Source organism: Ruegeria sp. YTSA135 (assembly GCF_059610165.1).
The window spans coordinates 169,186-226,856 of sequence record NZ_JBXWNC010000005.1 but is presented as its reverse complement, the minus strand read 5'-3'; the positions used below and the strand labels follow the sequence as shown (position 1 = coordinate 226,856).

The 57,671-nt window shown below is 56.9% G+C and carries 50 protein-coding genes (2 of these 50 only partly in view); 35 read left to right on the top strand and 15 right to left on the bottom strand.

Annotated elements, in window-relative coordinates:
* From AC2FIT_RS09225 to AC2FIT_RS09215, 3 genes are all read left to right on the top strand, one after another.
* Positions 1-213, top strand: partial view of an ABC transporter permease gene (locus AC2FIT_RS09225; RefSeq protein ID WP_496828765.1) — the end only. The gene continues 834 nt to the left of window position 1, outside the view; only the last 213 of its 1,047 coding nucleotides appear in the window; the start codon falls outside the window, past its left edge; its stop codon occupies positions 211-213.
* A gap of 13 nt (positions 214-226) precedes the next feature.
* A complete protein-coding gene (locus tag AC2FIT_RS09220) occupies positions 227-1,690 on the top strand; it encodes an ABC transporter permease (RefSeq protein WP_496828763.1) in 1,464 nt (487 codons plus the stop codon).
* Between the two features lie 92 nt (positions 1,691-1,782).
* Positions 1,783-3,870, top strand: a complete 2,088-nt coding sequence (locus AC2FIT_RS09215; RefSeq protein WP_496828761.1) for a dipeptide ABC transporter ATP-binding protein — start codon at positions 1,783-1,785, stop codon at positions 3,868-3,870.
* A 157-nt stretch (positions 3,871-4,027) separates the two neighbouring features.
* On the opposite strand, the gene AC2FIT_RS09210 is transcribed toward AC2FIT_RS09215, so the two are convergent.
* Positions 4,028-4,606 carry a lytic transglycosylase domain-containing protein gene (locus tag AC2FIT_RS09210; protein WP_496828759.1) on the bottom strand — a complete coding sequence of 193 codons (579 nt, stop codon included), beginning with the start codon at positions 4,604-4,606 and terminating at the stop codon, positions 4,028-4,030.
* A 206-nt stretch (positions 4,607-4,812) separates the two neighbouring features.
* Here AC2FIT_RS09210 and ssb point away from each other — a divergent pair, with 206 nt between their 5' ends.
* Positions 4,813-5,316, top strand: coding sequence for a single-stranded DNA-binding protein (ssb, locus tag AC2FIT_RS09205; RefSeq protein ID WP_224890489.1), 504 nt, complete (start codon positions 4,813-4,815; stop codon positions 5,314-5,316).
* 18 nt (positions 5,317-5,334) lie between these two features.
* Positions 5,335-6,405, top strand: a complete 1,071-nt coding sequence (locus AC2FIT_RS09200) for a site-2 protease family protein (RefSeq protein ID WP_496828757.1) — start codon at positions 5,335-5,337, stop codon at positions 6,403-6,405.
* Here AC2FIT_RS09200 and aroB read toward each other — a convergent pair whose 3' ends face one another.
* Both aroB and AC2FIT_RS09190 read right to left on the bottom strand, forming a co-directional pair.
* Positions 6,406-7,518 carry a 3-dehydroquinate synthase gene (aroB, locus tag AC2FIT_RS09195; protein ID WP_496828755.1) on the bottom strand — a complete coding sequence of 371 codons (1,113 nt, stop codon included), beginning with the start codon at positions 7,516-7,518 and terminating at the stop codon, positions 6,406-6,408. It lies immediately after the preceding gene.
* Positions 7,518-8,105 carry a shikimate kinase gene (locus tag AC2FIT_RS09190; RefSeq protein WP_496828753.1) on the bottom strand — a complete coding sequence of 196 codons (588 nt, stop codon included), beginning with the start codon at positions 8,103-8,105 and terminating at the stop codon, positions 7,518-7,520. Before AC2FIT_RS09190 ends, aroB begins: the two co-directional genes overlap by 1 nt.
* Positions 8,106-8,184: 79 nt before the next feature.
* Here AC2FIT_RS09190 and AC2FIT_RS09185 point away from each other — a divergent pair, with 79 nt between their 5' ends.
* From AC2FIT_RS09185 to AC2FIT_RS09145, 9 genes are all read left to right on the top strand, one after another.
* Positions 8,185-8,334 (top strand): hypothetical protein, encoded by a 150-nt coding sequence (locus AC2FIT_RS09185; RefSeq protein WP_169794838.1) that lies wholly within the window; start codon positions 8,185-8,187, stop codon positions 8,332-8,334.
* Positions 8,324-9,847, top strand: a complete 1,524-nt coding sequence (locus tag AC2FIT_RS09180; protein ID WP_496828751.1) for a hypothetical protein — start codon at positions 8,324-8,326, stop codon at positions 9,845-9,847. Before AC2FIT_RS09185 ends, AC2FIT_RS09180 begins: the two co-directional genes overlap by 11 nt.
* A 2-nt stretch (positions 9,848-9,849) precedes the next feature.
* On the top strand, positions 9,850-10,803 hold the full coding sequence (locus AC2FIT_RS09175; protein ID WP_496828749.1) for a site-specific tyrosine recombinase XerD: 954 nt from the start codon (positions 9,850-9,852) through the stop codon (positions 10,801-10,803).
* A 63-nt stretch (positions 10,804-10,866) separates the two neighbouring features.
* Positions 10,867-12,174, top strand: coding sequence for an HlyC/CorC family transporter (locus AC2FIT_RS09170; RefSeq protein WP_496828747.1), 1,308 nt, complete (start codon positions 10,867-10,869; stop codon positions 12,172-12,174).
* A 257-nt stretch (positions 12,175-12,431) separates the two neighbouring features.
* Positions 12,432-14,849 carry a GcvT family protein gene (locus AC2FIT_RS09165; protein WP_496828745.1) on the top strand — a complete coding sequence of 806 codons (2,418 nt, stop codon included), beginning with the start codon at positions 12,432-12,434 and terminating at the stop codon, positions 14,847-14,849.
* Positions 14,850-14,880: 31 nt separating this feature from the next.
* On the top strand, positions 14,881-15,486 hold the full coding sequence (locus AC2FIT_RS09160) for a nucleotidyltransferase family protein (RefSeq protein WP_496828743.1): 606 nt from the start codon (positions 14,881-14,883) through the stop codon (positions 15,484-15,486).
* 747 nt (positions 15,487-16,233) lie between these two features.
* The gene (locus AC2FIT_RS09155) at positions 16,234-17,670 is read left to right on the top strand and encodes a Do family serine endopeptidase (protein ID WP_496828741.1); all 1,437 of its coding nucleotides are present in this window, start codon (positions 16,234-16,236) and stop codon (positions 17,668-17,670) included.
* A 184-nt stretch (positions 17,671-17,854) separates the two neighbouring features.
* Positions 17,855-18,535 carry a response regulator transcription factor gene (locus tag AC2FIT_RS09150; RefSeq protein WP_496828739.1) on the top strand — a complete coding sequence of 227 codons (681 nt, stop codon included), beginning with the start codon at positions 17,855-17,857 and terminating at the stop codon, positions 18,533-18,535.
* Entirely contained in the window at positions 18,528-19,898 is a 1,371-nt protein-coding gene (locus tag AC2FIT_RS09145; protein ID WP_496828737.1) for an ATP-binding protein, read from the top strand. Before AC2FIT_RS09150 ends, AC2FIT_RS09145 begins: the two co-directional genes overlap by 8 nt.
* Here the strand turns inward: AC2FIT_RS09145 and AC2FIT_RS09140 are convergent.
* The 3 genes from AC2FIT_RS09140 to AC2FIT_RS09130 are packed head-to-tail and all read right to left on the bottom strand — an operon-like array spanning position 19,895 to position 22,632.
* The gene (locus AC2FIT_RS09140; RefSeq protein WP_496828735.1) at positions 19,895-20,362 is read right to left on the bottom strand and encodes a CYTH domain-containing protein; all 468 of its coding nucleotides are present in this window, start codon (positions 20,360-20,362) and stop codon (positions 19,895-19,897) included. The two genes, AC2FIT_RS09145 and AC2FIT_RS09140, sit on opposite strands and share 4 nt — an antisense overlap.
* Entirely contained in the window at positions 20,359-21,114 is a 756-nt protein-coding gene (locus AC2FIT_RS09135) for a ParA family protein (RefSeq protein WP_496828733.1), read from the bottom strand. The genes AC2FIT_RS09140 and AC2FIT_RS09135 overlap by 4 nt, the downstream gene beginning before the upstream one ends.
* Positions 21,115-21,117: 3 nt before the next feature.
* Complete coding sequence (locus AC2FIT_RS09130) at positions 21,118-22,632, bottom strand: CHAD domain-containing protein (RefSeq protein ID WP_496828731.1); 1,515 nt, start codon at positions 22,630-22,632, stop codon at positions 21,118-21,120.
* Between the two features lie 111 nt (positions 22,633-22,743).
* On the opposite strand from AC2FIT_RS09130, the gene AC2FIT_RS09125 reads away from it, so the two are divergent.
* Positions 22,744-22,929 (top strand): hypothetical protein, encoded by a 186-nt coding sequence (locus tag AC2FIT_RS09125; protein ID WP_496828729.1) that lies wholly within the window; start codon positions 22,744-22,746, stop codon positions 22,927-22,929.
* A gap of 6 nt (positions 22,930-22,935) precedes the next feature.
* The gene (locus AC2FIT_RS09120) at positions 22,936-23,283 is read left to right on the top strand and encodes a TfoX/Sxy family protein (protein ID WP_496828727.1); all 348 of its coding nucleotides are present in this window, start codon (positions 22,936-22,938) and stop codon (positions 23,281-23,283) included.
* 53 nt (positions 23,284-23,336) lie between these two features.
* Here the strand turns inward: AC2FIT_RS09120 and ndk are convergent, their stop codons facing one another.
* Positions 23,337-23,759 (bottom strand): nucleoside-diphosphate kinase, encoded by a 423-nt coding sequence (gene ndk, locus AC2FIT_RS09115; RefSeq protein WP_068334875.1) that lies wholly within the window; start codon positions 23,757-23,759, stop codon positions 23,337-23,339.
* Positions 23,760-23,861: 102 nt separating this feature from the next.
* Positions 23,862-25,064: a multidrug effflux MFS transporter gene (locus tag AC2FIT_RS09110; protein ID WP_496828725.1), complete on the bottom strand. Its 1,203-nt coding sequence runs from the start codon at positions 25,062-25,064 to the stop codon at positions 23,862-23,864.
* A 104-nt stretch (positions 25,065-25,168) separates the two neighbouring features.
* Between AC2FIT_RS09110 and AC2FIT_RS09105 the strand changes: the two genes are divergently transcribed.
* The 10 genes from AC2FIT_RS09105 to AC2FIT_RS09060 all read left to right on the top strand — a co-directional run bounded on the left by AC2FIT_RS09105 (position 25,169) and on the right by AC2FIT_RS09060 (position 38,513).
* Positions 25,169-27,022, top strand: coding sequence for an ABC-F family ATP-binding cassette domain-containing protein (locus AC2FIT_RS09105; protein ID WP_496828723.1), 1,854 nt, complete (start codon positions 25,169-25,171; stop codon positions 27,020-27,022).
* Positions 27,019-27,639 carry a MarC family protein gene (locus tag AC2FIT_RS09100; protein WP_496828721.1) on the top strand — a complete coding sequence of 207 codons (621 nt, stop codon included), beginning with the start codon at positions 27,019-27,021 and terminating at the stop codon, positions 27,637-27,639. The genes AC2FIT_RS09105 and AC2FIT_RS09100 overlap by 4 nt, the downstream gene beginning before the upstream one ends.
* Positions 27,640-27,679: 40 nt before the next feature.
* A complete protein-coding gene (locus AC2FIT_RS09095; protein WP_496828719.1) occupies positions 27,680-28,261 on the top strand; it encodes a retropepsin-like aspartic protease family protein in 582 nt (193 codons plus the stop codon).
* 59 nt (positions 28,262-28,320) lie between these two features.
* Positions 28,321-28,941, top strand: coding sequence for an ImuA family protein (locus tag AC2FIT_RS09090; RefSeq protein WP_496828717.1), 621 nt, complete (start codon positions 28,321-28,323; stop codon positions 28,939-28,941).
* Positions 28,942-29,021: 80 nt separating this feature from the next.
* On the top strand, positions 29,022-30,236 hold the full coding sequence (locus AC2FIT_RS09085) for an MFS transporter (RefSeq protein WP_496828715.1): 1,215 nt from the start codon (positions 29,022-29,024) through the stop codon (positions 30,234-30,236).
* Entirely contained in the window at positions 30,233-30,829 is a 597-nt protein-coding gene (locus AC2FIT_RS09080) for a YceI family protein (protein WP_496828713.1), read from the top strand. Before AC2FIT_RS09085 ends, AC2FIT_RS09080 begins: the two co-directional genes overlap by 4 nt.
* A gap of 70 nt (positions 30,830-30,899) precedes the next feature.
* Complete coding sequence (locus AC2FIT_RS09075; RefSeq protein ID WP_496828711.1) at positions 30,900-32,120, top strand: MFS transporter; 1,221 nt, start codon at positions 30,900-30,902, stop codon at positions 32,118-32,120.
* A gap of 112 nt (positions 32,121-32,232) precedes the next feature.
* Complete coding sequence (metG, locus tag AC2FIT_RS09070) at positions 32,233-33,951, top strand: methionine--tRNA ligase (protein WP_496828709.1); 1,719 nt, start codon at positions 32,233-32,235, stop codon at positions 33,949-33,951.
* 254 nt (positions 33,952-34,205) lie between these two features.
* The gene (locus AC2FIT_RS09065; protein ID WP_496828707.1) at positions 34,206-35,372 is read left to right on the top strand and encodes an efflux RND transporter periplasmic adaptor subunit; all 1,167 of its coding nucleotides are present in this window, start codon (positions 34,206-34,208) and stop codon (positions 35,370-35,372) included.
* Between the two features lie 3 nt (positions 35,373-35,375).
* Positions 35,376-38,513, top strand: a complete 3,138-nt coding sequence (locus AC2FIT_RS09060) for an efflux RND transporter permease subunit (protein WP_496828705.1) — start codon at positions 35,376-35,378, stop codon at positions 38,511-38,513.
* 39 nt (positions 38,514-38,552) lie between these two features.
* Here AC2FIT_RS09060 and glpD read toward each other — a convergent pair whose 3' ends face one another.
* The gene (gene glpD, locus AC2FIT_RS09055; RefSeq protein ID WP_496828703.1) at positions 38,553-40,136 is read right to left on the bottom strand and encodes a glycerol-3-phosphate dehydrogenase; all 1,584 of its coding nucleotides are present in this window, start codon (positions 40,134-40,136) and stop codon (positions 38,553-38,555) included.
* A gap of 189 nt (positions 40,137-40,325) precedes the next feature.
* Between glpD and AC2FIT_RS09050 the strand changes: the two genes are divergently transcribed.
* On the top strand, positions 40,326-41,087 hold the full coding sequence (locus tag AC2FIT_RS09050) for a DeoR/GlpR family DNA-binding transcription regulator (protein WP_496828701.1): 762 nt from the start codon (positions 40,326-40,328) through the stop codon (positions 41,085-41,087).
* 274 nt (positions 41,088-41,361) lie between these two features.
* Here AC2FIT_RS09050 and AC2FIT_RS09045 read toward each other — a convergent pair whose 3' ends face one another.
* Positions 41,362-42,213, bottom strand: a complete 852-nt coding sequence (locus AC2FIT_RS09045) for an IS110 family transposase (RefSeq protein ID WP_496828699.1) — start codon at positions 42,211-42,213, stop codon at positions 41,362-41,364.
* Positions 42,214-42,430: 217 nt separating this feature from the next.
* On the opposite strand from AC2FIT_RS09045, the gene AC2FIT_RS09040 reads away from it, so the two are divergent.
* Entirely contained in the window at positions 42,431-42,622 is a 192-nt protein-coding gene (locus AC2FIT_RS09040) for a hypothetical protein (RefSeq protein WP_496828697.1), read from the top strand.
* Here AC2FIT_RS09040 and mprF read toward each other — a convergent pair.
* A complete protein-coding gene (mprF, locus tag AC2FIT_RS09035; protein ID WP_496828695.1) occupies positions 42,612-45,221 on the bottom strand; it encodes a bifunctional lysylphosphatidylglycerol flippase/synthetase MprF in 2,610 nt (869 codons plus the stop codon). The genes AC2FIT_RS09040 and mprF overlap by 11 nt on opposite strands.
* 102 nt (positions 45,222-45,323) lie before the next feature.
* Entirely contained in the window at positions 45,324-45,752 is a 429-nt protein-coding gene (locus tag AC2FIT_RS09030) for an Lrp/AsnC family transcriptional regulator (protein ID WP_068334830.1), read from the bottom strand.
* An 86-nt stretch (positions 45,753-45,838) separates the two neighbouring features.
* Here AC2FIT_RS09030 and rocF point away from each other — a divergent pair, with 86 nt between their 5' ends.
* Positions 45,839-46,759, top strand: a complete 921-nt coding sequence (rocF, locus tag AC2FIT_RS09025; RefSeq protein ID WP_496828692.1) for an arginase — start codon at positions 45,839-45,841, stop codon at positions 46,757-46,759.
* Positions 46,760-46,908: 149 nt separating this feature from the next.
* Entirely contained in the window at positions 46,909-47,949 is a 1,041-nt protein-coding gene (gene ocd, locus AC2FIT_RS09020; RefSeq protein WP_496828690.1) for an ornithine cyclodeaminase, read from the top strand.
* 53 nt (positions 47,950-48,002) lie between these two features.
* On the opposite strand, the gene AC2FIT_RS09015 is transcribed toward ocd, so the two are convergent.
* From AC2FIT_RS09015 to AC2FIT_RS09005, 3 genes are all read right to left on the bottom strand, one after another.
* Complete coding sequence (locus AC2FIT_RS09015) at positions 48,003-49,406, bottom strand: TRAP transporter large permease (RefSeq protein WP_068334821.1); 1,404 nt, start codon at positions 49,404-49,406, stop codon at positions 48,003-48,005.
* A 3-nt stretch (positions 49,407-49,409) separates the two neighbouring features.
* Entirely contained in the window at positions 49,410-50,039 is a 630-nt protein-coding gene (locus AC2FIT_RS09010) for a TRAP transporter small permease subunit (RefSeq protein ID WP_496828687.1), read from the bottom strand.
* 62 nt (positions 50,040-50,101) lie between these two features.
* On the bottom strand, positions 50,102-51,118 hold the full coding sequence (locus tag AC2FIT_RS09005) for a C4-dicarboxylate TRAP transporter substrate-binding protein (protein WP_496828819.1): 1,017 nt from the start codon (positions 51,116-51,118) through the stop codon (positions 50,102-50,104).
* Between the two features lie 418 nt (positions 51,119-51,536).
* On the opposite strand from AC2FIT_RS09005, the gene acs reads away from it, so the two are divergent.
* From acs to AC2FIT_RS08980, 5 genes are all read left to right on the top strand, one after another.
* Positions 51,537-53,501 carry an acetate--CoA ligase gene (acs, locus tag AC2FIT_RS09000; RefSeq protein ID WP_496828685.1) on the top strand — a complete coding sequence of 655 codons (1,965 nt, stop codon included), beginning with the start codon at positions 51,537-51,539 and terminating at the stop codon, positions 53,499-53,501.
* Between the two features lie 7 nt (positions 53,502-53,508).
* Positions 53,509-54,192: an adenylate kinase gene (locus AC2FIT_RS08995; protein WP_496828817.1), complete on the top strand. Its 684-nt coding sequence runs from the start codon at positions 53,509-53,511 to the stop codon at positions 54,190-54,192.
* A 178-nt stretch (positions 54,193-54,370) separates the two neighbouring features.
* Entirely contained in the window at positions 54,371-54,652 is a 282-nt protein-coding gene (locus AC2FIT_RS08990) for a DUF4212 domain-containing protein (protein WP_496828683.1), read from the top strand.
* Between the two features lie 5 nt (positions 54,653-54,657).
* A complete protein-coding gene (locus AC2FIT_RS08985; protein WP_496828681.1) occupies positions 54,658-56,442 on the top strand; it encodes a sodium:solute symporter family protein in 1,785 nt (594 codons plus the stop codon).
* 109 nt (positions 56,443-56,551) lie between these two features.
* On the top strand, positions 56,552-57,671 hold the 5' portion of the coding sequence (locus tag AC2FIT_RS08980; protein ID WP_496828679.1) for a DUF294 nucleotidyltransferase-like domain-containing protein. Its footprint extends 704 nt past the window's final position; 1,120 of the gene's 1,824 nt are visible here — the first part of the coding sequence; its start codon is at positions 56,552-56,554; its stop codon lies off the right edge, out of view.

The following is a 57,671-nucleotide window of genomic DNA, read 5'->3' as shown; positions in this document are numbered from 1 at the left end:
CTGCAGTTCCCATGGCTGCTGAACGGTGTCGTGATTGTTGAAACCCTGTTCAACTACAAAGGTTTTGGCTGGGCGCTGGTTCAGGCGGCAGGCAACAACGACATACAGTTGCTGTTGGCTATCTCGGTCGTGTCGGTCTTTGTTGTGCTGGTCACGCAGCTGATCTCGGATATCGGCTATGTGTACCTCAACCCGCGCATCCGCATTTCGTAAGGAGGGATAGATCATGGAACCGCTAACCTGGACCGGCTCTATCGCCTTCCTGAACCCACTGCTGATGATCGCAATCGCAGCGCTTCTGTTGTCCATCGTGATCTGGATCGTGGGGAGTATATTTTTGCCCGAAGCTCCGTTGAGCATCAACATGGATGGCACGGTCGGCTCGGGTTCTGGCCTGCGCGGACTATCGCAAAACGCATTGCGTTTTAGCTTTATCACCTGTGTTGCGCTAGCTTTGGCTTACATCGTGCTTGGCATTGTGATGGGCACCAGTGCAGGGATCGTGGGCGCAGTATCGCAGCAGTTTCTGCCTGTCTGGCTGTCGCTGATTATCCTGTACGCCATGTCGATTGCCTTTAAACGGCGTCTGGGCCTTTACGGCAAATTGTTCGATAGCCCCATTGGCATGATCGGCTTTGGTCTTGTGATGTTCTGGGTATTCACCGGCATTTTTGGTGCGCTGGACCTGATCGTTACACATGACCCGCTGATGCAGCTTTCTGGGATGAAAAACAAGGTCCCCGGAACGCCCTTGCCCAGCCCGGAAGAGGGCGAATACGCCTGGTATCTGCTGGGCGGCGACAACCTTGCGCGCGATGTATTCAGCCGTATGGTCAGAGGAGCCTGGATCGTGGTGCAAATCGCGCCGCTGGCCACGTTGTTTGCATTTATGGTCGGCATTACTTTGGGGTTGCCCGCCGGGTACTACGGGGGCCGTCTGGACACGTTCCTGTCGTTTCTGGCGAACCTGATCCTGGCTTTCCCGGTGATCTTGCTATTCTATCTGCTGGTAACTCCAGAGATCGTTGCAACAGGTGTTCCAAATTATATGGCCGCCGTTTTGTTCCTGTTCCCGATCCTGTTCATCGGTGTGTTGCTGAACTCGCGGTACTACACGCGGCCTAAGTTCCGCACACCGCTATTGATCGGGGTGCTGGGTGTAGCGATCTGGCTATACCTGTCTCTGATCTCGACAAGTGGTTTCATCATCAACACCGACAGCTATCGCATCTGGGGGCTGCCAAGGTATCTCGACTTGTTCGACATCCCCGGCGGTATCCTTGTCGTGTTTGTCTCAGTGGTTTTTGTGAACTCACCTACGGTGTTCCGCATCGTGCGAGGACTGGCTTTGGATATCAAAACACGTGACTACGTGGCGGCTGCACAGACCCGCGGTGAAGGCCCGTGGTACATCATGCTATGGGAAATCCTACCAAATGCACGCGGTCCGCTGATCGTCGATTTCTGTCTTCGCATTGGTTACACCACCATCCTTCTGGGAACCTTGGGTTTCTTCGGGCTGGGCTTGCCACCGGAAAGCCCGGATTGGGGTTCAACGATCAATGAGGGGCGCAAGCTGCTTTCGATCTATCTCCACCCGGCCCTTCCCCCTGCGTTTGCGCTGTTGTCGCTGGTTCTGGGTTTGAACCTGCTGGCCGACGGACTGCGCGAGGAAAGTTTGAAGGACTGATGTGATAGAGGCCGGGGGCTCTGCCCCCGGACCCCCGGGATATTTTTAGCCAGATGAAGGGTATTCCCGCTGTCTGGTGAGGAGAAACACAGATGAACAAACTGGCGGAATATGACGGCCCGATCCTTGAAATCGACAAGCTGTCGATTTCCTTCTTTACTCGCCTGCGGGAAATACCGGCCGTAATGGATTTTTCGGTTAGCGTACAACCGGGCGAAGCCGTGGGGCTAGTCGGAGAATCCGGTTGCGGCAAATCCACCGTGGCGCTGGGTGTCATGCAAGACCTTGGCAAGAACGGTCGGATCGTCGGTGGCACCATCAAGTTCAAAGGCCGCGATCTGTCCGAGATGACGTCAGACGAGTTGCGCGATATTCGCGGCAACGAAATCGCGATGATCTATCAGGAACCGATGGCCTCACTGAATCCCGCGATGAAGATTGGCAGGCAACTGATGGAAGTGCCAATGATCCACGAAGGCGTCGGCGCAGAAGAAGCCTACGCCCGGGCGTTAGAGGTGGTCACCGACGTACGTCTCCCCGACCCCGAACGTATGTTGAATTCCTTTCCGCATCAGCTGTCGGGCGGCCAGCAGCAACGGATCGTGATCGCGATGGCGCTGATGTCCAAGCCATCGCTGCTGATCCTTGATGAGCCGACAACCGCCTTGGACGTGACCGTCGAGGCCGCTGTGGTCGAACTGGTTAAAGATTTGGGTAAGAAATACGGCACCTCAATGCTGTTTATTTCGCACAATCTGGGATTGGTTTTAGAGACCTGCGACCGGCTTTGCGTGATGTATTCCGGTGAGGCGGTAGAACGTGGTTCTATCAAGGACGTGTTCGACGAAATGCAGCACCCTTACACTCAGGCGCTGTTCCGCTCGATCCCTCTACCGGGGGCAGATAAGAACGCCCGTCCGCTGGTGGCCATCCCTGGTAACTTTCCCCTGCCCCATGAACGCCCGCAGGGATGCAACTTTGGCCCGCGTTGTGACTATTTCGAAGAGGGCCGCTGCGACGCTCAAAACATTCTGATGGAGCCGGTGCCGGGCAACGACCGCCACCACACGCGCTGTTTGAAATTCCAAGAAATAGACTGGAATGCCCCTCTTGCGTTGGCGGATCAAAAGGAAAAGGGAGAAATTGGACGGGTCGTTCTGAAAATGGACAACCTCAAGAAATATTATGAAGTGGCCGCAAATGCCTTATTCGGCGGCGGCGAAACCAAGGTTGTGAAGGCCAACGAAACGCTCAGTTTCGAGGCTCATGAATCCGAGACGCTTGCCATCGTTGGCGAATCCGGGTGTGGCAAGTCTACCTTTGCCAAGGTTCTGATGGGGCTGGAAACGGCGACGGACGGGCAAATCCTGCTGGATAATCGCAACATTGAGGCTGTGCCAATCGAAGAACGGGATGCCAAAACGGTGGGTGAGGTTCAGATGGTGTTTCAAAACCCCTTTGATACCCTGAACCCGTCGATGACAGTTGGGCGTCAGATTATCCGCGCGCTGGAAATCTTTGGTGTTGGCAATACCGAAGCCGAGAGAAAGCAACGGATGCTGGAATTGCTGGACTTAGTAAAACTGCCTCGTGCCTTCGCAGATCGGATGCCGCGGCAACTCTCGGGTGGCCAGAAACAGCGCGTCGGCATCGCCCGAGCCTTTGCCGGAGACGCGCGGATCGTGGTGGCGGATGAGCCGGTCTCGGCCCTTGACGTGTCAGTGCAAGCGGCTGTGACGGACCTGCTGATGGAGATTCAGCGCGAGCACAAGACCACTTTGCTGTTCATCAGCCACGACCTATCCATTGTTCGCTATCTAAGCGACCGGGTGATGGTCATGTATCTGGGCCATGTGGTCGAACTGGGTACGACCGATCAGGTCTTTTCTCCGCCTTACCACCCCTATACCGAGGCACTTCTAAGCGCGGTACCCATTGCGGATACGTCTGTCGAAAAACAACATATCGTGCTTGAGGGCGACATCCCATCGGCGATGAACCCGCCCCCGGGCTGCCCTTTCCAAACCCGCTGTCGCTGGAAATCCGAAGTTCCCGGCGGGTTGTGCGAAATGGACGTGCCTCCGGTCAAAACTCTGGCCGATGGACATCAGATAAAGTGTCATCTAGCCGAGGACATTCTTGCCCGGATGGAGCCCGTCATCAAAATCGCAGCGGAGTAAATGCAAGAACTCGAGAGAATGGGCGCTGGTGCCAAGCCGGCGCCCATTTTTGTGCAAAGTAGCTCAGTCATTTGAGGGCACTTTACTGGGTTTGCGAGGTATGCAGCGTGCTATCAACTTCAGGGCGCTAAGCGTCACGGGTGAAGGTAAGCCGCCGTTAGCCGCCCCAGATAACCTTCACGTAATTCTGCGTTTCCTTGTAAGGCGGTATGCCACCATGTTCTTCAACGGCCTGAGGTCCGGCATTATACGCTGCCAGTGCAAGGCGCCATGATTTGAACTTACGGTACTGCCACGACAAATAGCGCGCCCCGCCATCCAGGTTTTGCTTTGGATCATGCGGATTAACGCCCAAAAGCTGCGCTGTACCGGGCATCAACTGCGCCAATCCCAAGGCGCCCTTATGTGACCTTGCATTCGGGTTCCAGCCGCTTTCCTGTTGTACAAGACGCAGGAAAAGCTCTTCCGGGACGCTGTGTTTGCGCGCCGCCTGCCGGGCCAGGGTCATGTATTCGCCGCGATACTTCCCGGTGTAACGCTTGTTAAAACTCGGCTGTGCCTTCTTTGGCTTAAGTCGTTCCGAATCCCTGTACTGAGTCGCCGCACGGCTATCCAAGACCTTGGATTGTTTCAGGAAAATATCCTTGCGGCTTTTGGTCGACAAAGTCTGCGCTGTCACCGGAGCCGACACCAGAGCAAAGCAAATAACAACAAAACACCCAACCAGAAAACGCATTAATGCAAATCTCGCTCGTTCAGGAACCACGTGAAGTATAGATATTTCTATTAAAAATGAAAGCTTAGTGAACGAAATTGGGTGATTTCTTGCCCGATGTTGCATTCACTAACTGTGTTTCACCCAAGTGTCAGGGCGTATAGGGTCGCTTGGGAACACAGCGTCAGATTCGGGCGCACTTACGTCAATTCAGAACGGGGAAATACATGGCGGGTTCAGTCAACAAGGTGATTTTGGTCGGAAATCTTGGCCGCGATCCCGAGGTTCGTACATTCCAGAACGGCGGCAAGGTATGCAACTTGCGTATCGCCACGTCCGAAACCTGGAAGGACCGCAATACCGGTGAGCGTCGGGAACGGACCGAGTGGCACTCGGTTGCGATCTTCAACGAGGGGCTTGTACGTGTGGCCGAACAATACCTTCGAAAAGGGTCCAAGGTTTACCTTGAAGGTCAGTTACAGACACGCAAATGGCAGGATCAATCCGGTCAGGATCGATACACGACCGAGGTCGTCTTGCAGGGTTTTGGCTCTACCTTGGTAATGTTGGATGCGCGCGGCGAAGGTAGCGGCGGCGGATATGGCGGCGGTCAGTCAGGTGGATACGGCGGTGGTCAGGCCGGCGGTGGTTACGGCGATCCCTATGGCTCGCAGTCCAGCGCGCCCGCGCCCGCGTCGGGTGGTATCGACGACGACGAAATCCCGTTCTAGCCAAATCGGAGACATATTATGGCATGGTCCTTTTCACTCGGCCGCGTTCTTGGGTCGGAACTAAGGGTCCATGTCACCTTTTTTCTACTTCTAGCGTGGGTCGGATTTGCGGCCTATTCCAGCGCAGGTCTTACAGCAGCAATCGAAAACGTCGCATTCGTTCTGGCGCTGTTCGCGTGCGTCGTGGCACACGAATTTGGCCACGCCCTTATGGCGCGGCGTTTTGGGATCAAAACCCCCGATATAACACTGTTGCCGATTGGCGGGTTGGCCCGGCTGGAAAGGATGCCGGAGCAACCAATACAAGAGGTCTGGGTTGCTCTCGCCGGACCAGCGGTGAATATCGTCATTTGGTTTGTCTTGACCGCGCTTGGGGCGGGAATGCCGCTTGAAACAATGGCGCAGATCGACTCGACAGATTCCAGTTTGCTGAACCGTCTGGCTTACGTGAATCTGCTGTTGGCGGTGTTTAATATGATACCAGCTTTCCCTATGGATGGAGGGCGGGTATTCCGGGCGCTTCTTTGCTTGAAAATGGATCGCGTCAAAGCCACGAGGATCGCCGCCTCAGGTGGGCAGGTCGTGGCTGTCGCGCTTGGGTTCTTGGGGCTGAGCTCCGGCAACCCTATTTTGGTGCTGATCGCGATTTTCGTCTTTGTCGCTGCCAATTCCGAAAGCCAGGATGTCGCCATGCGGTCCGTCGCCCGCAGGGTTCTGGCACGAGATGCAATGATCACCGAATTTCACGCCCTATCCCCGGCCGACTCGTTGGCGACTGCGGCTCAGGCCGTTATCAGCACCACACAGCATGAGTTTCCTGTGCTGAACGACAGTGGTGTTTTGCAGGGCTTTGTGACCCGTGATCGGCTGTTTGCTGCATTGGCCGGGGACACGCCCCGCTCGGAACCGGTGACATCGATCATGGAGACAGATATTCCGCGGGTTCAACTGACCAGCGGGCTCGAAACCGTATTGGACAGGCTGTACAAGGGTGCCCCGGCCATCGCGGTCTGCACGCAGGCCGGGAATATGGTTGGCTACATCACCCGTGAGAATATTGGTGAGTTGATGGTCATCCGAAGCCGGTGATCACACTGCCTCCAGCGCGTCCTCCAAAACAGAAATCACTGCGTCGCGCGGCACAGCAGAGGTGACAAAGGCCTGACCAATGCCACGCGCCAGAACAAACCGAAGCTGACCATCAATGACCTTTTTGTCCTGCGCCATAAGGTCAACAAGGGCCTCAGCACTTGGCAGCTGACCCGGAATATCCGCCAGATCAGTTTTCATCCCCATTGCCCGCAGATGTGCCCGAACACGGCTGGGATCTTCCTGCGAACACAGGCCCAGGCGCGCGGACAATTCGAACGCCAGCGCGCAACCGATGGCGACACCTTCGCCATGAAGCAGCCGGTCGGAATAGCCGGTTGCAGCCTCAAGCGCATGGCAGAACGTATGGCCAAGGTTCAGCAATGCGCGGTCGCCCTGTTCGGTTTCGTCACGAGCCACGATATCGGCTTTCATCTGGACCGAACGTGTTACCGCATGAACCCGCGCCGCCATGTCACCGCCGGAGACGGCTGGGCCATTGGCCTCGAGCCATTCAAAAAACTCGGCATCGCCCAGCAGGCCGTATTTCACAACCTCACCATAGCCTGACAGGAAATCGCGCGGCGTCAGCGCTTCCAGCACCGAGGTATCCGCCAGAACGAGCGTCGGCTGATGAAAAGCTCCAATCAGGTTCTTGCCCTGCGGCGCGTTGATCCCGGTCTTGCCACCCACCGAACTGTCGACCTGCGCCAGCAATGAGGTCGGGATTTGTATGAATCGAACACCGCGCCGCAGAACCGCCGCAGCAAAGCCGACCAAATCGCCAATAACTCCGCCGCCAAAGGCGATAACGACATCCCGGCGCTCGATTTTTTCGGCCAGCAGCCATTCGACCGTACGTTCGAAATGCGGCCAGCTTTTGGTACCCTCACCTGCAGGCAAAGTCAGAGAGGTCATTTCAATCCCGCTCGAGGCCAGACCTACGCGCAGCGCCTCCAAGTGCAGAGCGCCAACGTTCTGATCCGTCACGACGGCCACCTTTGGGCGATGCAGCAGCGGGGCGATCCGGGCGCCAGCCTGCGCCAACAGGTTGGGGCCGATTTCAACGTCATAGGAACGTTCACCCAAGTCTACGTGTACGGTTTGATGCATTACTTCTGTTCCAAAACATCGGGGCGTGTTGCAAGCGCATCCAACACCCGGTTCACCATATTGTCGATCGAGGTCTCACCATCCGACTCTGCGATCAAGTCGGCCTGCGCATAAATCGGGACGCGCTGTTCGTACAGGTTGCGCAGGGTCGCGTAAGGATTCTCCGTGCGCAACAAGGGGCGCGTGTCTTTGTGTTTGACCCGGTTCCACAGAACCTCAAGATCGGCCCGCAGCCATACAGAAACACCGCGCTCGGAAATCATGGTGCGATTCCGTTCAGCCAGAAAAGCCCCGCCCCCCGTCGAAAGAATGCCTTTTTCCTCATCCAGCAATCGCCCGATAACCTGCGATTCCTTGCCGCGAAAGAACGGTTCTCCATCACGTTCGAATATCTCCGGGATTGTCATGTTGGCCGCCGATTCGATCTCAGCATCGCTGTCAAGGAACGGAACCCCCAATCGGGCAGCAAGCGCGCGCCCCACGGCAGTCTTTCCCGCCCCCATCATGCCAACAAGAACCACCGTTTTGTGCAGGACAAACCCCGCCCCCGCTTCCGTACCGGAGGTGTTATGCTTAATTTCGCTCATTTCACCGTGAATGACGTGATCTTAAGAAAAATGCTAGCTATAACTATGGCAAAAGAGAAAATTGGGGCAGCGTTGAGCAATGGGCCGTCTAATCAAGTTCTTAGTATATCTGATTTGCCTGTGTTTTGTCGGGCTAGTGGCATACGCTTATCTCGGGCCGTTTTTCGGCGCGGACTTTTCGGCCCCGGAAGGCGAAATCCGAGAACCGGTAATCCTGAATGTGGAATAAAACCGCACTGCTGGCGCTGTTTGTGGCCGGATCGGCGCAAGCGCAGCAGGAACCCCTATCCGTTATTGAGTGGTTGAGCAATCCGCCGGAAAACCTGCCGGAAACCGTTTTGCTTGAACCACCAGTGACGCAAACAGGAGTGCAACCGGGGGTCGAGGTCACGCCGCTTGAGGCGTTGTCGCAACCGCTTGGGCTGGTGTCGTCATCTGTAACCGGACTGCCCGTGGATATGTGGCAAAACAGCGACCCTGACCGTCTGGCGTCGCTGATCGCCCAAGCACCGCTGGATCACAACCCTGCCATGCAACGATTGCTTTTCACACTGTTGTTGTCCGAAGCGCGCGCACCCACCGGGCCGAATGCCGAGGAAACACTGTTGCTGGCGCGGCTTGACCGGCTGATGCAGCTTGGCGCCGCCGACCCCGCGCAATCATTGGTTCAACTTGCAGGCCCGACTGACAGTCGTGAGCGCTTCCAGCGTTGGTTCGACGCCACCCTGTTGACTGGGGATGAAGACCGAAGCTGCACAGCTTTGATCGCGCAGCCACATCTGTCGCAGGACTATGCGGCTCAGATCTTCTGCAAGGCGCGGCGTGGTGATTGGAATTCTGCCGCTTTGACGCTTGAGGCAGCTCACGCGCTGCAGGTTCTGCCGCCTGAGGATCTGGATGTTCTGGACCGGTTTCTTAGCCCCGAATTGTTTGAAGACGCCGAGTATCTGCCGCAACCGGACAACCCCGATCCGCTGAGTTTTCGGCTGTTCGAAGCCATTGGTGAGCGCCTGCCTTCGGCCCCGTTGCCCCGCGCATTCGCGAATGCGGACCTGCGCGACGTTGCCGGGTGGAAAGCACAGATCGAAGCGGCGGAGCGTTTGACGCGGATCGGCGCGCTGACACCCAACCAGTTATTAGGGCTCTATACCGAGCGTGACCCCGCGGCCTCGGGCGCGGTTTGGGATCGCGTGGCCGCGATCCAGAAATTTGAAAGCGCGCTGGAATCCGGAAAACCCGGAGCCATTGCCAAAACGCTACCGCCTGTCTGGGACCAAATGCGCGATGTCGGGCTTGAAGTTCCTTTTGCCGAGTTGTTTGCTGGCCGATTGTCACAGTTTTCACTGCCTGATCCCCAAGCCGAAAACCTTCGGTGGCGCATCCTGTTGTTGTCGGAACTGTATGAGACTGCCGCCCTCTCATCGCCAGATCAGTCACAGGAAAGTCAGTTTCTCTCTGCTCTGGCGCAAGGCGATCCCGGGCGCGCACGCACCCCGTCACCTTTGGCTGACGCAGTGGCGCAGGGCTTTGCTTGGGCCGCGCCAATCCCATCGGATATCGAGGCGATGCTGAACAACGACCAGTTAGGCGAGGCCATTCTGGAAACGATGGAACTGTTCGCCCACGGCGCGCGGGGAAATCTGGTCGACCTGACCGCGGCCATCGCAACACTGCGCCGGGTGGGACTTGAGGATACTGCCCGCCGTGCGGCCTTGAACCTTCTGATCTTGCAGGCTTCGTGACGATGGCGTCCCCGTCCACATCCGACTCGTGGATTTCCACCTTTCTGCAGGCACAAGCGGCAGAGCTGGGGGCAGCCAACAACACATTGTTGGCCTATGGTCGCGATCTCAAGGATTTTGCGGCGTGGTTAGGGGCGCGAAAAGCCGGGTTTGCCGAAGCTGAACGCGACCTGATTGAGGCCTATCTGATCGACTGCGACGCACAGGGGCTGGCGCAGTCCACCCGCGCGCGGCGGTTGTCGGCCATCAAACAGATTTACCGTTTTGCGTTCGAAGAAGGTTGGCGTGACACCAACCCCGCCATTCAGATCAAGGGACCAGGGCGCAAGAAACTTTTGCCCAAAACGCTGGACGTGCCCGAGGTTGACCGCCTGCTGCAAGCCGCCCGCCAGACTGGACGCACCAAAGCCGACCGGGTGCGCAACACCTGCCTGACGGAGGTGCTGTATGCCACCGGTATGCGCGTGACCGAGTTGGTTTCACTGCCCGTTTCATCGGCACGGGGCGATCCGCGCATGCTGATGGTGCTGGGCAAGGGCGGCAAGGAACGGATGGTACCCCTTTCCCCGCCTGCCCGCGATGCGCTGGCTGCGTGGCTGTTAGTGCGAGATGAAAACGAAGATCAACTGGTCGCAGACGGCGGTCAGCGGTCAAAGTTCTTGTTCCCGTCACGCGGGAAATCCGGCCACCTGACGCGTCATATGTTTTTTCTTCTGGTCAAGGAATTGGCGGTTCAGGGTGGGGTATCGCCGGATAAGGTCACGCCGCATACACTGCGCCATGCCTTTGCAACACATCTGCTTGCCAATGGCGCAGACCTGCGGTCAATCCAGACTCTGCTGGGCCATGCCGATGTGGCAACGACCGAAATTTATACGCATGTTCTGGACGAACGTCTGGCCGAACTGGTGTTAGAGCATCACCCGCTGGCGAAAGACTCCGAAGACAAGGGGTAACCCCTTGATCCGCAGGGGTCGCGCCTCCATAACCATTGCAGAAAAACCAACAACCAAGGACCGATGGAACCCTCTTCTTCTTTGATCGACGGCGCATTCTGGGTAACCACAGGCGCCATTTTGTTGTTGCTCGTCCTGTCGGGCTTTTTCTCGGGTTCTGAAACTGCATTGACCGCATCGTCGCGCGGTAAGCTGCGGGCGCAGGCCGACAAGGGGTCTCGCGGAGCGCAAAAGGCGCTTGAAATTACTGACGATAATGAGCGGCTGATTGGTTCGGTCCTGCTTGGCAATAACCTGGTAAACATCCTCGCCGCCTCGCTGGCGACTGCGCTGTTTACGCGGCTTTTTGGCGAAAGCGGCGTTGCCCTTGCAACACTGGTGATGACCCTGCTGGTTCTGATCTTTGCCGAGGTTCTGCCCAAGACCTATGCCATTACAAACTCGGAAAAAGCGGCCTCGGCTGTGGCTCCGATCATCAGCGTCGTTGTTACGGTCTTTTCGCCCATTGTGGCGGCGGTGCGCCTTTTGGTGCGCGGGGTTCTGCGCCTGTTCGGCGTTCAGATCGACCCCGACAGCAACATCCTTGCCGTGCGTGAGGAAATCGCAGGTGCCTTGCAACTGGGCCACTCCGAAGGCGTAGTTCAGAAAGAAGACCGCGACCGCATTCTCGGCGCACTGGACCTGGGTGACCGGACAGTGGAAGAGATCATGCTTCACCGATCAAATATCGAGATGATCGACGCGGACGATGCGCCCGAGGCTATCTTGCAGCAATGTCTGAAAAGTCCTCATACCCGTCTGCCTGTATTCCGCGATGAACCTGAAAACATCGTTGGCGTTGTTCACGCCAAGGATTTGTTCCGCGCCATGTACGCGCAGGCTGGGGGAAATCAGGGCGATGCCAACAGGCTGAAGGAGTTCGACATCTCAAAGGTGGCGAATGACCCCTATTTCGTTCCAGAAACCACGACTCTCGACGACCAGATGCGGGAATTCCTGCGGATGCACAGCCATTTTGCGCTGGTTGTGGACGAGTATGGCTCATTACGGGGTCTGATCACGCTTGAAGACATCCTTGAGGAAATCGTTGGTGAAATCGCCGATGAGTTTGATATCGAGGAAGACGTCCCCGTGACCCGAACCGAAGACGGGCAATTCCTGATCGAGGGTGCGATGACTATACGGGATGTGAATCGTGCGATGGACTGGTCTCTGCCAGATGATGAGGCGAACACGCTTGCAGGGCTTGTCATTCACGAGGCTCAGATGATCCCCGTGATTGGTCAGGTCTTTTCGTTCCACGGCTTTCGGTTCGAAGTCACTGCCAAGGACGGCAATCGGGTGACGGAATTGAAGATCAGGCCGCTTTAGGTCGAATTCTGGAAAACAAACTGGCCCCCCTTTTGGGGAAACTATCTTGTTGCGCAGGGCAAGTGTTCGGCGAAAGATCAAGTTCTCCCGCAGTTCCAAGTGCACTGGCCGGTTAAAACCAAACCCTAGCTGGTCCGTCACCGAACCGTGTTGCATTCTGCCCTAAGCAGACTGCTGAAGCGACACGATCTGTCGCATTCGGCGTTGCGCCGAGGATTGTGCTGATCAGACTGGCCGAAATACTGACGGAGGCATTCATGAAACTCGAAACCCGCGTGGCGGTAATTGGCGGCGGCGTCGTCGGCTGTTCCGTACTGTACCATCTGACCAAACTCGGCTGGTCGGACGTCATGCTGCTTGAGCGTTCGGAGTTGACCAGCGGTTCGACCTGGCACGCGGCGGGCGGGTTTCACACTTTGAACGGCGACACGAACATGGCGGCGCTGCAAGGTTATACAATCCGGTTGTATAAAGAGCTTGAGGAAATCACGGGCATGTCCTGTGGCCTGCACCACGTGGGCGGTGTGACGCTGGCCGACAATCAGGACCGATTTGACATGCTGCTGGCTGAACGCGCCAAACATGGGTTCATGGGGTTGGAAACCGAAATCGTCGGGCCGGAAGAGATCAAGAAAATCGCGCCCATCACCAATACCGATGGGATCATCGGTGCGCTCTACGATCCGTTGGACGGGCATCTTGACCCATCGGGCACAACGCACGCCTATGCCAAGGCCGCTCGGATGGGCGGCGCCACGATCGAAACGCACTGCATGGTGCGCGAAACCAACCAGCGTGCCGATGGCACATGGGACATTGTCACTGACAAGGGCACCATTCACGCGGAACACGTGGTAAATGCAGGTGGCCTTTGGGCGCGCGAGGTTGGAGCGATGGCAGGTGTCTACTTCCCGCTGCACCCGATGGAGCATCAGTATCTGGTTACGGATTCGATCCCTCAGATCGAAGCGATCATCGACGCAGGCGGTGAGCATCCGCATGTAATGGACCCGGCTGGCGAAAGCTATCTCCGGCAAGAAGGGCGCGGTCTTTGCATCGGTTTTTACGAGCAACCCTGCAAGCCATGGGCGGTCGACGGCACACCGTGGGAGTTCGGCCACGAACTGTTGCCGGACAACTTTGACAAGATCACCGACAGTATCGAATTTGCATACAAACGCTTCCCTGTGCTCGCCGAAGCCGGGGTAAAGTCGGTGATCCACGGGCCGTTCACCTTTGCACCGGACGGGAATCCCCTAGTCGGGCCAGTGCCAGGGGTGCGGAACTATTGGTCGGCCTGCGGCGTGATGGCCGGTTTCAGCCAAGGCGGCGGTGTCGGTCTGACCCTGGCGCAGTGGATGATCGAGGGCGAACCCGAACGCGATGTTTTTGCCATGGACGTCGCAAGGTTCGGCGACTGGATCAGCCCGGGCTATACCCGCCCGAAGGTGATCGAGAACTATCAGAAACGGTTCAGTGTCGCCTACCCGAACGAAGAACTGCCCGCCGCACGGCCCAACCGCACGACCCCGATGTACGACATCTTCAGCGATCTGGGTGCGGTCTGGGGTCAGCAATACGGGTTGGAGGTTCCCAATTATTTTGCCCAAGGCGACGAGCCAAGCTATGAGACGCCGTCGTTCCGCCGCTCGGACGCGTTTGACGCAACAGGGCGCGAAGTGCGTGCAGTTCGTAGCGCTGTTGGCATCAACGAAGTCCACAATTTCGGCAAGTACCGCATCACGGGACACTCGGCGCGCGACTGGCTGGACCGGATCATGGCTGGGCGCATCCCAAAACCGGGCAGGGTATCACTGACCCCTATGTTGTCGGCAAAGGGCAAGCTGATCGGGGATTTCACCGTTTCCTGCCTGAAGGAAGGTGAATTTCACCTGACCGCCTCGTACGGTAGCCAAGCCTTTCACATGCGTTGGTTCCTGCAGCATCAGGAAGACGGCTTGCATGTCGAAAATATCAGCGACAGGTTGAACGGTTTTCAGATCGCAGGCCCGAACGCGGTAAAGGTTTTGTCGGCCTGCACCCGAGATGACATCTCAGACCTGCGGTTTTTGGACGTGCGGCGCATGACGGTAGGCATGACCGACTGTATCGTTCAGCGGGTCAGTTATACAGGCGATCTGGGGTATGAGATTTACTGCGATCCAATGGCCCAAAGACAGCTCTGGTGGACATTGTGGCAAACCGGTCAACCGCATGGCATGGTACCCTTCGGCATGCGCGCGATGATGAGCCTGCGTCTGGATAAATTCTTCGGATCGTGGATGCGTGAATTCTCGCCCGACTATACTGCCGCCGAAACGGGTCTGGACCGTTTTATTTCCTTCACGAAAAATACTGACTTCATAGGTCGTTCCGCAGCCGAAGCGGATCGGGCGCAAGGTCCGACACGCAAACTTGTGGCCTTTGAGGTCGACGCCAACGATGCCGATGTCAACGCATACGAGCCGATCTGGCTGGATGGCGTGGTTGTCGGCTTCTGCACGTCTGGCGGATATTCGCATTATGCTGAGAAGTCAGTTGCCCTTGGATTTCTGCCGGTGGATCGGGTAACCGACGGGTTGGAGGTTGAAATCGAGATCCTTGGTCAAATGCGTAAGGCTTGGGTGATTTCGGAGCCTCTCTTTGATGCAGATGGAGCGCGGATGCGGGGATGACACGGCCCGGTTGTGGCGGCATGGTGGTTTAATGGCTAATATACCCATCATTCTGCTCGCAGCCGGCCAATCCAGCCGCATGGGTGGTCAGGACAAGCTGCTGCAGACCGTCGAAGGCCAACCCTTATTGCGCCGCATAGCAATGATTGCGCGGGACGCGGCACCTGTGATCGTTGCCCTGCCCCCTGCTCCGCATCCCCGGTATGGGGTATTGGACGGGCTGGAATTACACAAAGTTGAAATTGCGGATGCAAGTGAAGGCATGAATGCCAGCCTGCGCGGTGCATTGGCGCAAGTCCCGCCTGACGCGCCTGCGGTCATGGTGTTGCTGGCTGACTTGCCCGAGATTTCAACCGATGATTTGAACGCCGTGCTTGCGTCCGTGAGTACCCACCCGGAAAAACTGATATGGCGCGGGGCAACATCCGACGGCAAACCGGGTCATCCTGTGGTTTTCGACCGACGCCTTTTTGACCAACTTGGTGAGTTAACGGGCGATGACGGTGCGCAATCCATCGTACGCGCGCAGGCTGATAAACTGCATTTGCAAACCCTACCTGATCAAAACGCTCTGCTTGATCTGGATACGCCTGAAGACTGGGCAAGGTGGCGCGCAAAACGTGGCCCCGAAACGTAACGCGGCCCGGTCGAGAACGACCGGGCCGGTACCCAAAACAGGACTACCACTTTTCATCAATCCCGGAAACGCGGCCAATCGTGTCAGTCGACACCCTTGGCTGTTCCGCCGCCGAACCTAAACAAGACCCCCTCGTTAACATGCCGCTCAGCGTTTCCAGTGACTGTGACAAGCCTTCAGCACCCCCTAGTGCCGTCGGCTCCCCCTCGCTTGGGCAAATCTATCGTCACCGATCCGACCGGATCAAACAATGTAAAATTGGAAGGAGCGGTGGATTTTGTCAGTCTCAGAATGGTTTTTCCGCAACATCCTTCAGGCGTCGATCTACCTATAGGTGAGTCTCAATCCGTCGTTCGAATCTAATTCTACCCAATAGGCACATGCTTATTTGGCAATCTGTTGTCTTTGGTACAATTTGTTTTTACTCACATCTTCGTTGCGTGAGCATTACTACAACTCAAAGATGATCGCCTTTAAGTCGAAATTATAGGCGGCGGATTTGTTAACAAATTTCATTCAATTCAACCCTTTTTGCACTTTGTCCCCCAAACCGGCAACAATCCACCGATTCGTCTGGGTTGATTCGCACAAATCCTCCGATTTGACCCCTGAAACCACCGCCAGCGAACCGGTGATTTGTGGCGAAATTAAGATTTTTTAACAATTCACACAGAAAAGACACAGATTAAACGCGCATCTCCTGCTTGAACACGCGGCCACGACCGCGTGCACAAACAGGAGATAAAAATGAGCATTCGCAAATCCTCTCTACTTTTACCCGGGACAGCCGGTTGGGTTGGTGCCGGAACGCTGGGCGCGGCTATGCTGGCGACCACCGCCCTGCCCTCTCTGGCCGACGAAGCAGTGGCTGATCTGGTTGAGGCCGTGTCACCGTCGGTTGTTACCGTGATCGCCGAACAAGGCGCAGCTCCGGTTCCCGCTCAGGGGCGCCAGTTCGACTTTGATCAGCATCCATTCGGTGAGTTTTTTGAACGTTTCGACCTGCCCGAAGGGTTCAACGCTCCGCAGCGCGGACCGGCACAGGGTCTTGGGTCGGGGTTTGTCCTGGATGAGGCCGGGTACATCGTGACCAACCATCATGTTGTTGAAAACGCCGCATCTGTGACAGTTCGCCTGTCAGATGACCGCACCTACCAAGCCGAGATCATCGGAACCGATCCGCTGACCGATATTGCCGTTCTGAAGATCGACGCCGACGAAGCTTTGCAAGCCGTTGAGATGGGCGATAGCGACGTGATCCGCGTCGGCGAAGACGTTGTGGCAATCGGCAATCCGTTCGGGCTGCACGCGACTGTGACTACAGGAATCGTTTCGGCCAAAGGGCGCAACATCTCCGAGGGTCCATATGCTGAATTCATCCAGACCGATGCGGCGATCAACAAGGGTAACTCAGGAGGACCGCTGTTCAACATGGACGGCGAAGTGGTCGGCGTGAACTCGGCCATCTACTCGCCCACAGGCGGGTCGGTGGGCCTTGGCTTTGCCGTAACGTCAAACATCGTGGAACATATCGCTGCTGACCTGCGCGATGACGGCCAGGTCAGCCGTGGCTGGTTGGGTGTCTCGATCCAGAACGTCAGCCCGGACCTTGCGGCGGCACTGGGCATCGACAGTTACACCGGTGCGCTGGTATCGGACGTTGTCGACGGCAGCCCGGCCGAGGGCGTGTTGCAACAAGGCGATGTCATTCTGACTTTCAACGAAGAGCCGGTCGACTCCAGCAGCGATCTGCCGCTTCTTGTTGGTACCACTAAGGTCGGCACTGACAGCGTATTGACTGTTCTGCGCAATGGTAAGGAACAACAGGTTCAGCTGACCATCGGCCAACATCAAAGCGCCTCGGCCAAGATCGACAAGCCTGTGGACGAAGGCATCTCGGGGACCGCGCTGGGTGTCGCTGTCGCTCCGCTGACCGACAGCAACCGTGCCGAAATGGGTGTGGGTGAGAATGTCGACGGTGTGGTCGTCACCGACCTAAAGCCTGACAGCCCGGCGGCCAAAGCCGGTCTGCAGCGGGGCGATGTGATCGTAAAGCTGGGCGGTAAGGAAACTGCAACTCCGCACGCGCTGAAAGCCGCACTGGACAGCGAAAAAACCGATCCCGCACTTGTTCTGATCAATCGCGGCGGGAACCAGATCTTTGTTGCGGTGGAAATCGCCTGATCCGACACCAGCGCGCGCCACATGACGGGGAGATATTAGTGGGCGCCTCCCCGGTGGTTTGATTTGTCCGCAAACTGCCGGGACTGCCGGGTGCGCAACGACGCACCCGGCACGTAACGCCCCTAAAACCAAGTGCTTTACCCAATATTTTGTGTTTAAATCTGGGTGGAAAGGAACTGGGATCATGAGCCGCCGCCTGCTGATCGTCGAAGATGACGAAGACACCCGTGAGTTCATCGCCAAAGGCTTTGGTGAAGAAGGGTACATCGTCGAGGCCGCCGAAGATGGCCGTGAGGGGTTGTACCATGCCACTGACGGCGGATTTGACGCCGTTGTGCTGGATCGGATGCTGCCGGGCTTGGACGGTCTGTCCCTGATCAAGTCCATGCGTGCGGCGGGTGTTAAAACACCGGTTCTGATGCTGACGGCAATGAGCGCCGTCGACGAACGCGTCAAGGGGCTGCGCGCCGGGGCGGATGACTATCTGGTCAAGCCGTTCTCTTTTCAGGAACTCCACGCCCGGATCGAGGCGCTACTGCGTCGTCCGCAAGAGGCCGAGGAAAGCCCGACGCTGACATGCCGTGACCTGGAAATGGATTTGCTGACCCGCAAGGTCACCCGCAACGGGCGCGAGATTACCCTGACCCCGCGCGAATTCCAGATTCTGGAATTTTTCCTGCGCCGAAAAAACCGTGTGGTGTCGCGTACCATGTTGCTGGAGGGCGTGTGGGACTATCACTTTGATCCGAACACGAATGTTGTCGATGTCCATATCTCGAAGCTGCGCCGACAGTTGGACGAAGGCGGCGAGCCGCCGCTGATCGAAACCGTCCGGGGCGCCGGTTACATAATATCTGATGGATAACATCCGACTGTCTTTCAACAATTCCCGTACCCGTCTTATTCTGGCCAGCATGGCTCTGAGTACGTTGTTGACGGCCATCATCCTTGCGCTGGTCTATGTCACGGCGAACCGCACGATTGAGGGTGAAACCCGTTCGGTCGTCTCAGCCGAACTAACCGGGCTTGCGGACGAATATGAACGTCGCGGCCTGCTTGGGTTGCTCAGGGCTATTGAACGGCGCATTCCGACCGCAGCGGAAAGGGACGCCCTGTATTTGCTGACGGATCCGTTTGGCGTCAAACTGGCCGGGAACCTCAAACAATGGCCCGATCATATCACCGCTGGCAGTGGCTGGGTCGATCTTGAGTTGCGCCGCGCAGACAATGACCAACTGGTGCCCATCTCGGCTGCTTCGGTTCGCCTTCCCGGCGGTGAGCGTCTGTTGGTGGGCCGGGACGCGCTAGCACGACAACAATTTGATCGCGTCCTGCTGCAAACCGTTGGCATCGCCTTGGGAATAGCATTGGGGCTGAGCGTTCTGACCGGATGGTTGTTCACCCGGCTTGTCTTTGCCCGCCTGTCCGATATCGCCAACACTGCCGAGAATATCGTTTCGGGCGATCTGTCCCGGCGTATGCCCCTGCGCGGCACCGGGGATGAATTCGATCAGGTGTCGGGGACGCTCAACACCATGCTGGACCGGATCGAAGAACTGGTCAGTAACCTGCGCACCACGTCGAATTCCATTGCGCATGATCTGCGCTCGCCTCTGTCACGCCTGAAACAACGGGTCGAAACACTGTCTGATCCTTCCAAAACGGATAAGGAGCGCGAGATTGACATCGCGCGTGCCAGTGTGGAAATCGACCACGTGCTGCGCGTGCTTGGGCAACTGACCGAAATCTCGCGGGCCGAGGCAGGTGTCGGACGCGAACAGTTCGAACCGGTAGACCTACAGCAATTGGTTGCTGACGTGGTCGAGCTGTATGAGCCTGTTGCCAGTGACCAGGGCATCCAACTTGAGATCACTGGAACGGCCGCGCCCATACCGGGGCATCGCCCGCTGTTGTCGCAAGCGCTGTCAAACCTGCTGGAAAACGCGATGAGATATGCGCCGCAAGATACGGCTGTCACAATCAACCTGTCTGACGATGGCGCTTATACATGCCTCAGCGTCCGTGATCAGGGTGCGGGTGTTCCGCAACAGGATCTGTCGCGCCTGCAAATACCGTTTGTCACGCTTGACCCCGCCCGCACCGAACGCAACGCCGGTTTGGGTCTGGCGCTGGTGGCCGCGATTTCTCATATGCATGGTGGCGCGTTTGAGGCACGCAATTGCGATCCCGGACTAGAGGCAAAGATCAAACTGGCGCGAAAGACTTAGGCAGGTACGCCGTTGATTGCCATCGTCTTGTTCTTGTAGCGTTTATCCGCGGTGACATCGGCCCCAAACCAATCAGGGGGCGTGTAGGCACTGGCCTCTGCCTCAGTTTGAAATTCCACCTCTACCAATCGAAGCGGGGCCAAGTCCCCGAGGAACACATCCAATTCATACACGCGCCCGTCCGGCAACTGACCGGTGAAGCGTTCCTTTTCCACCCTGCGGCCCTCTGTCTCAGGCCAGAAGGTTTTGAACTGCTCAGAGGAGATTTCGGCCTCACGCTCAACCCGCACCATCGTGCCGCCGCCCTTGAGGGTCAGGAAGAACTTATCGTTCTTCTGACGCAGGCGCAGTTCGGTTGAATCGTCCGGAGCAGTCAAATAACCCTGCCGTACGACGGCTTTATCTGCGCCACTCAGATCGGGTAACTTTGCCACCAGAAACTTGCGCTCAATCTCCATACTCATTTGGTTGAAACCACTCCGTTTTCCAGTTCGTCGAACAGCGCTTGATAAGCGGTATTTGCAGCGCTGCGACCGGCATAGATACTGACCGGAGCGCGGTTCTGTCCCATCCGCTCGATATCTGCAGCAAAAGGAACTTCTGTTTGCAGAAACCGTTTTTTGTATAGCTTTCGCATCTTTTCCATCGTCTCAAGGTGCAAAGTCTTTCGCCGCTGCACCATCGAGAAGAACGCCTTTATCTTTTTCTTCGGCAATCCCTGTTCGTTGAAAAAATTCACCAATTGCTCAAGCGTTCTTTCAGAAAGTGTCGTGGGGATAACGGGTACAACGATCAAATCGGCAGCCTTGAAGATATTCTCGGACAAGGTCGAAAAGTTCGGAGGACAATCCAGTATGATCACGTCATAGTCGCTTCCCGCTGAAACCAATGCTTTTTTCAGCCGAGACCGTTTGTTCCGCATCCGCGAGAGGAACACGTCGAAATCGCGAAACGTCAGGTTCGCGGGCAGCACGTCCAAACCCTCAAAATCACTGGCCCGGATCGATTTGGTAAAGCGCTGCACGTCCTCGAAAAACCGGGCGTCCGTCAGTTTCTTGGAGGGCTTCACCCGAAAATAGAATCCAGACGCCCCTTGTGGATCAAGATCGCACAGCAGCACTTTGAACCCTGCTTGCGCATAGGCGTAGGCCAGGTTCACCGAGGTTGCGGTTTTACCCACACCGCCCTTGTTGCTGTAGCAGGCAATGATCTTCACGCCTCAGTCCTCCTTATGGTGAAACAGGGCTCGGAACAGGTTCTGGATGTCCGGGCTGTCGAAATGTTGGAAATTGGCGATTACGCGCGCACGCTCGACTTTTTGGCGTTGATTCAGCACGGCAATCAAGCCTCCGACAGACATGGCAAGCTGAGCATTCGCGCGACCCTGCGCATTGCTTTGGGCTGCAACGAACGCATGCAACGCTTCTTGCTGGACCGAGTAGTCGTTGAACAGGCCAAGGTTATCCTGAAGCTTTTTCAATGGCTTGATGAGCGTTTTGAAATCACCTCTGTCGAACAGAGGTGCAAAGAACTCCATTAAATACCGCAGTTTTTTGCAATCGATCCGCAGGTCATGCACGATCTCGTCCGGGGTGTCAGGAGTGATGCTGCGCGCCAGCTTGCACACCTTGCGATACCGCTTCCAAATCAGCGCACAGGCATAGTCATAGGCACCGCGTTTCGCATTTGGGCCCAGTTCCAACCCTTTGGTATCAGTAAACAGTTTTGAAAGATCGTTCATCTGTCGTTCGTAGGCCGCGCTTCGAAAGCGTTTGGACAGGCTTGTAAGGGCTTTTGTCCTTTCCTTTTCGAATTGTTCAAACATGGCTTGCACGCCCGGATGAAGATTGGGCGGTATCAGATTGAAGTAGATGTCTTTCTCCAAAAGATAGACATCCAAATCCCGCACCCGTCCAGTTGGCGCCATCAGGTCCGAAAATTCACGTTTCAACGCATCTGTCTGTTTTGGAGAAAACACGCCCTTGAACAGGCTCAAAACAGACCGGATTCGCCGCAGCGAAACGCGATAATCGTGCAGGAATTCGGTGTCGATATCAGCAATGATGCCCGCTTCATTCTGTCGAGCAACGGCCAGAAAAGTACGGATGATATCCACGGCTACTTCGATCGAAGGCTCCTGCGTGCCCAGTTGAACCTCGGGCTTGGCGTTATAGGGAATACTGTCAGGGAAGAGGTTTTGAAACACGGTCTCGACACCCGACGCCCCGGTCGTCATGACCTGCAACGTCGAACAGACGGATTGAAAGGCCCGGTCGTAGCCGCGCATAGGTTGAACATGCACAAGCGCGACCTGCCCGTTTTCCGACGTCAGTGACAGAGCATTACCCCGAACCTGTGTCTTTTGCAGGTCGTCCAGAACCACAAAACCGCTGGTATCTATTGTTCCGGCCCCGATACCCATCAACGCGCGCAGTTTGGGAAATCCAGCCAAGGCGTCACGCACCGGACCTTCTGGAAAATCCTGCACAAATCTTGCCTTGCCGCTGTCTTGAACCAACACATCGCCATCGGCTTGCAGCAGGTGTAACGTGCCGTTGACCTCAAGCAATAACCGCCCCTCTGCCCGCAGTGACTGATCATGGCAATCCAGTAGGTTGAACGCGCGGGCAGTTGTCGGCACATCGAACACCGGGGTCAAACCTTTCAGCTCACCAGCGAATTTGTTTACATCAAGTCCGCCCGGAAGGACGAAGAAACTACTTGTCTGCTTCATCACGAGCGACCTTTTTCCCAAGTTTCAAGGTAGTCGTTCCCCAGTGTCGCAGTTACTTTCTGATTACTGGCACCGAGGTCTATCAAGCAGAGTCTGAAGGTCCTTGATGTCTTGCTGTTTAACTCACGCGACGCTTTCTTTTTTCTGTTGCCGGATATTTCACCGATACCCCTACTCTTTGACATCCGAACCCCAATACGACACGAACTCATGAAATCGCACATCGCCGCATGTGGCAAGTCCGATGAAATTCTGATCCTGCGTCAGGTCGACATCGCCACGGCAGATGGCTATTAGATGCGCATGTCTGACCCCATCACTTCGATCCGCAATCTTGGCCCGGCTTTTGAGCAAGCCTGCGCAAAGGCAGGCATCCACTCGGCGCAACAACTGCGCGAGATGGGTCCGGACGAAGCTTACGCTCGCGTACTTCAAGCCGGTACGCGCCCTCATTTCATTGGGTATTACGTGCTGGTCATGGGCCTGCAAGGCCGGCCTTGGAACGACTGCAAAGGCGATGAAAAAAAGGCGCTGCGCCAACGATTTGACGCAATAAAGGCCAGTGTCAGCCTGAAGCCCGAAACGCAGATAATCTCGGATTTGGATGCGGTTGGCGTGCGTGTGTCGGCAGACGATCTCAAACCCAAATAAAAAAAGCCGCACCCGATACCGGGAGCGGCCCTAAAATCCAAGCTGATGGCAGTTTAGCCAACCAGTTCGATGCCCGAGAAGAAATACGCGATTTCCACAGCAGCGGTTTCCGGTGCGTCTGATCCGTGGACCGAATTTTCACCAACCGACTCGGCAAACTCGGCGCGGATGGTTCCGGGGGCCGCGTCTGCGGGGTTGGTTGCGCCCATGACTTCGCGGTTCTTTGCAATGGCGCCCTCGCCTTCCAGAACCTGAACAACAACCGGAGCCGAGGACATGAACTCGCACAGTTCGTCATAGAACGGGCGCTCGGCATGCACTTCGTAGAACTTGCCAGCCTGTTCCTTGGTCATGTGGATGCGCTTTTGCGCAACGATGCGCAGGCCAGCCTCTTCGAACTTGGCGTTGATCTTGCCAGTCAGATTGCGGCGGGTTGCATCGGGTTTGATGATCGAGAATGTGCGTTCCAGTGCCATTTTGGCCTCTCCTTACCTTAAGGCGCGGGGTCGCGCCGAAATCCATCGCGCGCCGCGTATCACGGTATTTGCGATATGAAAAGCACTATGATGCGCTGCGGCTCAGATCGCGTCGGGCAATGGGTCGCGCCTGTCCACCCAGCGCACATACAGGACAGCCAACAGACCCGCGAAACTGCACGCCCACATCATTCCCAACACAAGGAACGGACCGTTTTCGGGGCTGACCCAAAGCCCGGTAAGCGAAGTTAGTACAGCGCCTAGGGCAACGATCATCGCCCCCGAAAGACCCGCAGCGCTACCTGCCAGTTTGGGGCGGACGGACATCAGACCTGCGCTAGCGTTGGCATTTGTCAGACCGTTGCCGAACCCGACGAAGATGGCTGACCCGAAGAAGACCCAAACCGAACCGAGATCAGCAAGGAACAACAGCACACCCCCAAGCGGCCCTGTCGACGCGACAACGCGCCCGATCAGGATCATTGTTGTCAGCTTTGTACGCGCTGCGATCCGACCGGTGATGAAATTGCCCACCATGAAGCCGCCCGTGATAATCCCAATCCCCAACCCTAGCATCGCAGGGCTAAGATCGAACCACGCCGCCGCCACAAGGGGCGCACCAGTGATGAAGCTGTAGAACCCACCGATAGAAAACGCCGCGCATAGGGCATACCCCCAGAACCTGCGGGCGCGAAACAAGTGAGGGTATTCCGCCAGCTGCGCCGCAAAGGTTGAGGATTCATGGGTGTTGGTCTCTCCCATATCGGCCCACAACAGCACCAGAACCCCTGCCCCCAGTATTGAATACAGGACAAAGCCTGCGCGCCAACCGAACAAGCTGTCGAGCGCGCCGCCCAGCATCGGCCCCAGCATAGGGGCAAGTGCCATCGCCATCGTGACATACCCTAACTTGCTGGCGGCCTCGTTGGGTGGATGCATGTCCCGTATGGCAGCGCTGGACAGAACAGGCCCGGCCACGACTGCGGCCTGTAGTAATCGAAACCCAAGAAAGCCCCAGATCGTCTCGGCCAGAACGCAACCGACCGAGGCCATCACGAAAACGGACATACAGATCAACAGGATCGGCCGACGACCAAACCGGTCAGACAGCGGCCCCATTATCAGTTGCAGCACGGCAGATACGGCCAGATAACCGGCGACTGAGAGGTTCACCAACGCATAATCGACCTGAAAATCCTCGGCCATCCGTGCCAGCGATGGCAGGAACATATTCAGCGTCAAAACCGACAAAGCGGTCGCGAACACCAAGGTAATCAGGGAAGGTGGCGAAGTAGCCGCGCGCATTTTTTATCCGTCCAAAGCCAACCGGACCAGCGCTAGCACATAGGTCCAGTAATGAACACGCCTACCCGCTGGCGGCGTCTCGGATGCTCTGATAAGAGCGGCGCATGTTACGGATCGAAGACATCACCTATGCGGTCGAAGGCCGCCCCCTTTTTGACGGGGCCAGTGCAACCATTCCCGATGGCCACAAGGTTGGTCTGGTTGGTCGCAATGGAACCGGGAAAACCACGTTGTTCCGTTTGATCCGGGGTGAGTTGGCCTTGGAGTCGGGTAATATCGCCCTGCCAAAACGCGCCCGGATCGGAGGGGTGGCACAAGAGGTGCCATCCTCTGATGTCTCGCTGATCAATACGGTTCTTGCCGCGGATACCGAGCGTAGCTCGCTGATGGCCGAGGCCGAAACCGCCGAAGACCCAGCGCGCATTGCCGAAATTCAGACGCGTCTGGCCGATATCGACGCCTGGTCGGCCGAGGCCCGAGCGGCCTCAATCCTCAAGGGTTTGGGGTTCGATGATGATGACCAACTGCGCCCATGTTCCGATTTCTCGGGTGGTTGGCGAATGCGCGTTGCGCTGGCGGCGGTGTTGTTTGCACAACCCGACCTGCTACTCTTGGACGAACCGACAAACTATCTGGACCTTGAAGGTGCACTTTGGCTGGAAAGCTATCTGGCCAAATACCCGCACACGGTGATCATCATCAGCCACGATCGCGGTCTTTTAAACCGTGCGGTTGGGTCCATCCTGCACCTTGAGGATCGCAAGCTCACCTATTACGCGGTGCCATACGACAAATTTGCCGAGCGCCGGGCCGAACGTCTGGCGCAGGCCGAATCCGAGAATGCGAAGGCCAAAGCCCGCATCGCCCATTTGCAAAGCTTTGTGGACCGGTTCCGCTATAAGGCATCCAAGGCGGTTCAAGCACAATCGCGCCTGAAAATGATCGAGCGCATCCAGTTGGTATCAACGCCGCAAGAAGCCGCGTTGCGCGCCTTTTCATTCCCAAAGCCCGAGGAATTGTCGCCGCCAATTATTCAGATAGAGGGCGGCGTCACGGGATATGGCGAGACCGAGGTGCTGCGTCGCCTAAACCTGCGTATTGATCAGGATGACCGCATCGCCCTTCTGGGCAAGAACGGTCAGGGCAAATCGACCCTATCCAAGCTTCTGTCTGATCGTCTGCCCCTGATGGCGGGCAAGATGACCCGCAGCAACCGGTTGCGCATTGGCTACTTCGCGCAGCATCAGGTGGATGAATTACACGTGGACGAAACGCCCCTGGACCATCTGCGACGGTTGCGCCCGGACGACGCTCCGGGAAAGTGGCGCTCGCGTCTGGCTGGGTTCGGGTTGAACGCCGATCAGGCAGAAACACTGGTCGGTCGTCTGTCGGGTGGTCAAAAGGCACGGCTGTCGCTGTTGATCGCCACCATCGACGCCCCGCACATGCTGATCCTCGACGAGCCAACCAACCACCTGGACATCGAAAGCCGCGAGGCGCTGGTCGAGGCGCTGACCGCCTACTCCGGTGCCGTGGTTCTGGTCAGCCACGATATGCATCTGTTGTCGCTCGTCGCGGACAGGCTTTGGCTGGTCTCAGACGGTACGGTCAAACCCTTTGAGCAAGATCTTGAAGCCTATCGCGCCATGCTGTTGTCGCGTGACAAGCCCGTCAAAGAAAAACAGCAAATGGCAACGCCCAAACGCCCCTCGCGCGATACCATGTTGGCCCTGCGCGCCGAACTGCGTAAATGCGAAGACCGGATCGAAAAGCTGACGGATATGCACGAAAAGCTGTCGGCAAGGCTTGCGGACCCGGCGCTTTATGAAAACGACAGGATCAACGATCTGGAAACCTGGAACCGCAAGTTCTCCGAGGTCGTCGAGGCGATGCAAAAGGCCGAAGCCTTATGGGTCGCGGCCGCGGAACGCCTTGAAAACGCCGAGAATGCCGCATGATGGACCTGGCGTTTTTCGTCACCGCGTTTACCACCCTGTTCGTTGTGATCGACCCTTTCGGCACTACTCCGATCTTTGTTGCGATGACGCAGGAAATGGACGCGCGCACGCGCCGCAGAACGGCCTACCGCACCTGTGCCGTAGCGTCTGGTATTCTTGTTGCCTTTGCCGCCTTTGGCGAGGCCGTTCTGGGCTTTGTTGGGATCTCTATGGAGGCGTTCAAGGTCGCTGGTGGCGCGCTGCTGTTTCTGACCGCACTCGATATGCTGTTCGAACGTCGCACCAAACGCCGCGAAGATCGGGCCGAGGTTGAAGAGCACCCCGACCCGTCTGTGTTTCCGCTGGCAATTCCGCTTGTGGCCGGGCCGGGTTCGATTGCGACAATCATCCTGCTGGCGGGTCAGCATCCGGGCATTCTGGGCATTGCCGAGGCGACCTTGGTGATGCTGGCGGTCATGGCAGTGGTTCTGATTTTCTTTCTGTCCGGCGGCCTGATCGCGCGCATATTGGGTAAAACGGGGCTGAACGTCCTTACTCGGCTGCTGGGAATGCTGCTGGCGGCGCTGTCGGTTCAGTTCATTCTGGATGGCCTCAAGGCCTTTGGTTTTGCCTCATAAACACCCATATATCTGATGTGATGTTGATAAGGGTATTCGTATGGACGGCGACAACATAGGACACTTGGTTTATCTGGTCGTGCTTGGCGCGGCGGTTGTGTTTTGGTTCGTCTCACAAAATCGTCAGTCGCTGAACAAAACCGTGCAGCAGGCCATGGCCTGGGTTTTTATCTTTGTCGGAGCGATCGCCGTTGTCGGGCTGTGGGACGACATCCGCTCGACCGTTGGCCCTACGCCGCAGATGACCATCACGGGCGAGGCGATTGAGGTTCCACGGGCCTATGATGGCCACTATTACCTGCCGGTTCTGGTAAACGGAGAGCCGATCACCTTCCTTGTCGATACGGGTGCCAGTCAGATTGTGTTAAGCGAGCAGGATGCCAGACGCATCGACATAGACCCGGACCAGCTGAACTATTTGGGCCGCGCCTTCACCGCTAACGGAGAGGTTCGGACAGCGCCCGTTCGACTGGACAGTCTTGAACTGGGGCCAATCGTCGACAAGGGTGTCTCGGCCTGGGTAAACGAAGGGGACCTGCGTCAATCGTTGCTGGGCATGGATTACCTGCACCGGTTCTCAAACATCCAGTTCACCGATGGCCGTTTGATTTTGTCCCGCTAAAGGCTTGACGGCTTCATTTACGATTTGAGAACAAAGCAAGAACATGCTAAGCTGTCAGCATGTCTACAAACCTGCTTGGCCGCAAACCCGCGCGCGACGTGCCGGGGCTGGTTCTACAGTCACAGATCACCCTGCAACTGGGCCGCGTACACGAAGCCTGCGGCCCTGCCCGGCGCAGCTTTGCCATGTGGCTGGCTGGTCAGGCGCAGGGACCGATACTATGGATTGCCCCCGCGTGGGAGCCCGCGCAACTGAACCCCGACGGGATGATGCCGTTTGCCGATCCGGCGCGGTTTCTATTCGTCCGCCCCACCCGCGCCGAAGATTTGCTGTGGTGCATGGAAGAGGCATTGCGCAGCGGGGCAGTTCCGCTGATCATCTGCGATCTGCCCGGTGCACCCGGGCTGACGCCGGTACGGCGGATGCATTTGACTGCCGAACACGGGGGGCTGATGGGGCGGGCACCGCTGGGATTGCTGCTAACCCCCGGAGATGGCGGCGCACAAGGGGTTGAGACGCGCTGGCACATGGCCGCAGATCATCAGGGCGACGCAAGGCGCTGGACCCTGACCCGCCGCCGCGCCCGCGCCCTGCCCCCGGTCAGTTGGCAGGCCACCCAAACCAAACCGCGCGCCGGTCTGCACCTGACCCGGATCGAGACTACGGATGAATTGGTGTGACATCCCGCAACGTGAAAAAATTCGTAAAGTTAAATAACTTGTGACTGGCAAAAGCTTGACACCGGCCCTAGCGTCTCTGCATGAGTCATCCGATCCATGACAGCCGCTATTCCTGGCTCCGCCTGCTGATCACACTCGCCATTGCGACGGTGGCGAATGTTGGCATGTGGGCGGTGATCGTTGTGATGCCTGCCATCGAGACGCAGTTTGGCGCCGGACGGGCCGAGGCTTCTTTGCCCTATGTTCTGGCGATGGTCGGCTTTGCGCTGGGGAATATGTGGCTGGGGCAGATGGTCGACCGGTTGGGCGTGACCAAAGCGCTGATCGGTGCAGCAGTACTGAGCGCGGTCAGCTATCTACTGGCAACATGGGCACCGAACATCCTTCTGCTGTCCGTGGCGCACTTGCTATTGGGGCTTGGGACGTCGATCGGGTTTGGCCCCCTGATCGCTGATATCTCGCATTGGTTTATGCGGCGGCGTGGGATTGCCGTGGCACTGGTGGCCAGTGGCAACTACTTGTCCGGAGCTATCTGGCCGACGATGCTGTCTGGTATTCTGGCCCGCGATGGCTGGCAACAGGTCTATTTGACACTCGCCTTAATCACCTTGGTTGTTGTTATTCCCCTTTCCCTTCTGCTGCGTCGGCAAGTCCCGATCGAGGCGCATAGCACTGCCGCTGCGAATGCTCAGATCAACGCGCGTAGCGTCGGAATCTCGCCACGTGCCCTGCAATACATTTTAGGTCTGGCCGGTATCGGGTGCTGCGTTGCAATGTCCATGCCGCAGGTTCACATAGTTTCTTACTGCGTCGGACTGGGCTACGGACCTGCTGTGGGGGCCGAGATGCTGTCTCTTATGCTTATGGGCGGAGTGGTCAGTCGGGTGATCTCGGGCATCGTGGCCGATAAGCTCGGGGGTGTCATGACCTTGTTGGGCGGATCGGTGCTTCAGTGCATCGCGTTGTTCCTCTTCCTGCCCTATGACGGGATGGTTTCATTGTATGTCGTCAGCTTGTTGTTCGGGTTAGCGCAGGGTGGCATCGTGCCGAGCTATGCGCTGGTCGTCCGCGAATACATGCCCCCGCAAGAGGCCGGAGCGCGCGTCGGTTTCGTCATGATGATGACCATCCTGGGCATGGCACTTGGCGGCTGGATGTCAGGTTGGATTTACGACGTAACCGGAAACTACCAGCTCGCCTTCATCAATGGCATACTCTGGAACGGGCTGAACATCGCCATACTGCTGGTGCTGCTTCACCGCTCACGCCCCCGCAGGCAAGAGGCCATGGCATGACCGGGTTGACCCGCCGGATCCTGCTGGCGGGGCTTGCGAGCCTTTCCGTGGCGCACCCGACCCGTGCCGCAACCACCCGGTACGAACTGGTCCCCGAGGGCACGTCCGTGGACTTTACATTCGATATTTCGGGGCTTGCACAATCCGGCACAATGCCAATTCAATCGGCGGATATTCAGATTGACCTGAGCAATCTGGCCAATAGCAAAGTTAGCGTAATGCTGAACGCTGCCGCGGCCCGCACCAAGCTTCCCTTCGCCCGCAGTGCAATGCTGGGACAAGGGGTTCTGGACGTGGAACAATTTCCAACCATTCAATTCGTTTCAACCGAAGTGCAGCTTGGCGAAGGTGGACGAATCTCGCGCGGGGCAACAATCACCGGAAATCTTACCCTGCGCGGTGTGACCCGCCCGATCACCTTGCAAGCAGACCTGTTTCGCCCCCCCGGCAGTGACGCTACCAATCTGGACATGCTTTCTATCCGTCTGACAGGGGCCCTGAATCGTCACGACTTCGGCGCCTCGGGCTTCGTCGATCTGGTGCAGGACACCGTCGGATTGGACATCAAGGCCGAGATCAAACAGGCCGAATAGGCAAAAAACGACGCATCAGCGTCGATTAGGCGCGCGCATCCCTGGCGTATCGCGTAAAGCTGGCCCCACTATGCGCACGATCATTTCCTTTGCCGCCCTTTTCCTCTCTGTCATTCTGCTGCAGCTTTCAACAGGTGGCGTTGGACCGCTGGACGCCATTTCGGGTCTAACGCTCGAGTTCACGACCGGGCAGATCGGTCTGCTTGGTTCGGCGCATTTCATCGGGTTCTTTGTCGGCTGCTGGTGGGCTCCGCGACTGATGGGAAATGTTGGGCATTCCCGTGCGTTTGCCGTCTGCACAGCCTTGGGCGCGATGGGGCTGCTTGGACACACCTTGACAGATAACCCGTATATCTGGGCGGCCCTCAGGATTGCTTCGGGCACGTGTGTCGCCGGATGCTATACAGTGATTGAGGCTTGGCTGAACGCCAAGGTCACTAACGAAACACGCGGGCGGGCGATGGGAACTTATCGGTTCGTCGACATGGGCGCATCCCTTTGCGCGCAGCTTATCATCGCGGTCCTGCCCCCTGCATCTTATGTTTCATATAACCTTCTGGCTATTTTGTGCTGTGCGGCGTTGCTGCCATTAACCCTGACCAAGGCAAATCAGCCGGAAACCCCCGACGCTCCGCGCCTGCGGCCAAAGCTGGCGTGGCGCAGCTCTCCGCTTGCAGTTGCGGGCGTGATCGTCGCGGCACTCAGCTCTGCCTCATTTCGTATGGTCGGCCCCGTCTACGGGCAAGAGGTCGGGCTGAATGTCGATCAGATCGCCTTTTTCCTCGCATCATTTGTTCTGGGCGGAGCCTTGGCGCAATACCCACTTGGCTGGCTTGCAGATAAATATGATAGGCGATGGGTGCTTATCTGGCTGTCTGTGGCGGCAGTGCTCAGTTGCGGTGTGACGATGGCTGCCAGTGACACCGGCACTGTGGGCGTTATGCTGGCGGCTGCGGTTTTTGGTCTGACAACCTTTCCAATCTTTTCGGTTTCGTCAGCCCACGCAAATGACTTTGCGACCACCGAAGAGCGGGTCGAACTCTCTGCGGCGTTGATGTTCTGGTATGCGCTGGGGGCGATTGCATCGCCCTATGTCTCATCGACTCTGATTCAGCAATATGGTCCAGGTGCACTGTTTGCGTTCGTCGCCGCCGGACATGTCGTATTGATCGTGTTCGGTGTGGCCCGGATGCGCTCACGCCCAACACCAGAGGAGCGGACGAACTATGTCTATGCGCCGCGTACATCGTTCACTGTCGGCCGCTTGCTCAAAAGATCCCGAGAGGAATAGCGACAGCTGCGGGCTTTGTGCAGTATTACCGGGCTAGAAGACAGAAACCGGTCTTTTGCTGATCGGCCACATCATGTAGACGGGCGCGCAGATAGACACGTGGAAACGCAAAATGGCTCGGATTCTCATTACCTCGGCGATCCCTTACATCAACGGGATCAAGCACCTCGGCAATCTGATCGGCTCGCAATTGCCTGCCGATCTTTATGCACGTTATCAGCGTGGCCGGGGGAATGAGGTCATGTTCCTCTGCGCCACCGATGAACACGGCACCCCGGCGGAACTAGCCGCGGCCAAGGCGGGCAAACCCGTCGCTGAATACTGCGCTGATATGTATGCCGTGCAGGCGGATATCGCGAAACGTTTCGGTCTGAGCTTTGATCACTTTGGTCGTTCATCAAGCGAGCAGAACAAACGCCTGACTCAGCATTTCGCAGGCAAGTTGGATGATGCAGGCCTGATCCGTGAGGTGAGCGAGAAGCAGGTCTACTCCAACGCTGATGGCCGGTTCCTTCCCGACCGCTATATCGAGGGCACCTGCCCCAACTGCGGGTATGAGCGCGCACGCGGCGACCAATGTGAAAACTGCACCAAGCAGCTTGACCCGACCGATCTGATCAATCCACGTTCGGCGATTTCGGGTTCGACCGATCTTGAGGTGCGCGAGACCAAACACCTGTACTTACGTCAGTCGGCAATGAAAGATCAGCTGGATGCGTGGATCGACTCCAAGACCGATTGGCCGATCCTGACAACTTCGATTGCCAAGAAGTGGCTGCATGATGGTGACGGCCTGCAAGACCGGGGCATCACCCGCGATCTGGACTGGGGTGTTCCGGTCAAGAAAGGCGATCAGGACTGGCCCGGTATGGAGGGCAAAGTCTTCTATGTCTGGTTCGACGCGCCAATCGAATACATTGCTTGCGCCAAGGAGTGGGCCGATGCCAACGGCAAAAGCGACGCAGACTGGGAACGCTGGTGGCGCACCGACAAGGGTGCCGAAGACGTGCGCTACGTCCAGTTCATGGGCAAGGACAACGTGCCGTTCCATACCCTGTCCTTCCCTGCCACCATTCTGGGCTCGGGCGAGCCTTGGAAGATGGTCGATCACCTTAAGTCATTCAACTACCTGAACTATGACGGCGGCCAGTTCTCGACCTCGCAAGGCCGTGGCGTGTTCATGGATCAGGCGCTGGAGATTCTGCCCGCCGATTACTGGCGCTGGTGGCTGCTGAGTCATGCGCCCGAAAGCAGCGATAGTGAATTCACCTGGGAAAACTTCCAGCAATCGGTGAACAAGGACCTTGCGGACGTTCTGGGCAACTTCGTCAGTCGGATTACCAAGTTCTGCCGCTCGAAATTTGGCGAAGCGGTGCCCGAGGGCGGCTCTTATGGCGCGCGTGAACAAAACCTGATCGAAGACCTGACCAAACGCATCCGCGCCTACGAAGGGCACATGGAGGCAATGGAGGTTCGCAAGTCCGCTCAAGAACTGCGGGCGATCTGGGTTGCAGGCAATGAATATCTACAGGCCGCAGCGCCGTGGTCGACCTTTAAAGAGGACCCGGGCCAAGCTGCGGTACAGGTGCGTTTGGGCCTGAATTTGATCCGCCTATACGCCGTGCTGAGCGCACCGTTCATTCCAGATACGTCAGCCAAGATGCTGAGCGCGATGAACACGCTGGACACAAGCTGGCCCGACGACGTTGCGGTTGCGCTAGAAGCCCTGCCTGCGGGCCATTCCTTCACCGTTCCCGATGTGTTGTTCACCAAGGTTACAGATGAACAGCGCGAAGACTGGCAAAGCCGGTTTTCAGGCACACGCGCCTGATCTGGCGCAAACCGGAACTTGATAGCGGGGGTTGTCCAGGCCCCGTTTTTTGCTTTTTAGCCCTATTTACATCAGCAGATTGATCTAAGTCGTCCTTACACAGACGAAATTTTCTCGTGCTCTGCGTCTGGCTCGCATTCAAGATGCTTGAGATATGATTTTAAAACGTCCATCCTGACCCTGAATTCAGTCGACTCGTCAGGGTGGCCAACCGTTCTGGCGCAAGAAACCGCATTTTCAACGAGGCGCCTGCCATGTCCCTTACATTGAAGAACACTTTTTTCCGTTTTGCCGGACCCAGCAGCGCCCTTGCAGCCTTGGCCTGCCTGACCGTTGCGCAAATGGCTACCGCCCAGGATCAAGGTGACGCCGCCCCGCCGAAAGTGTCGATCGCAGCAGCCTATACCGAGGAGATCACCGAAGAGGCCATGTTCATCGGACGGGCCGAAGCCCTGAACAAGGTGGACATCGTGGCGCGCGTCAGCGGTTTTCTGGAAAGTCAGAACGTTGAAGATGGCGCGTTGGTCAAACAGGGCGACCTGCTCTTCACTATTGAACCCGATCTTTACCAAGCGACACTTGAGGCTCGAAACGCCGATTTGGACCGGGCCGAGGCCAACCTTGAACTGGCAAAGGTTGAACTGGCGCGAAAACAAGAACTTTTCGAACGGGATGCAACCCCAGAAGCTGAACGCGACATCGCGCGCGCTAACGAATTGGTGGCCGAAGCCGAAGTGAAAGCCGCCAAATCTGCGATCCAGCAAGCAGAGCTTGACCTCAGCTACACCGAAATTCACGCGCCTTTCGACGGTCGCATTGGTCGGGTGGCGATCAGTGTCGGTGACGTGGTTGGGCCAACCAACCCGCCGCTGGTCAATATCGTCAGCGAGGCTCCGATCTACGTAAACTTCTCAATAAACGAAAAACAATTCACGTCTGTTCTTGAGGCCGTGGGCGAGAGCCCTTCGTCGCTCACGGAAAGCAGCAAGAGCCCGAATGTGCGCATAAACCTACCAAACGGCACGGAACTGGATGAAACGGGCAAGATCGTGTTCGTCGACAACCGCATCGACCCTTTGACCGGCGCCATTGCAATGCGCGCCGAATTCGCAAATGCCAAACGGCTGATCGTCGACGGAGCCTTCCTGAATGTGCGGATCGAGGCGCTGCAACCGACGCTTGAGGTGCTGATCCCCCAAGCCGCGCTGCAACGTGACCAACGCGGGGATTTTGTGCTTGTGGTCAACGATCAGCAGATGGTGGAACAGCGTTACATCACCACCGGCAACACGGAAGGCACGGCGGTCATCGTCAAAGACGGTCTTCGCGAGGGCGAAAGCGTGATTGTTGAAGGTTTACAAAGGGTCCGGCCTGGCGTTGCCGTTGATGCGGTCGTCGCATCTGAGCAGCCGGGAGAATAACCGATGTTCTCAGCCCTGTTCATCAGCCGCCCCAAGCTGGCGCTTGTTATTTCGCTTGTCCTGACAATCATGGGCGGTATCGGCTATCTGGTCTTGCCCGTGGCCCAATTCCCCGACATCACCCCGCCAGTTGTGAGTGTGTCCACAACTTATACCGGTGCAAACGCCGAAACTGTTGAAAATACCGTCGCCGCGCCCATTGAAGCGCAGGTAAACGGTGTGGATGACATGATCTATATGACGTCCACGTCCTCGGACAACGGTAGCTATTCGCTGAATATTACCTTTGAGGTGGGAACCGACCCTGACATCGCTTCAGTCAACGTGCAGAACCGCGTGGCGCAGGCGATGTCGTCGCTACCGGCTGAGGTAACGTCATCGGGTGTGGTTACGCAAAAGGCGTCCACCAACATGCTGTTGCTGGTCACTCTGACCTCGCCGAACGGTACTTATGACAGTGTGTTCTTGTCGAACTATGCGTCGATCAACCTCAAAGACGCGCTGGCGCGTGTTCAAGGTGTCGGTAAGGCGGACGTTCTCACCAATCTGGAATACGCAATGCGGATCTGGATGGACCCGGATCAGATGGCGGCCTTGTCGATCACGCCAGGTGACGTGATCAACGCCATTCGCGAGCAAAACGTGGAAGTGTCGGCAGGGTCAATCGGGGCACCTCCGGTTCCTGAAGGGCAAACCTTTCAGTACACGATCAAGACCAAGGGTCGTCTGACCTCGGCCGATGAATTCGGAGAGATTGTCATTCGCACCGGCGATGCAGGGTCAATCGTGCGGGTCAGGGATATCGCGCGGGTGGAACTGGGCGCAGAATACTATGCGGCCTCGGGTTTTTTCGACAGCGTTCCAGCAACAGTCATTGGCATCTATCAAGCCCCCGGAGCAAACGCGCTGGCGGTTTCCGAACGCGTCGAGGCAGAGCTTGAGCGCCTATCGCGCACATTCCCATCCGATGTGGAATATGACGTCCCCTTCAACACCACGGACTTTGTGGAACAATCCCTGAATGATGTGGTCTCAACCCTGATTTTGACCTTCACCCTGGTGATTTCCGTTGTGTTCGTCTTCCTTGGCAGTTGGCGTGCGACAATTATTCCCGCGGTCGCAATCCCGGTCTCACTGATCGGGACATTCGCATTCCTGCTATTGTTCGGAATGTCGTTGAACACAATCTCGCTGTTCGCCCTGGTTCTGGCCATCGGGATCGTGGTGGACGATGCGATTGTTGTGGTCGAAAACGTTGAACGGATTATCGCTGACGAAGGGCTGCCGCCCGCCGAAGCAACCCGAAAGGCGATGGGGCAGATCACTGGCCCGGTCATCGCAACCACATTGGTTCTGCTGGCCGTGTTTGTGCCGGTGACCTTTATGCCCGGCATCTCGGGGCGGCTGTATTCACAGTTCGCGGTGACGATCTCAACTGCGGTTGTGATCTCATCCATCAACGCACTGACGCTGTCTCCGGCCTTGTGCGGGCTGGTTCTACGGGCACGTTCCGGTCCCCCCAAAGGGCTGTTGGCCGTCTTCGAAAACTTCATCGGCACCGTTCGAGGCGGCTATGTCGCAATTGTCCGTAAACTACTGATATTGCCTGTTATTGGACTTGGCATCATCGTTGCGTTGGCAATGGGCGGCGGGACGATCATGTCGAACACATCCAGTGGCTTCCTGCCGCTTGAGGATAACGGCTATCTTTTCGTCGACATCCAACTGCCCGATGCGGCCACGTTGGAACGGACCGAGGTCGTCTCGGCCCGGTTGGATGAACAGATTCAGCAAATCCCTGGCGTATCAAGTACAGTTCTGATCAACGGTTACTCAATGCTGAACGGGACCATCACCAACGGAGCCGCAATCTTTGTAAACCTCATCAACTGGGACGAACGTCAGGAGGAAGACCTGAGCGCCAACGCGATTCTTGCGAAAATCCTGGCTATTGCTAACGGTGAGTCGGCGGCCTCGGTCGTTGCCTTCAATCCGCCACCCATTCAGGGTCTGGGCATGTCGGCCGGTGTTGAAATGGAAGTCCAGCAAACAGGTGGTGGGTCGCCGCAGGATCTGGCTGCGGCCGTGGGATCGTTTGTCTACGCAGCGAACCAGCGACCCGAGATCGGTCAGTCTTACACGACTTTCCGGGCAAATGTTCCACAGTTGTTTGTTGATCTGGACCGGGAGAAAGCCAAAACGCTGCAAGTATCGGTGGCCGAAGTATTCCAAACCATGCAGGCGCAGCTTGGGTCTTACTACGTGAACGACTTCAACCTGTTCGGACGGGTCTATCGCGTGATGATCCAGGCCGACGGCAGCTATCGCGACAATGTCGAGGATATCTCGAACCTTTATGTTCGCTCCACAACGGGTGAGATGGTTCCACTGGGAACTTTGGTCGATGTTGAAAACGTTTTGGGCCCGGTCCTACTAAAACGGCACAACCTATTCCGCTCGGCCACCGTTACGGCAGTTCCTGCGCCGGGGCTTTCAACGGGTGACGCAATCACCGTGATGACCGAAGAATCCGCGACTGCCCTGCCCCCCGGGTACGCGTTCGAATGGACAGGAACCGCGCAACAGCAATTGGCGACGGGTGGACTTGTGGTTGTGATCCTAGGCCTCGCGATCATGTTCGGATATCTCTTCCTGGTTGGCCAATACGAAAGTTGGAGCATGCCGGTGTCCATCCTGCTTTCGGTGATCGTTGCCCTATTCGGAGCGGTGGCTGCAGTTGCTGTCGCTGGCAGCGATATCAACCTGTATACTCAGATCGGGATGATCATGCTTGTTGGCCTCGCATCGAAGAACGGCATCCTGATCGTCGAGTTCGCGATGGAGCAACGGGCCCAAGGTCTGTCGATCAAAGAAGCCGCCGCCGAAGCCGCGTTTCAGCGATTCCGCGCGGTGATGATGACCGCCCTGTCGTTCTTGCTTGGTGTTGTCCCGCTGCTGGCGGCCAGCGGTGCAGGCGCGGCTAGCCAGAAAGCCATCGGCGTGGCCGTGTTTGGTGGAATGCTGGCAGCAACGCTGGTTGGAGTCATTCTGGTGCCGGTTCTTTACGCGTTGATGCAAAGCCTGAGAGAGTGGATCAAAGGGTCAAAGAACGATCCCGGACCATCCGAGGAAACAGCGTAAGCCCAAAGAAAAATCCCGCCTGTTTGGCGGGGTTTTCGTCTAGGCGGCAGCCTGCCTATGTTGGTCCATCCAATCCTGAATGCGCGCGACCTGATCTGAACTTAGTCGCAGACCAAGCTTGTTACGACGCCAGACGACATCTTCGGCCATACGTGCATACTCTTTGTCTATCAGCCATTGCAGTTCGCGCGCGGTAAGCGTGGCGCCAAAATCTTCCCCCAAATCCTCCGCAGTTTTCGCATCTCCCAGAATATCGCGGGCCTCTGTCCCATAGGCACGCACAAGGCGTTCGGCCCAAGCGCGATCTAAAAAGGTAAAATCTTCCTCTAGACCGGCTACCAAATCCTGCACCCCATCAACCGGAAAGTCTCCTCCGGGTAAGGCAACGCCTGCGGTCCAAGGGCCGGACAGATCCGGAAAATGCTCGGCCACTTTTTCAAGCGCGCTCTCTGCCAACCGTCGGTATGTTGTGATCTTGCCGCCGAAGACATTCAGCACGGGCGCGCCGCCCTGCGCATCCACTTTCAGCGTATAGTCCCGTGTCGCCGCCGTCGCGTTGCTAGCACCGTCATCATAGAGCGGCCGCACCCCGGAATAGGTCCAGACGATCTCATCGCGCGTCACAGGGGTTTTGAAGTACTTCGTCGCAAAGGCGCACAGATACTCTTGTTCTGCTTCGGTACAGACTGGAAGCTCGGATGGGTCTGGATGATCCTGATCTGTCGTGCCGATCAGGGTGTAGTCACGCTCGTACGGAATGGCAAAAATGATCCGGCCATCCTCACCTTGGAAGAAATAGCATTTGTCGTGGTCGAACAGTCTGCGCGTTACGATATGGCTGCCGCGAACCAATCGGACGCCCTCGCGCGAGTTTACACGGATTTTCGTCTGGATAATGTCGCCAACCCACGGACCACCCGCGTTGATCAGCATTTTTGCCTTGATCACCCGCGTTTCATCATTGTCGCGATCGCGAACCGTGACCTGCCATAGATTGCCCATGCGCTCGGCTGACAGAACCTCGGTTCGAACCATGATCTTTGCGCCGCGCGCCTCAGCGTCGCGGGCATTGAGTACGACCAGCCGTGAATCTTCGATCCAGCAATCCGAATACTCATAGGCGGTTTCGAACTTGTCCTGCAAAGGGCTCCCCTCAGGCGCGCTTTTTAGGTCCAATGAAGCAGTTCCGGGAAGGATTTTTCGCCCACCCAGATGATCATACATAAACAATCCCAACCGGATCAGCCAAGCCGGGCGACGCCCCTTCATCCAGGGCATCACAGTGCTCAGCAGGCGCGAGGTTGGCGTTTCCGAGTCAAAGCGCATATCCGCGTGATACGGTAAGACAAAGCGCATGGGCCAACTGATATGCGGCATCGCCCGCAGCAGAGTTTCGCGCTCGATCAAAGCCTCACGGACAAGGCGGAACTCAAAATACTCAAGATACCGCAACCCACCATGAAACAGCTTGGTCGACGCTGACGACGTCGCCGACGCCAGATCGTTCATCTCAGCCAGCGCCACCGAAAGCCCGCGCCCAGCCGCATCCCGCGCGATACCGCAGCCGTTGATACCGCCGCCAATGATGAAAAGGTCCAAAACCTGTTCGTTTGTCTGTTCCATAACTGGATGATTCCCACTTCAAGGCAAAACGCGCGCTCATTAACCGTATCGACCCTCGTTTGGTCAATGCAATTCTTCGTTTATGTTCGTTATGCCGCAATTTGAGCTTAATGTACGGCTGAAGGCGAAGATTATGTTGCACGCCCAGAAAAACCGAACATAAACGAACCCAAGCAGTAGGAGTAGACCGTGTCCCTTTCCTTTCGCCAGTCGGATATCTTGAACATTGCCCGGCAAGACGGCCGTGTCATGGTCGAAGACCTCGCCGCTCGGTTTAATGTCACGGTTCAGACGATCCGCCGCGACCTGTCCGAACTGTCGGATATGGGGAAACTCGACCGCGTTCACGGCGGTGCCGTTTTACGCTCGGGCGTTTCCAATATCGGTTACGAAGACCGCCGCGCAATGAACGCCGAATCCAAAGCCCTGATCGCGCAACACTGTGCACAGGATATTCCCGATGGTGCATCGATTTTCCTGAACATCGGCACCTCGACCGAATCCGTCGCCCGGCAATTGCTGGGCCACAAAGACCTGATGGTGGTGACCAACAACATGAATGTTGCCAACATATTAGTCGATAACCCCAACTGCCAGATCGTTGTGGCGGGCGGTGTATTGCGGCGATCAGATGGGGGGTTGGTCGGCAACCTGACAATCGCAACCATCGAGCAGTTCAAATTTGACTTTGCGATCATAGGATGCTCTGCCCTGGATACTGCCGGAGACCTGTTGGATTTCGACTTTCAAGAGGTGCGTGTCAGCCAGACCATCATCGCGCAAGCCCGCCGGACCTGCTTAGTGGCAGATCAGACCAAGTTTCAACGTACCGCGCCCGCACGGATAGCCTCACTGTCCGAGGTGGACATGTTCTACACAGATCAGCCCCTCCCCGCAGGATTGGCCGTGAAATGCACTGAGTGGCAGACACAGGTAAAGCTGTGTTCCTAATCTCAAAACAGTTTCAACGCCTGTAAAACAAAGTCCGGGCTTTCACTCGTACCCACCTACAACCTACAAATTCATTGATGAGCTCGGCTACAACGGCTGAGATTGGATCAACCTTCCCGAAAGGAGGACTAACCATGCGGTTGTTAGGTCAGTAGCTGGGCTGTTATAACTACCCGAGGTTACTGGCGCTGTTTCTGTTCCTCATGGGTTTGTCGGTGGGTATGCGGTGGTTGCCATTAATACCGGCCAGGGCAAGAGTTTCTAGCAACTCTATCTAACACGGCCGCCCCGTCTCCCATTTCTGACGCCTTTTGCACAGGGTATTTGCGATAGTGACGAGTTTTCGTGCAACCGCCGTAACAGTAACCTTGTGCGGTTTCCCAGCGTTTCGAAGTCGATCCGCGAAGGCCTTCAGTATCGGATTGTGATGGGAGGTAACCAATGCGGCTTTGAACAGGACATGTCGCAAAGCACGCCGGCCACCGGCAATGGCTCGTTTCCCACGGAGAGTTCCGCTGTCCTGCGCGACGGGTGCTAGACCAGTCAGCGCAGTGACTTCCTCCTCTGTGAGAGTTCCAAGTTCCGGTAGTTCGGCGATCAGCGTTGAGCTGACCACCGGGCCGATACCGGGCACGGAGTGGGGGATCAGCGTGGTTTCCGCAAGACGCGTGTCGCTGCCGAGAAGCCTTTTACGCATCTCGACCACTTGTGCTCGCCTGGTGGTCAAGGCCGTGAGAAGACGAAGGTGTTCTGCCGGAAGGCTACGCCCGGCGTCGGGTCTGAAGACCAGGAAGCGGGCAATCAGTTCGGCTTCGATCCTGTCCGTCTTGGCACGGGTTCCGAGGCTGAGTGCGAATGCCTTGTCCTGTGTAGGTGCCACCTGTCGGGTCGCCGCGCCAGCTGCATCAAGCGCCAACCAGAGTTTCCATTCGAGACCATCGGTCGCTTCGAAGCACACGACGGCAACGTGTTCTCGAGCGAGATCGGACACGGTGATATACCCCCGATCCTCATTTGGATATCGAAACCTCTGGCCATCGGGCAGACAGTGGACATCCAGCCAGTCGCGGCTCACATCTATCCCGATGATCCGACCATGGGTTACATTCTCTATGTTCTCCTCCATCAGGTACGCGGACCTAAAACGGCCGCAGGCAACTGTTCGAGACAGTGAAGGAGAGGCGGTGCCGACAGGCTAGGAAGCGTGGTCGTGCCACCAGGGTCAGACGTCGCGCACCACCCCGCTACCAGATCCGGGATACAGAAGCGTCAGGACCCATTGATTTCGGTCGGCACGGTCCGATATGGCGAAGCAAGTGGCAAACTAAGACAATGCGCTCGTAATGCTGACAGGGGATGTGGCGGCGCTTTACGTCAATATCCATGCACTGCAAGTGTCCCTTACCGTCGGGCGCGAGAATATCCAATTTCAACAGGAATCCGCCGACCTGACCGAAATGGCGTATCGCACCGACTGGGGCGACCTGATGCAAAACACAAACCAGCGCCAGCCTGAACAAGCCGCTATTTCGTAAGGCCGCGCAGACCGCCCGAGACAAGAACGTTCACTTCGTACAATATCCGGGGCGCTGCCAATCCGCCTGGGCTGGCCAGATAGTTCGGGCTCCATTCCGGGTCGAATTTTTGCTTGAAGGAACGCAACCCCTCAAAATGATAGAACTGTTCGCCATGTTCATAAACAAAACCGCCGACGCGGTTCCAGAATGAGGCAAGCTGCCGACTTTCGATCCCTGAAAACGGTGCGGCCCCCAGAGAAAACCACTGAAACCCCTGCTCGGCCCCCCATGACATCATTTCAGCAAACAAAGCATCCATGACAAAGCTGGGACTGTCGGGCTCATACCGCATCAGGTCCAGTGACAGTTCGGATTTGTGACCGCCTTGAAACAGATTGGCAAAGGCAACAATCTGACCCGTATCCCCATTGCGCAGCACAGCATGATCAAAATACGACAGGTATTCATCATCAAAGCCGCCAAGGGCAAAGCCTTTCTCTGCGCCCGCCTTATTTTCAAGCCAGTCGTCTGACACCTTGCGCAGTTCGGGCAGGATCGGGGCCAACTTTTCTTTCGGGATGATTTCAAAACCATATCCCTCCCGCTCGGCCCGGTTCTTTGCCTGTCGGAACCGCTTGCGGGATTTCCCATCAAGCGAAAAGTCTTTCAGCGGCACCCGTGCGACCTCACCGATTTTCAGAATAGACAGGCCAAGGTCTAGGAAGGTCGGCAGGTATTTGGTTGATACGCTGTAGAATGCGCAAAGCTTACCTTTCCGGTCCGCCATCTCGCGCAGTTGCCAGATCAACTGCTTACCTGTCTTTTCGTTGCCGACGGGCTCGCCCTTGCTGATCAACGCATTTCCGGTGTCAGCGTAGGCCAGGAACGCGCTATCGTCTGGCGCGATCAAGAACTGTTTGTCTCCGGTCAGCGAAATCTGCGACTCGGTGTCTTCGCTTTCCAATGCCAAACGTTCCACCACAGGCGGTATTTCAGTACGTACTGGTTGGGGTATTTCCCGCCCGAACAAAGAGTTCACGGCAACAACTCCAACAATCACCGCGACCACGAGGCTAGAGCGCAAGAAACGCGAGGCGTCGCTGCTCCAGGCGAATTCCCACCACAATGCGTTCTGGTACTCGACATGCGAATAGGCAAATAACCCAATCCAGAAGATGACTGCCAACAAGGCGATCACGCTGACCAGCCACGGAATGTTCAGTCGGAAAATCGAAGCACCGCTAACGCGATAGAACGCATCGCGAAACGTGGCGAGCACGGCGGTTGAGACCAACATGCCGATGGCTTCATGCGTATCCAACCCCTTTGTCAAAGAGGCAACGCATCCAGCCACCATCAGCAGCATCGCAACGACCCACGCGCGATAAAGTTTGCGGAACAACCCGCGTGAGACCAAGATCAGCAAAACGCCGACAGTGCTGCCCGTCAGATGTGACGCTTCAACAAAAGATAGTGGCAAGACATCACGCAATACGCCAAGGCTCTGGTTGCTGGACGGCAAGGCCCCTGAAACCAGCAGAATGGTCCCCGCCACGGCAGTCACACCTGCGGCAACCATAGGAACGATCGGCCGTATCGCACGGTAGATCCACGTTGCTGCTCCGCCGATATGTTGGCGGTGCGTCAGCGCCGAGGCCACTGCGATCGCAAGGCTGGCAACAGCAAAGGGAAGAAAGGTGTAGACCAACCGATACAACAGCAAGGCCGCGATCACGTCAGACCGGCCAGAGGCACCCAGACCTGCGATCAATGTCGCCTCGAACGCGCCAATTCCGCCGGGCGCGTGGCTGAGAATGCCGACCGCAATCGCACCTATGAAAATCGTAAAGAAATAGGGATATCCGACGCCCAGATCATTGGGCAACACGGTATACAGCACCATCGAAGCGCCAAAAAGGTCTCCGATTGCGGCCAGGGTCAGCAGCCCTGCGAGTTTGCCGCCCGGCAGGTTGAACCCGAACCCGCCATAGGCCAGCTTACGCCCGCCCTTTGCAAGCCAGAGAAACAGCGCAGCAAGTGCGGCAAGCAAGCCCAGCCCGATCACGGTCTCAGTCGTATCGCTGATCGGCAAAATCTTTGATATTCCGTCCGGGTGAAAAGTGAACAAAATACCCAGCAAAAGCACCAGCCCAGACCAAAACGCGATCCATGACGTCGCAATGACACCCGCGACACGGCTGAGATCCAGCCCAAGCGAGGCATAGATACGATAGCGGATCGCTGTTCCGGTGATGTACGAGAACCCAAGGCAGTTGGACACGGCATACCCGCTTGCCCCGGCCATTCCCGCAACGGTCAGAGGCACCTCTCCCTTTGCTACGCTCTGCACGGCGAATACGTCATACATGGACAGCGACAAGAAGCTGAAACAGGTCCAGCCCAGGGCGACAGCCAAAACTGTCCAGTGAGTGCTCGTCACATCCGCCTGAACATCGGCCCATTTTACATGCTCGGACAGTTCATGCAGAACGACCAGCGCGATCAGTGTAACCAGTATCGGGACAGCAATCCGCACTGCGGGTTTTTCGAGAAACCCAGCCGCGCGCTCGGCAAGACGCACTGCCCACAGCTCTTTGTCAATCTCCTGCGTGGTCATAGTCTTCCTCTGCTCTGAGGCACTGCAACGATCCCGCGCGCGGGTGGGCGACGCGGAGCAACTGTTGCACAAATTCCTCAAAGCTCAAAACACTGCGAAGGTTCAGACCCGGCCTTTTCGCGTGGATAGCAATAGATTGGTCTCGGACCGCGTGATCCCCTCCATCCGTCGGATCAGGAAAAGAACTTCGTCGAGTTCCGCCAAGGTCTCGGTGCCGATCTCGGCGATCAGGTCCCAACTGCCGTTGGTTGTATGCACGGCACGAACCTGGCGCAGGGCGGCAATTCGTGCCATCGTTCGCTCGGTCCCGCGGCCTTCAATCTCAAGCATCATCAGGCCACGCACAGGGCTTTCCGCAACATCCTGCCGGGTAAGCACGGTAAAACCCACGATCTCGCCAGATTGCTTCAGGCGCTGCAAGCGGCTGCGTACGGTTGTCCGCGTCACACCAAGCGTATCCGCCAATTCTGAGAGCGATGCCCGCGCATCCCGATGCAAGGCATTTAGCAGCTTACTGTCCAAACCGTCCATGGAGCCTTCTCATTATGAATGCATAGGTTTCTTTTTGAACACTTTGACCTCTTTTCGCAACCCGTAATGAATGTTTAAACAAACATATGGACAACAAACACGTTATTTTGGTCGGCGCTCCGATGGATGCGGGAAAGCGCCGTCAGGGCTGCCGGATGGGGCCAGACGCCTATCGGGTGGCCGGTCTGGATCAGGCCTTGATTGATCTGGGACACCAGGTTTCAGACATCGGCAATGTTTCTCCCGACAAAACAGATGTGCCTTTGCACGACCATCTGTTTGCACTGCCCGAAGTCATCGGCTGGACCCGCGCGCTGAGCCGTGCGGCGCAAGACTCTGCTGCGAAAGGGCTACCCATATTCATGGGCGGCGATCACGCATTATCAATGGGTACTGTTTCAGGTATGGCCGCCCACGCCAAAAAGCTGAACCGCCCGCTATTCGTGCTGTGGCTTGACGCCCATAGTGACTTTCACACGCCCGACAGTACCGGCAGCGGCAACCTTCACGGAACCCCGGTGGCGTATTTCACGGGCCAGCCCGGCTTTGACGCATTCCCACCAGTGACCAATCCAGTTCCGACAGACCGAGTGGGTATGATCGGTCTGCGCTCGGTCGATCCCGCTGAACGCGCCCGGCTAGAGAAAGACCGCGCAATGTTGGCCGATATGCGCAGCATTGATGAACACGGTATCAAAGCCCCACTGATCGCTTTCCTTGACCGTGTCCGCGCAGCGAATGGCCTTTTGCATGTCTCGCTGGATGTCGATTTTCTGGATCCCTCCATCGCTCCCGCCGTCGGAACAACCGTACCCGGCGGCGCAACTGAGCGTGAGGCGCATCTGGTCATGGAGCTGCTGCACGAAAGTGGCCTCGTCTGCGCGCTGGACCTTGTGGAGCTGAATCCGTTCCTTGACGAACGCGGCCGAACCGCAAAGCTGATGGTTGATCTTGCGGCCTCGTTGTTGGGCCGTCGCATCTTTGATCGTCCGACCCGGAGTTTTTGATGCATCCCCCCGCGGACCGTCACGCAGGTTTTGAAAAACAAGACCACCCCACTCCGCCGCCACTGGCGGTTCCAACACTTGAAACGAACGGTGGAACCATGCGCTGCATGATTGCTGATCTCCACCTGTCCCGCCGATAGGAGACCCCGATGCAACCTTCCGACAAGGCGCTTGTGCCTTTTGTATCCGTCGACAACATGATGCGGCTTGTGCATCACGTTGGGGTCGAGCGGATGATCACCCAGATCGCCGCCCAGATCGAATCCGACTTTAAGCGGTGGGAAAGCTTTGACAAAACTCCGCGTATCCCCGCGCATTTGCCGCATGGCGTGATCGAGCTTATGCCCACGTCAGACGGTGAAGCCTATGGTTTCAAATACGTCAACGGCCATCCGAAAAACACGTCCGAAGGGTTGCAGACCGTAACCGCGTTTGGCCTGCTGGCGGATGTATACACTGGCTATCCCACCCTTCTGACCGAAATGACCATGCTGACCGCACTGCGCACAGCCGCGACATCGGCGCTGGTCGGAAGCTATCTGGCACCCAAATCCTCTACAGTCATGGCGATGATCGGCAACGGTGCCCAGTCAGAGTTTCAGTGTCTCGCCTTCAAAGCAATGTGCGGCATCACAACGGTGCGCCTGTACGACACTGACAGTAACGCGACCAAGAAATGCGCCGCAAACCTCCAGGGAACGGGACTGACCGTCGTCTCCTGCTCAACCCCGGAAGAGGCGATTGAGGGCGCGCATATCATCTCGACCTGCACAGCTGATAAAAAATACGCAACGATCCTGACCGACAACATGGTTGGCCCCGGCGTGCACATCAACGCCATTGGCGGCGACTGTCCGGGCAAGACGGAATTGCACAAGGATATCCTTCTGCGGTCGGACATCTTTGTCGAATATCCAGAACAGACAAGGATTGAAGGTGAGATTCAGGCATTGGATGACGACCACCCGGTGACCGAGATGTGGCAGGTCATGACCGGTCAAGCCGAAGGGCGCCGTGATGATCGCCAAATCACCCTTTTCGACAGTGTCGGCTTTGCGATCGAGGATTTCTCGGCCCTTCGTTACATCAAGTCCGCAATCGAAGGCACTGATTTTTATGTGCCGTTGGATATGCTGGCCGACCCCGACGATCCACGCGACCTGTATGGGATGCTGATGCGGGCAAGCTGAAAAGACCCGCAAATGGCAGTACTTAGCCCCCGGCCAATCGCCGGGGGCTTTTTCTATCCGGCCAATGACGGCAGGTACAGAACGATGCCGGGGAACGCCACAAGCAAAGCAATCGTGACACCATCCGCGATAAAGAACGGTGTCACACCTTTGAACACATCCTGAACGCTCAGATCCGGGCGGACGCCGGCGACTACGAAGCAATTCAGGCCGATGGGCGGAGTAATCAAACAAAACTCGGCCATCTTTACAACCAGAATGCCGAACCAGATCGCACACATCGGGCCTGACATGCCAAAGGTGCTTTCTGCGGCGCTGACCGTCTCTCCCCCGTTCAATGCCATAACTGCCGGATAGACAACGGGTAGCGTGAGCAGCAGCATTCCGATAGCGTCCATGAACATACCCAGCACTGCGTAGGCCAGAAGAATGCAGATCAGGATCAGCATCGGCGCCATTTCCAATGACGTGATCCAGTCCGAGAACGCCCCCGGCAAATCAGCAAAGCCCAGAAAGCGCACATAGATCAGCACGCCCCAGATGATCGAAAAGATCATCGCGGTCAGCTTGGCGGTTTCCAGCAGGGCGGATTTCAACTCGGTCCAGCGCATTCCGTGAAAAACGGCAAAGCAGAAGACGATAAAGGCACCGATTGCGCCGCCTTCCGTTGGGGTGCCCCACGCTTTTTCACCGAACGGGTTGTAGACAAAGCAGATGATGATCAGGATCACGGCAACGATCGGCAATGCACCGGGCAACGAGGCAAAGCGCTGTTTCCATGTAAAGCCTGTGACCGGAGGACCAACAGTTTTGAAAAAGACCGCGATGCCAACGATCAGCAGCCCGTAAATCACTGCCGAAAACGCTCCGGGAATGAAGCCCGCCAACAACAGCTTGCCTACATCCTGCTCAACGATGATGGCATAAATCACAAGTATGGCCGAAGGCGGGATCAGCGAGGCCAGTGTCCCACCGGCGGCGACGACCCCGGCTGCGAATTGCTTGTTGTATCCGACCTTGAGCATTTCCGGGATAGCGATCCGGGCAAAGACAGCCGAAGTTGCCACCGACGCACCGGATACCGCGGCAAACCCGGCCGTTGCGAACACTGTCGATACAGCCAATCCCCCCGGCACCCACGCCACCCAGCGTTTGGCGGCCTCGAATAGCGCGCGGGTGAGACCTGCGTAATAGGCCAGGTACCCAATCAGAATGAAGGTCGGGATCAGGCTGAGCGTATGGGCGGCCACTTTCGAATGCGGCACCTGCCCCGCCGTTTTGACGGCAACTGTCAGAGCTTTGCCGAAGCGATCCGGTTCGTATCCGAACTTGGCCCAGAAAATCCATACCAGCCCCACAAGCCCGGCAAGACCGGCTGCAAAAGCCACCCGCATGCCCGTGACGACCAAAACCAGTAGACCGCCTGTGACCCACAGGCCAATGTCTATCGTGTCCATTCGTTAGTCCTGCCCTTCGAATTGTTCTGCCTCGGCTGCGGCCTGCGCCGCCGCATCTTGGATCAGGGGTACGGCGACCGGATGCTCCAGACCCAACAAAAAGGCGCGACCATATCCCCAGACCTGCAACACCAAGCGCGCACACAAAACCGAAAACGCCACCGGTACCAGCAGCTTGGCAGGCCAGAGCGGGATACCGATGTCGATTGAGCTATCGCGGCTCCACATGGGGGCACCAAAGTCGAACGACCGGTCAAAGTGGGACCAACTGCCCCAGACCAGCGCCAACATGAGCACAAGGATCAAGATCACCGAGATCAGCTCGAACAGCCAAAGCGCGCGGCCATTCAGACGCGCGATCATGATGTCCATGCGGATATGCCCACCGCTGCGCTGTACATAAGAAATACCCAGGAAGGCTATCAAAGGCATGGCCTGTTCAATCCAGTCCACATAGCCGGGTAAAGGCGCATTGATTGTATTACGCCCGGTGACGGAAACAACGGCAAGCACCATCAGACCAAAAACGGCCAGACCGCTGATCAATGCCAAAAACTGCTCTAACTTCAACAAGTGACGATCCAGCCGACTGAGGAGGCTGCCGTCTTCAAGCACCGTGGCCTGTCCTGCCATTCCGGTGATCCCCTATTTTGTATTGGTGTTCGGGTGCCCGGTCAGGCACCCGAAGCCGGCTATCAGTTTCCGCCGCGTTGCTGCTTTAGCGTGGTTTGAACGAGATCATAAAGATCCTGGGCCGGAAGTCCCTGTGCGGACATATCCGCGATCCACTGCTCGCGGATCGGGTCGGCCGCCTTGGTACGGAACTCTTGCAGTACGGCCTCGTCGATTTCCACCTTCTGCACGCCTTTTTCGGTCAGAACGCCGTCCCACTGTTCAAGCAAACCACCATAATTGGCAAGATAGTGGTCAATCGCTTCTTCAATCGAGCTATCCAGCGCTTCACGATGCTCGGCTGGAAGTGAGTCATACGCATCGATATTCACAACGACCGGACAATTAACCGTGCCGGGGTTCAGGTTGGCAGTCCACCAATCGGCCTCGTTGATGGTGCCGAATGAGAGGTGAGCGTGCTGGGCAAAAGCAACTGTATCGACGACGCCCGACTCCATCGCGTTGAAAGCTTCGGTCGCCGGGACCGAGGTCGGCACACCACCGACCGCTTCAAAAGCCTGACCCAGACCACCCGTGGCGCGAACGCGCATTCCTTCGAACTCGGCCAGTTCATCACGGGGTTCGCCGGTGCCCACCAGGTTATACTGCGGCATGGGCGAGGTCATAATGATGCGCGCATTCCACTGCGCCATTTCATCCTTAACCGCTGGGTGATCATAGACCGCATGGCTGACTGCAACTTCTTCTTCCAGCGTGTTTACACCCAGAAACGGCAGTTCAAGTACTGTGATCGCGCGGTTCTTGTCGCGGTGATAGCCAGCGCAGAATTGCGCCATTTCGAACGCGCCAATCTCAATCCCATCCAGGTTTTCGCGTGGCTTCGAAAGGCCGCCGTAGCTGACATTGATTGTAAAATCACCATTGGTCTTTTCACTGACCAGTTCAGCCAGTTTTTCGACATGCTCGGTAAATGCGCGCCGCTTACCCCAGACCGATGCATTCCATTCGGTTGCCGCGGCCTCGGACACAAATGCAACGCTTACCGCGGCGACAGCAGCACCGCTGAACAATTTGTTCATCATGATTTCTCCCTTTTTTGCGCTTGTTACATAAACGCTTGGGATAAGGCTAGCGCCAACATCGAAACCTGCCAACCCCAGACAGGTATGTCCAAGCAGGGTGTGTGCCAGCGCTAACAACCGAAAGATGAGTCAGGGATGTAAAAAATCCGAACTGAAGGTTGCCAAATTCGCACTTGGAAGCATAACATCCATGTGATTGTTTTTTATTAAGTTTTTAACATATTTAGAAATTAGTTTACACTTTTTTACAGTGGGATAAAATTTCTTTACAAATAAAACCAAGGATATCGGTAATTTATTTCATTGTTTTCAGAACTGCTTATTATCCTCTTCGGGGAGGATACGGGTCGATATCGCCCGTTCCACGGGCAAGATTCGGCCCAGTGAAATGAAGTCAAGAGGGAGGAGCCTCAGTATGACAACCGCTGCCCAGGCAGATTCTAAAGTGTATCCGCCATCCGCCGAAACCGCTGCACGCGCCCATGTAGATGCTGAAAAGTACAGTGAAATGTACAAGGCCTCAATCGAAGACCCTATTGCGTTCTGGGGTGAACAAGGCAAGCGGGTAGATTGGATCAAGCCCTACACTCAGGTAAAAGATGTCAGCTACGAATTTGGTTCGGTCGGTATCAATTGGTACGCCGATGGCACACTGAATGTGTCCGCCAACTGCCTGGATCGTCACTTGGAAACACGCGGCGATCAGACCGCGATCATCTGGGAGCCGGATGACCCAAATGACGAAGCCCAGCACATTACCTATGCCGAGCTTCACCGTCGCACCTGCCGGATGGCAAACATCCTTGAGTCCCTTGGCGTGCGTAAAGGTGACCGGGTTATCATATACCTTCCGATGATCCCCGAGGCCGCGTACGCGATGTTGGCCTGCGCTCGGATTGGCGCAATTCACTCCATCGTTTTCGCCGGCTTCTCCCCGGATGCGCTGGCCGCTCGTGTGAATGGTTGTGACGCCAAGGTTGTCATCACCGCAGATGAAGCCCCGCGCGGTGGCCGCAAGACACCGCTGAAATCCAACGCGGACGCGGCTTTGTTGCACTGCAAAGACACCGTAAAGTGTTTGGTGGTCAAGCGTACTGGCGGTCAGACAACGTGGGTCGACGGTCGTGACTACGACTACAACGAAATGGCGCTTGAGGCGGATGACTACAGCGCACCTGCCGAGATGAACGCCGAAGATCCCCTGTTTATTCTATACACCTCGGGATCGACCGGTCAGCCGAAGGGCGTCGTGCATTCCACCGGCGGGTATCTTGTGTATGCCGCCATGACGCATGAGATCACCTTCGACTATCACGAAGGCGACGTTTATTGGTGTACTGCGGATGTCGGCTGGGTCACTGGACATAGCTATATCGTCTATGGTCCGCTGGCGAACGGTGCGACCACGGTGATGTTCGAAGGCGTCCCGACATATCCGGATGCCTCGCGCTTCTGGCAGGTCTGCGAAAAGCACAAGGTGAACCAGTTCTACACTGCGCCGACTGCGATCCGCGCGCTTATGGGTCAGGGCAACGAATTCGCCGAGAAGTGTGACCTGAGCGATCTGCGCACCCTTGGCACCGTGGGTGAGCCGATCAACCCCGAAGCCTGGACTTGGTACAACGAGGTTATCGGCAAAGGCAAATGCCCCATCGTCGACACATGGTGGCAAACAGAAACCGGTGGTCACCTGATGACCCCCCTGCCCGGCGCACACGCGATGAAGCCCGGTGCCGCAATGAAGCCATTCTTTGGCATTGAGCCAGTCGTTCTTGACCCGCAATCAGGTGTCGAAATCGAAGGCAACGGGGTTGAGGGCGTTCTTTGCATTAAAGACAGTTGGCCCGGTCAGATGCGGACTGTCTGGGGTGACCATGAGCGGTTCGAAAAGACCTATTTCTCGGATTACAAAGGTTACTACTTCACGGGTGACGGATGCCGCCGCGACGAGGATGGCGACTATTGGATCACCGGGCGCGTGGATGACGTGATCAACGTCTCTGGCCACCGTATGGGAACCGCCGAAGTGGAAAGCGCACTTGTGGCGCATGCCGCCGTGGCCGAGGCCGCCGTTGTCGGATACCCGCACGAAATCAAGGGGCAAGGCATCTATTGCTACGTCACCTTGATGAATGACCGCGAACCTTCAGACGACCTTGTGAAAGAGCTACGCACTTGGGTTCGGACGGAAATTGGTCCGATTGCCAGCCCGGACGTGATCCAATGGGCCCCGGGCCTGCCCAAGACCCGTTCTGGCAAAATCATGCGTCGTATTCTGCGCAAGATTGCTGAAAACGACTTTGGCGCCCTGGGTGACACGTCGACACTGGCCGATCCTTCGGTTGTCGAAGACCTTATCGAAAACCGTGCGAACAAGTGAGGATGTGATGGACGCTGCCACGACCATATCTCCTGCCGTTCTGATCCTTCTCGGCCCTCCGGGTGCCGGGAAGGGCACGCAAGCTCGGATGCTTGAGGACAAGTTCGGACTGGTTCAACTCAGCACCGGTGATTTGCTGCGCGAAGCTGTCGCTGCAAAGACCGAAGCTGGCAAAGCCGCCAAGGCCGTGATGGAGGCCGGTGAACTGGTCAGTGATGAGATAGTCATCGCCATCCTGCGCGACCGTATGGCCCAGCCGGATTGTGCAAAAGGCGTCATTCTGGATGGATTCCCGCGCACCACCGTACAGGCTGAGGCGCTGGACGACCTGCTGGCTTCGTCCGGTAAAAAAATCAACTCTGCCATCAGCCTCGAGGTTGAAGATGCGGAAATGGTGATCCGCATCTCAGGGCGCTACACCTGCGCCGGCTGCGGCGAAGGGTACCATGACAAGTTCAAGAAGCCCATAGAAGACGGCAAGTGCGACAAGTGCGGCCACACCGAATTCAAGCGCCGTGCGGATGATAACGCAGAGACAGTCGCATCCCGACTGACCGCGTATCACGCACAGACCGCTCCGCTGATTGACTACTATAAATCCCAAGGCGTGCTGAAAGGCATTGATGCCATGGGCCAGATCGATGACATCGCCCGCGACCTGCAAGGGGTTGTGCGCGAGGTTATGACCTAAGGGGAGGAGACGAGCCGCAAGGCTCTGATCCAACAACAGAATACTTCAATGGACCCGCCTTGGCGGACCAGAGAAGTTATGCCTGACGTCACGGGGCGTTTGGCACATTCGAGAAGCGGTCCGACGCGCTGGAGGAGTTGGGCAAGGACTGCCAAACGAGAACAAGGAGGAACCCGCAATGGCGGATCAATCAACAGACTCCGCGCAGACTGCCGAGGCCGATAAGGGCTATTGGCAGGCCAACCTGCGTCTCATCTACATCAGCCTCGTTATCTGGGCGCTGGTGTCTTTCGGATTCGGCATCCTGCTGCGTCCGCTGCTGTCGGGCATCGCCGTTGGCGGCACCGACCTGGGCTTTTGGTTCGCTCAGCAAGGATCAATCCTGGTCTTTCTGGTGCTGATCTTCAACTACGCCTGGCGCATGAACAAGCTGGACGCCGAATTCGGTGTAGAGGAGTAAGCAGCATGGACCAGTTTACCATCAACCTGCTGTTTGTTGGCGCTTCCTTTGCGCTATACATCGGCATCGCGATCTGGGCCCGCGCGGGTTCCACATCGGAATTCTACGCCGCCGGTCGCGGCGTTCATCCCGTCACAAACGGTATGGCGACTGCGGCGGACTGGATGTCCGCGGCCTCGTTCATCTCGATGGCGGGCCTCATTGCCTTTACCGGCTATGACAACTCAACCTTCCTGATGGGTTGGACCGGCGGCTATGTGCTGCTGGCACTGCTGCTTGCGCCTTATCTGCGTAAGTTCGGCAAATACACCGTCTCGGAATTCATCGGCGACCGTTTTTACAGCCAGACCGCACGTATCGTTGCGGTGATCTGTCTGATCGTTGCGTCGGTGACTTACGTTATCGGTCAGATGACCGGCGTGGGCGTTGCCTTTGGCCGCTTCCTCGAGGTGTCCAACACATCTGGTCTGCTGATCGGTGCCTGTGTGGTGTTTGCCTACGCGGTGTTCGGCGGGATGAAAGGCGTGACCTATACTCAGGTCGCTCAGTACTGCGTGCTGATCACAGCCTACACCATCCCGGCGATCTTCATTTCGCTGCAACTGACCGGTACGCCCGTTCCGGCGCTTGGCCTGTTTGGCGACACTGCCAGTGGTGAGCCTTTGCTGACCAAGCTGGACGCGATCGTGACCGAGCTGGGCTTTGCTGAATACACAGCACACCACGCAAACACGCTGAACATGGTTCTGTTCACACTGTCGCTGATGATCGGTACTGCCGGTCTGCCGCACGTGATCATGCGCTTCTTCACCGTGCCGAAAGTGTCTGACGCACGCTGGTCCGCTGGCTGGACGCTGGTTTTCATCGCGCTGCTGTACCTGACCGCCCCTGCGGTTGGCGCAATGGCTCGCTTGAACATCACCGACATGATGTGGCCCAACGGCGGCCTTGATGGTGGTGCGGTTGCTGTCGAGGATATCGACAACGATCCGCGTTACGACTGGATGAAGACGTGGCAGAAAACCGGTCTGCTCGACTGGGAAGACAAGAACGGCGACGGCAAAATCCAGTACTACAACGATCAGAATGCTGACTTGCAGGCAATCGCTGAGGAAAAAGGCTGGGTTGGAAACGAGTTGACCAAATTCAACCGTGACATCCTGGTTCTGGCCAACCCCGAGATTGCCAACCTTCCCGGTTGGGTGATCGGTCTGGTCGCTGCTGGTGGTCTTGCGGCTGCTCTGTCAACCGCTGCGGGCCTGTTGCTGGCGATTTCGTCGGCTGTGTCGCACGACCTTGTAAAAGGTGCCATCAACCCGCAGATCTCGGAAAAAGGAGAGCTTTTGGCTGCTCGTATCGCGATGGCCGTGGCAATCGTTGTCGCAACCTACCTGGGTCTGAACCCACCGGGCTTTGCGGCGCAGACCGTGGCCCTTGCGTTTGGTCTGGCGGCTGCCTCGATCTTCCCGGCGCTGATGATGGGGATCTTCTCGACCCGCATCAACAACACCGGTGCGGTCTGCGGTATGCTGGCTGGTCTGGTCGTGACCCTGGTCTACATCTTCCTGCATAAAGGCTGGCTGTTCATTCCGGGCACCAACTCATTCACCGATGCTGACCCGCTGCTGGGTCCGATCAAGTCGACCTCGTTCGGCGCAATCGGTGCGATGATCAACTTTGCAGTCGCATATGTTGTCGCTGGTATGACCAAAGAGACTCCGCAGGAGATCAAGGAACTGGTCGAAAGCGTTCGCATTCCCCGTGGCGCGGGTGCAGCTCAGAATAAATGAGCATGATGCGGCATATGGATAACCTCCAAGTGCCGCGTTTTTCGACCAACTTTTCCCGCCCGGCATTCCACCGGGCGGGATTTTTCCACCAGAAGCCAAGGATCGACTGATGCCTTTGTCCCATGACCAGATCACCCGGTTTCTGAAATCCGTACACCCGTACGACGCTCTGCCGGCCGAAACGCTGGACGATCTCGCAAAACAGATCGAGGTGTGGGAGGTCGATGAAGGTACTTCTGTCTACGAGCTTGGCAACACTCTGCCCGGTCTCTTTGTGATCTACGAAGGACAGGTGCAGATCACGGATGAAAACGGCGCTGTTGTTTCGCAACTGGGCCTGAGGAATTCATTTGGCGAACGCGGTCTGATGAAAGACGGCAAAGCCGCAACCCAGGCACATGCACACACTCCATCTGTGCTGATGGTGCTGCCCCCCAATGTGGTGCGCGGGTTAATCGACGACCATGACGTCGTCGCCAAGTTTTTCGACCGAACACGAGGCGACCGGGTCAGCCCGCAAAGCCTTGCAACCAGTTCGATCGACGTGCTGATGGCGCACAACCCGGCCACCTGCCCGCCTTCTTTGCCTGTAAACGAGGCCGCGCGCCTGATGCGCGACCGCCATATCTCGTCACTATGCGTGACCGAAAGCGAAGGCCTGCTGGGTATAGCAACCCTGCGTGACATATCGGGTAAATACGTGGCGGATGGGATGCCTGCGGGTACTCCGGTTTCGGAAATCATGACGCCGAACCCTATCACGCTATCGCCGTCTGATATCGGCTCGGACGTTCTGCACGTGATGATGGAGCGTGGGATTGGTCACATACCGATCTGTGAGGGCGGCAAGCTGATTGGGATTGTGACGCAGACTGACCTGACTCATTATCAGGCGGTTAACTCGGCCGAGTTGGTACGCCGGATCGCGCATGCCAATTCGGCGGACGAAATGGCGCAGGTCACCGCAGAGATCCCACAGCTGTTGGTACAACTGGTCGCTGGCGGGAACCGGCACGAAATTGTCACCCGCCTGATTACCGACATCGCGGATACCGCAACCCGTCGCCTGCTGGCCTTGGCCGAACAGAAACTTGGCCCGCCGCCGGTGCCGTATCTTTGGTTGGCTTGCGGCTCACAAGGGCGGCAGGAACAGACCGGAGTCTCGGATCAGGACAACTGCCTGATGCTGGATGACAGCGTGACCGAAGGCGACATGGCCTATTTCACGG

Coding starts and splice junctions, on each gene's coding strand:
- AC2FIT_RS09220 (WP_496828763.1), top strand. CDS start 227: ATGGAACCGCTAACCTGGACCGGCTCTATCGCCTTCCTGAACCCACTG.
- AC2FIT_RS09215 (WP_496828761.1), top strand. CDS start 1,783: ATGAACAAACTGGCGGAATATGACGGCCCGATCCTTGAAATCGACAAG.
- AC2FIT_RS09210 (WP_496828759.1), bottom strand. CDS start 4,606: ATGCGTTTTCTGGTTGGGTGTTTTGTTGTTATTTGCTTTGCTCTGGTG.
- ssb (WP_224890489.1), top strand. CDS start 4,813: ATGGCGGGTTCAGTCAACAAGGTGATTTTGGTCGGAAATCTTGGCCGC.
- AC2FIT_RS09200 (WP_496828757.1), top strand. CDS start 5,335: ATGGCATGGTCCTTTTCACTCGGCCGCGTTCTTGGGTCGGAACTAAGG.
- aroB (WP_496828755.1), bottom strand. CDS start 7,518: ATGCATCAAACCGTACACGTAGACTTGGGTGAACGTTCCTATGACGTT.
- AC2FIT_RS09190 (WP_496828753.1), bottom strand. CDS start 8,105: ATGAGCGAAATTAAGCATAACACCTCCGGTACGGAAGCGGGGGCGGGG.
- AC2FIT_RS09185 (WP_169794838.1), top strand. CDS start 8,185: ATGGGCCGTCTAATCAAGTTCTTAGTATATCTGATTTGCCTGTGTTTT.
- AC2FIT_RS09180 (WP_496828751.1), top strand. CDS start 8,324: ATGTGGAATAAAACCGCACTGCTGGCGCTGTTTGTGGCCGGATCGGCG.
- AC2FIT_RS09175 (WP_496828749.1), top strand. CDS start 9,850: ATGGCGTCCCCGTCCACATCCGACTCGTGGATTTCCACCTTTCTGCAG.
- AC2FIT_RS09170 (WP_496828747.1), top strand. CDS start 10,867: ATGGAACCCTCTTCTTCTTTGATCGACGGCGCATTCTGGGTAACCACA.
- AC2FIT_RS09165 (WP_496828745.1), top strand. CDS start 12,432: ATGAAACTCGAAACCCGCGTGGCGGTAATTGGCGGCGGCGTCGTCGGC.
- AC2FIT_RS09160 (WP_496828743.1), top strand. CDS start 14,881: ATGGCTAATATACCCATCATTCTGCTCGCAGCCGGCCAATCCAGCCGC.
- AC2FIT_RS09155 (WP_496828741.1), top strand. CDS start 16,234: ATGAGCATTCGCAAATCCTCTCTACTTTTACCCGGGACAGCCGGTTGG.
- AC2FIT_RS09150 (WP_496828739.1), top strand. CDS start 17,855: ATGAGCCGCCGCCTGCTGATCGTCGAAGATGACGAAGACACCCGTGAG.
- AC2FIT_RS09145 (WP_496828737.1), top strand. CDS start 18,528: ATGGATAACATCCGACTGTCTTTCAACAATTCCCGTACCCGTCTTATT.
- AC2FIT_RS09140 (WP_496828735.1), bottom strand. CDS start 20,362: ATGAGTATGGAGATTGAGCGCAAGTTTCTGGTGGCAAAGTTACCCGAT.
- AC2FIT_RS09130 (WP_496828731.1), bottom strand. CDS start 22,632: ATGAAGCAGACAAGTAGTTTCTTCGTCCTTCCGGGCGGACTTGATGTA.
- AC2FIT_RS09120 (WP_496828727.1), top strand. CDS start 22,936: ATGTCTGACCCCATCACTTCGATCCGCAATCTTGGCCCGGCTTTTGAG.
- ndk (WP_068334875.1), bottom strand. CDS start 23,759: ATGGCACTGGAACGCACATTCTCGATCATCAAACCCGATGCAACCCGC.
- AC2FIT_RS09110 (WP_496828725.1), bottom strand. CDS start 25,064: ATGCGCGCGGCTACTTCGCCACCTTCCCTGATTACCTTGGTGTTCGCG.
- AC2FIT_RS09105 (WP_496828723.1), top strand. CDS start 25,169: ATGTTACGGATCGAAGACATCACCTATGCGGTCGAAGGCCGCCCCCTT.
- AC2FIT_RS09100 (WP_496828721.1), top strand. CDS start 27,019: ATGATGGACCTGGCGTTTTTCGTCACCGCGTTTACCACCCTGTTCGTT.
- AC2FIT_RS09095 (WP_496828719.1), top strand. CDS start 27,680: ATGGACGGCGACAACATAGGACACTTGGTTTATCTGGTCGTGCTTGGC.
- AC2FIT_RS09090 (WP_496828717.1), top strand. CDS start 28,321: ATGTCTACAAACCTGCTTGGCCGCAAACCCGCGCGCGACGTGCCGGGG.
- AC2FIT_RS09085 (WP_496828715.1), top strand. CDS start 29,022: ATGAGTCATCCGATCCATGACAGCCGCTATTCCTGGCTCCGCCTGCTG.
- AC2FIT_RS09080 (WP_496828713.1), top strand. CDS start 30,233: ATGACCGGGTTGACCCGCCGGATCCTGCTGGCGGGGCTTGCGAGCCTT.
- AC2FIT_RS09075 (WP_496828711.1), top strand. CDS start 30,900: ATGCGCACGATCATTTCCTTTGCCGCCCTTTTCCTCTCTGTCATTCTG.
- metG (WP_496828709.1), top strand. CDS start 32,233: ATGGCTCGGATTCTCATTACCTCGGCGATCCCTTACATCAACGGGATC.
- AC2FIT_RS09065 (WP_496828707.1), top strand. CDS start 34,206: ATGTCCCTTACATTGAAGAACACTTTTTTCCGTTTTGCCGGACCCAGC.
- AC2FIT_RS09060 (WP_496828705.1), top strand. CDS start 35,376: ATGTTCTCAGCCCTGTTCATCAGCCGCCCCAAGCTGGCGCTTGTTATT.
- glpD (WP_496828703.1), bottom strand. CDS start 40,136: ATGGAACAGACAAACGAACAGGTTTTGGACCTTTTCATCATTGGCGGC.
- AC2FIT_RS09045 (WP_496828699.1), bottom strand. CDS start 42,213: ATGGAGGAGAACATAGAGAATGTAACCCATGGTCGGATCATCGGGATA.
- AC2FIT_RS09040 (WP_496828697.1), top strand. CDS start 42,431: ATGCTGACAGGGGATGTGGCGGCGCTTTACGTCAATATCCATGCACTG.
- mprF (WP_496828695.1), bottom strand. CDS start 45,221: ATGACCACGCAGGAGATTGACAAAGAGCTGTGGGCAGTGCGTCTTGCC.
- AC2FIT_RS09030 (WP_068334830.1), bottom strand. CDS start 45,752: ATGGACGGTTTGGACAGTAAGCTGCTAAATGCCTTGCATCGGGATGCG.
- rocF (WP_496828692.1), top strand. CDS start 45,839: ATGGACAACAAACACGTTATTTTGGTCGGCGCTCCGATGGATGCGGGA.
- ocd (WP_496828690.1), top strand. CDS start 46,909: ATGCAACCTTCCGACAAGGCGCTTGTGCCTTTTGTATCCGTCGACAAC.
- AC2FIT_RS09015 (WP_068334821.1), bottom strand. CDS start 49,406: ATGGACACGATAGACATTGGCCTGTGGGTCACAGGCGGTCTACTGGTT.
- AC2FIT_RS09010 (WP_496828687.1), bottom strand. CDS start 50,039: ATGGCAGGACAGGCCACGGTGCTTGAAGACGGCAGCCTCCTCAGTCGG.
- AC2FIT_RS09005 (WP_496828819.1), bottom strand. CDS start 51,118: ATGAACAAATTGTTCAGCGGTGCTGCTGTCGCCGCGGTAAGCGTTGCA.
- acs (WP_496828685.1), top strand. CDS start 51,537: ATGACAACCGCTGCCCAGGCAGATTCTAAAGTGTATCCGCCATCCGCC.
- AC2FIT_RS08995 (WP_496828817.1), top strand. CDS start 53,509: ATGGACGCTGCCACGACCATATCTCCTGCCGTTCTGATCCTTCTCGGC.
- AC2FIT_RS08990 (WP_496828683.1), top strand. CDS start 54,371: ATGGCGGATCAATCAACAGACTCCGCGCAGACTGCCGAGGCCGATAAG.
- AC2FIT_RS08985 (WP_496828681.1), top strand. CDS start 54,658: ATGGACCAGTTTACCATCAACCTGCTGTTTGTTGGCGCTTCCTTTGCG.